The organism is Hydrogenophaga intermedia (assembly GCF_023715105.1).
GTDB classification, from domain to species: Bacteria; Pseudomonadota; Gammaproteobacteria; order Burkholderiales; family Burkholderiaceae_C; genus Hydrogenophaga; species Hydrogenophaga intermedia_A.
On the sequence record NZ_JAMBNO010000011.1, the window covers coordinates 110,915 to 167,359 of the forward strand.

The following is a 56,445-nucleotide window of genomic DNA, read 5'->3' on the forward strand; positions in this document are numbered from 1 at the left end:
CGCACGCCCGCGTCGTCGTCGACGAGGTAGATCTTGGCGTCGGGGAACTCGGTCACTGGCGCGCTCATGGAGGCAATGATAGGCAGACCGGATCAGGCCGAGGCCGCGGTGGCAGCCGCTTGCGCGGCCCCGCCCTGTCCGGGCGCGACCGGCAGCGTGAAGGAAAAGCGCATGCCGCGCGGTGGTGACGGCTCGCCGGTGAGCACGCCGCCGTGCTGTTCGACCACCGTGCGACACAGGCTCAGGCCCAGGCCCATGCCCTCGGCCTTGGTGGTGAAGAAAGGCGTGAACAGGCGCTCGGCTGCCTCGGCCGACAGGCCCTGGCCGTGATCGATGACGTCAAAGCGCACCCAGCGCGGCGGCGCCCCGTCGCGCTCGGGCACCGGCGCGATGGCGATGCGCAGCAGGCGCAGGCCACTGGCGGTGGACGGATCGCCCATCGGCATGGCCTGCATGCCGTTGCGCGCTAGGTTGAGCAACACCTGCTCGACCATGGTTCGGTCGCAGTGCACGGCGGGCGTGCCGGGGGCGATGTCGATTGCCACCCGGATGCTCTGCTTCTTGGCCTGCAAGGTCAGCAGCGTGTTGATGCCGTCGATCAGGCGTTGCGGCGCGACCGCCTCACGCACCTGATCGCGCCGGCGCACGAAGTCGGCCACGCTGCGGATCACGCGGCCCGCGCGCTCGGCCTGCTCGGCAATGCGCCGGATCGCGCCGGCGATGTCGGGGTCGGCAGCGGTGCGGGCGTCGTGCTGCAGCAGGTTGAGCGTGCCGCTGGCGTAGCTCGCAATCGCCGCCAGCGGCTGGTTGAGTTCGTGGCTGATGAGCGAGGCCATCTCGCCCACGGTGGCCAGGCGCGCGGTGGCCTGCAGCTTGTCCTGCGAGGCGCGGTTGAGCTCTTCCACCCGGCGCTGCTCGGTGAGGTCGATGATGGCGCTCATGTAGCCGGTTTGCACCCCGCGCGCATCGATCAGCGGGGCCTCGATGATGAGCACCGGAAAGCGTGTGCCGTCGCTGCGCTGGAACACCGATTCGTAGCCCTCGCGCGGCAGCGTCTGGCCGGCCAGGCGCACAGCCTGGCGCTGCTGGTATTCGTCGACCAGTTCGGGCGGCCACCAGGGCGCGGGCAGGCCGGTGCCGATGAGCTGTTCGGCAGACAGGCCCACCATCTGGCAGAAGGCGGGGTTCACATAGGTGATGCGCCCCGTCATGTCGCGCGCACGCAGGCCGGTGACGAGCGAATCCTCCATCGCCTTGCGAAACGCCAGCGCCTCGGCCGCGCGCTCCTCGGCGTGCTGGCGCCGGCGCATGTCGCGCGCGAGCAGGTACAGCACCGCCAGCAATGCCAGCGACAGTGCGCCCACCACCGCGGTGAGCACGTTGGGGAACAGGCCCAGCGCGCGGCGCGTGCTCTCCAGCTGGAGCAGCAAGGTGTGGCCCGGCAAGTCGATCAGCGTCTGTGCACGCAGGGTGCGGCGCGTGCTGGCGAGCAGGCTGTGTACCGCCAGCCGCGTGCCGTCCACATCGGCAAAGCTCAGGCCGCGTCCGCGCACCTGGGCCAGATCGGCCAGCTCGGCGAGCAACCCGCGCAGACTGTAGGTGGCGACGAGAAATCCCCGTGCCACGCCGGCCTCGCTGAGCGGCAGGCACAGCTCCATGAGCTCCATGCCGCGCCCATCGCGCAGCGGCCAGAAGTAGCTCGACGAGTAGGCCGGGCCGGAGAGGCGGCGCGCCGCATCGCAGGCCTGGCGCACCTCGGGCAGGGCCTGCTCGCGCCCGAGCACGCCGAACACATCACCGGTGTAGGGCGACTGGCGCTGGGCCAACGGGCGCAGCGCGGTGTCGCGCCACTCCAGCCGCACGATCTCGCGCTGCGCCGCCAGCGTCTCGGCCGCGGGCACCTCCCAGCTCTGTGGAGTGGGCGAGAAGGCGTGCAACGACTGCAGGGTCTGCACGTTGCGCAGCAGGTTGCTGCGGATGTCGCTGGCCACGTCGAGCGTGTCCTGCTCGAGCGCGGCCTGATCGCGCCCGACTTCGTACTCCGCCGCCAGGAAGACCAGCACCGTGAGCAGCGCCGCCACCAGCAGCAGCAGCGCCCCCCACAGTGGCCACCTGGGCGATTTCACGTCAACACACGGTGCTGCAAGGAGGGCAGTTGCTCGCGCACCTGGCGCAGCCGCGCCATGTCGATGTCGGCCAGCACCACGCCCGGGCCTTCGGCCTGCAAGGCCATGACATGGCCCCACGGGTCGATCACCATGCTGTGGCCCCAGGTGCGCCGGCCGTTCTCGTGCAGGCCCCCCTGCGCACTGGCGATCACGTAGGCCTGGTTCTCGATGGCGCGCGCACGCAGCAGCACCTCCCAGTGCGCCGATCCGGTGGTGTGGGTGAAGGCCGCGGGCACCAGCAGTACTTCGGCGCCCAGCATGCGATAGAGCTCGGCAAATCGCAGGTCGTAGCACACGCTTTGGCCGATGCGCCAGACCTGGCCGTCGCGGTCGCGCAGCTCGAAGCTGGTGGGCGTGTCGCCGGCGCGCAGCACCGCGGCTTCGTCGTAGCGCTCGCGACCGTTGTCGTAGCGGAACAGGTGGATCTTGTCGTAGCGGCTGATGGGATGGCCCTTGGCGTCGAAGGCCAGCGAGGCGTTGGCGGCGTGCGTCGGATCGTCGGTGGCCATGGGCAGCGTGCCGCCCACGATGGTGAGCTTGAGATCGCGCGCGGCGTCGCTGAGGAAATCCTGCACGCGGCCCAGTCCCGGCGTTTCGGCGATCACGAGCTTGTCCTCGTCGCGCGCGCCCATGAAGCAGAAGTACTCGGGCAGCACCGCGAGTTCGGCACCGGCGGCGGCGGCCTGGCGCAGCAGGCGCAGGGCTTCGCTGAGGTTGGCGTCCAGGCTGATGCCCGAGACCATCTGAAGGGCGGCGACTTTCATGCGGCTTCCTGTGACAGCGGTGAGGGGGAGCGGTCGAGCTTACTGCAGCGTGGGTGTGGGCGTGGCAGGGGCTGGCGCGGGGTTGCGCGCGATCTTCTGGACCTGCGGGTCGGCCCAGCTGCCGCTGACATGGAACTCCTGCGTGGCCGCACTTTGAAGGGGCTGGCGCAACAGGAACTGGGCGAGGAACGTGCCCAGCCCGACCGCCGGGTTGATGGCGCTCGCGATCAGCGAGGCGGTGCCGGCGTTCAGTTCGGGCACCACCACGACCTTGAGGTCCTGCGTCTCGCGCGCGACGTCGGCCGAGCCTTCCATCAGCACGGCTGCGTTCACGCCCTTCATCTGCAGGTTGTTGGTGAACAGCACGCCGCGCTCGACGCGCGCGTCGCCGCGCACGAAATCGAACGCAAAGCCTTCGGAGAAGACGTCGCGGAAGTCGAGCACCAGGCGGCGCGGCAGGGCCTGCAGGCTGAGCACGCCGAGCAGGCGCCCGGCGCCCGGGTCGGCCTTGAGAAACTGGCCGCGCTCCACGTCGAGCTTCATCTGACCCGCCAGCGTGGGCAGGTCGATCGAGAACGGCGTGCCGAGCCAGCCGATGCTGCCCTCAAGGCGACCACGCCCGCCACGCACCAGCCCCTCACGACCGAAGCGCGTGAGCAGGGCCCCGCTGTCCTGCACGTCCAGGCGGAACTGCAGCGCGGTGCGGCGCTGCCCGGGCGAGCCGCCATCGGCCTGCGCCGCCATGGGCGCCCAGTTGCCGCTCGCGGTGAGCCTGGCCTCGGGCAGGGTGGCGCGCAGCGCGTTCAAGCGCCATTCCCCCACGCGCGCCGGGCCGGCACCGCGGTTCACGGCGTCGATCTCCACACGGCCAAGCGAGCGCCCGTCCCATTGCAGCTCGTCCACCGCGATGTCGAGCGCGGGCACGGTCGTGGGCTGCTCCAGCAGGCGCTCGACCTCACGCGGCGCAGCCTTGGGCAGCGTGAGCCGCGCCAGCCGCGCGTACACGCTGCCCGCACCCTCCGCACCGGCCACACCGGTGCCGCCCGCGGGGCGGAACTCCACGTAACCGTTGAGCTCGTCGGCTTCCACGCTGGCACGCCACAACGCCCCTTCCCGCGATGCCCCCAGCAACACGCGCTGGAAGCGCCGTCCGTCCACGGTGATGGCGTCGGCCTGTAACGACACGCGCGCGGGCAGCCAGGCCGTGGCTTCGCCGGGAGGCAGTGCGTTGCTGCCAGCCAGCCGGCGCCAGGCGTCCACATCGAGTTCACCAACGCGCGCCTGCACGGCGATGCCCTGCTCCGGCAGCGGCGCGCGCTCCCCCGCCGGCAGGCCCACGGCGATGCTGCCGCGCGGGCCCGGCGCGGCGTTTGCCGCGCCCGCGCCGAGATCGCGTTCGAGATGCAGATCAAGCACGGGAAGGTTGGCCGGGCCGAGGGTGAGCAGCGTGCGCTCGCGCGCGGCGCGGCCGTCGGCTTGCAGTGCCGTCACGCTGCTGTCGTAGCGCAGCGGCCAGCTGGCCTCAGCCGGTTTGGCCAGCGGCGCGGGCAGTTGCAGGCTCAACCCCTGCAACGTGCTGCTGATGCGCAGCTCGGGTTCGCCGCCGCGAAAACCCAGCTGCACCGCGTAGGGGGTGCTGCCACTGGCGTGGGCAAACAACGCCGACGCAGCGCCCAGACCGCCTTCGCGCAGGCCGACGGCACTGGCGCTGCCCTGCCCGCGGAACTGCAGCAGGGGCTGGCCCTGGGCGTCCGGGCGCAAGCTGCCGTCGAACACCAGCTCGCCACCCAGCACCTGCGCGCGGGCACCGCTGAAAGCAAAGCCGTTTTCGGAGAAGCTGAGCTTGCCGCGCGCACGTGCCAGCAGGGGCGATGCCGGAGTGATGCGCAGGTCGGTGCCATCGAGCTGCACCGAACCGCGCACCCGCGTGGCGGCCAGATCGTTCAGCGGCAGGTCGAGCTGCAACTCGGTGCTCGCCGGACCGCTCGCGCTGGCCTGGGCCAGCGCCCGCTGGGTGTAGTCGTTGACCGGTGTGCGCTGAACGTGCCCGAGCAGCGACGCGCCGGGCCCCTGCGCGCGCAGGCCCACCTGCACCACGGGGACGTGCACAAGGTCCTCGACCACCACGGAACCCTGATCGAGCCGAACACCGTCGGCGGCGGCGATGCGGCCTTCGATGCCGGTGATGCGCAGCGCGGCGCGATCGAGCTCGAACCGCGCACGCGCGCCGCGCACGCCTGGCCAGGGCGCATCGCCGGCCGCTTGCAGGTAGGAAGGCAGGTGATCGAAGTCCACACCCTCCAGCGCAGCGCTGATGCGAAACGTACCCGCCGTGTGTTGCGCTTCGTTGAAGGGCATGTCCCAGACCTCGCCCTGGATGCGAAAAGCCGCGTCCCGTGCGCTGCCGGCGATCACGGCCTCGCGCACATAGCGCCGCGCGCTCTCGGGCACGCTCAGGGGCAGGTAGCGGTGCACCGCGGTGCCCTCGGCGCGTGTGAGTTGCGCGGTGAGGTCGAGCACCCCCGGAAAGCGCGAGCGCGCCGGGCTGGTGGCGGGGTCGCCGGTGTGCCAGCTCGCCCGCAACGTGCCCTCGGCATGCGCATTGGCGAAGCTGCCTTCGTCGAGATCGACCTCGATGCGATCGCCCTGCAGCCGCCAGCGCAGACGCACGTCGAGCCGTTCGAGGTCGATGCGCGGGTTCTCGAACACGTCGGGGAAGTCGAGCGCCCCCTGGCGCAACGCGAGCTGTGCGCGCCCGCCGTCCTGATCCAGCTCGAACGTGATGTCGGCGCCTTGCACACCGGGGCGTCCGGGCAGCGGGAAGCGCCCGCTGTGCGAGCGCTGGCCACTGGGCTCGCCACTGAGCGCCAGGCCGCTCACGCGCCCCTTCGCGCGCGCGACCACGTGCTCGGCCATCGGGCCGCTGCCGCGCGCCTGCCACAGCAGGTCGATGTCGTCGAGCCGGCCGCGCGGCTGCAGGCGCGCGAGCCAGCCGCGCGCGTCCGCGGGCAGCGGCAAGCGCTCGGCCATGGCAGCCAGCGTGGCCAGGTCCACCCCCTGTGCCTGCACGGCGGTGCGCGGCCCCTGGCGTTCCCGGGCGGGCCGGTGCGTCACGCGCACGGTGCCCCCGTTCCAGCGCAGCCCCTCGGGGGTGCGAAAGGCCAACCGCTCGGTGCCCACGGTCCAGTCGGTGTCGCTCCAGGACGCCTCCAGCCGGCCATCGAGTTCGTCGAGCGCCAAGGGAGGCAGCTCGGGGCCGAGCTGCAGGTCCACGCCGGTGAGCGCGGCGTCCAGCGTGATGCCATCGAGCTGGCCGCGCTGCAGCCGCGCCCAGGTGCGCAGCGCACCCTGGCCGCTGCGCACCTGCACGCCCCAATCGCTCAGGTCGACATGGCTGCGCAGCTGGGCCACGTCGGCGCGCGGCAGCTCGGCGTAGAGCTGGCCGCTCCAGTCGTGCCAGGGCGTGGTGCCGGACCGGGCACCGGGCAGGCGCAGCAGCGGCTCACGCAGCTGGGCGCGCAGGGTGAAGCGATCGCCCCAGGTGGGCTCGGGCGTGGCGTCCAGGCGCAGGTCGTGCGTGCGGTGGCCGTTGCGCGCCACGAAATCGAGGTCGCCCAGCAGCACCGGTGGCTGCGCGCGCTGTTCGTCGAGCCAGCGCACGGTGCCCCCGCGGACCACGAACTCGGCCTGGTCGAAGAACCAGTCGGCCACCGGGCTGCCGCCGCCGCCCGGGCCCGAGAGGTCGATGCCGGCCACCTGGATGCGGCCATCGATCAGGCGGCGCACGTCCAGCACCGGCTGATCGATGTGAATCTGCTCGAAGCCACCACGCCACAGTGAGGCGACCGAGACCGCACCGCGCACCACCGGCAACTGCAGTGCGGATCGTCCGCCGGCATCGAGCAACTGCACGTCGCGCAGCTCGAAGGAGGGCACCAGCGGGGGCAGGCCGGGGATGGCGCCGGCGCCGGGCAAGGGCCGGATCGCTGCGATGCGGACCTCAACCCCGACTGCGCGGGTCGCCCAACGCTCAAGGTCGGGGCGCCAGTTTTCGATCCGCGGCACAATCCACGCCTGCAAAACGACCCACGTCAGCAGGAAGATGCCCCACAGGCCGGCCAGCAGCCACAACAGCACGCGCGTGGCAAGCGCCCACCACCGCAATGCGCGGCCGGCCGCAACGGTGTCTTCGTTGCGCGTGTCGCTGGCCGCTGGGAAACGCATCATGTCCATCGCGAATTATGACGAGGCCTCCCGGCCCGGGTTCCGACATCGGTGAGCACTTCTTGTCAACGAATGTGAACCCCCATCGCATGGCTGCCACGGCCGACCACGCGCGCTTTGTCCAGCGGATCCGCCGGCGCTATGCCGACGAGCTCGCATGCCTGCCGCCGGGCGAGCCCGACAAGAACGCGATGCGCGCCTGCCTGACGGCCCTGACGGGCACCCGGGGTCTGCCGCTGCCGGCCGCGCTGCGTGTGTTGCGCCAACTGGTGCTCGAGCGGCTGGTGGTGATCGATTGCGAGCAGGGCGCCCCGCTGCAGGCCGTCACGCGCGCCGTCACCGAACTTGCCGAGCTCGCGCTGGACGAGGCCTGCCGCCTGGCCTTCGCCGAGCTTGATGCCGTGCACGGCATGCCGGTGGCCGATGGCAGCGGCCAGCGGGCGCAGCTCTGGGTCATCGGCATGGGCAAGCTCGGCGCACGCGAGCTCAATGTGTCGAGCGACATCGACCTGATCTACGTCTACGACCACGACGGTGAAACCACCGGCAACGCCGAGGGACGCCAGCGGCTGAGCAACCACGAGTACTTCGCCAAGGCGGTCAAGCACATCTTCCAGACGGTGGGCGACACCACCGAGCACGGCAACGTGTTCCGCGTCGACCTGGCACTGCGGCCCAACGGCAACTCGGGGCCAAGCGTGTTGTCGCTGGGCGCCCTGGAGGAGTATTTCCTGGTACAGGGGCGCGAGTGGGAACGCTTCGCCTGGCTCAAGAGCCGCGTGATCGCGCCGGCCGATGCGATCGATGCCGATGGCATGCAGGCCTTGCGCGCCACGGTGCTGCCCTTCGTGTTCCGCCGCTACCTCGACTACGGCGTGTTCGAGTCGCTGCGCGTGCTGCACCGGCAGATCCGCGACCATGCGGCCAAGCGCGCGGCGGGCAACCCGGGGCGCGCCAACGACGTGAAGCTCTCGCGCGGCGGCATCCGCGAGATCGAGTTCACGGTGCAACTGCTGCAGGTGGTGCGCGGCGGGCAGTTCCCCGAACTGCGCACCCGCCCGACGCTGGATGCATTGCAGCGGGTGAGCAAGGCCGGGCTCATGCCGCTCGAGAAGGCTGCGGCGCTGGCCCAGGCTTACGAGTTCCTGCGCAAGGTGGAGCACCGCATCCAGTACCTGGACGACCAGCAGACCCACCTGATCCCCGAGCGCGACGAAGACCTGGCCTGGATCGCAGCCACGATGGGCTTTGCCAACGCCTGCGCCTTCCTGCACGCGCTGGATGCGCACCGCGAACTGGTGGCCGAAGAATTCGACACCCTGCTCGGCAACGGTCAGGGCAACTGCAAGGGCAAAGGCTGCAATGGCGGTGCGCCGCGCAGCGCGGAGGACGACTTCGCCAGCGCGCTCGCCACGCTGCCCGCGGCGCTGGCCGAGCGGCTGAAGCTGTGGCGCACGCACCCGCGCGTGCTGGCCCTGCGCGAGGACGCCCGCCTGCGCCTGGTGCGGCTGGTGCAACGCACCGGCGCCTGGATCGACGAAGGCCGCGTGAGCGAACTCGCCGCGCTGCGCATGGCCGACTGGATCGAGCCGCTGCTGCGGCGCGAGAGCTATCTGGCGCTGCTGCAGGAGCGGCCATCGGTGCACGAGCGCCTGTTGCGCCTGCTGGGCGCGGCCAAGTGGCCGGCGCGCTACCTGATCCAGCATCCCGGCGTGATCGACGAACTCGCGAGCCAGCAACTGCTGGCCGAACGCTTTGACGCCGCGGCGTTCGAGGCGGAGTGCGAGTCGCGCCGTGCCTCGCTTCGCACCACCGGTGAGGACGACGAGGAGGCGCTGCTCAACCTGCTGCGCCGAGCCCACCATGCCGAGACCTTCCGCACCCTGGCGCGCGACGTGGAAGGCAAACTCACGGTGGAGGAGGTGGCCGATGACCTCTCCGCGCTGGCCGACGCGGTGCTGCGCCTGACGGCCCGCTGGTGCTGGCAGCGCCTGAAGAACCACCACCGGGAAACGCCGGCCTTCGCCATCATCGGCTACGGCAAACTGGGGGGCAAAGAGCTGGGCTACGGCAGTGATCTGGACATCGTGTTCGTTTACGAGGACGAAGACGAGAACGCAAGCGAGATCTACGCTGCCTTCGTGCGCAAGATGATCAACTGGCTGCAGGTCAAGACCGGCGAGGGTGATCTGTTCGAGATCGACACCGCCCTGCGGCCCAACGGCAATTCCGGCCTGCTCGTCACCAGCTTCGACGCCTACGAGAAGTACCAGACCCAGCGCGGCAGCAACACCGCCTGGACCTGGGAACACCAGGCGATGACGCGCGCGCGCTTCGTGCTCGGCAACGAGGCGCTGGCCGCGCGATTCGACGCCGTGCGCGAGGCGGTGATCACCGCGCCGCGCGACGCCACGGCCCTGGCCAACGAGATCGTGGCCATGCGCGAGAAGGTACGCGCTGCGCACCCGGTGCGCGGCGAACGCTTCGACGTCAAACACAGCGCGGGCGGCATGGTCGACGTGGAGTTCGTGGTGCAGTACCTGGTGCTGCTGCACTCGCGCGAGCACCCCGCGCTGCGCGCCAACACCGGCAACATCAACCTGCTACGCCGCGCCGAGGCCGCCGGCCTGCTGCCCTCGGGTGTGGGCGAGGACGCCGCCAATGCCTATCGGCGCCTGCGCCAGGTACAGCACCGCGCGCGTCTGGACGAGGCCCCGACGCAGGTGGAGCCGACGGAATTGCAGGCCGAGGCGCAGGCCGTGCGCCGTCTCTGGCAGTTCGTGCTCGGCCGATGAAGGGCTCGCGCGCTTGGTTGCTGCTGTGCGCCCTGCACGGCGTGGCCAGCATGCTGCTGTGGTGGGCGCATGCCCCCGCCGTGCAGGCCCTGACCTGGTATGCCGAGCTGTGGCCCGCCCAGCCCTGGACCTTGTGGACCAGCGCCTGGGTGCACCTGAACACACCGCACCTGATCGGCAATCAGCTGGCGCTGGGCGCGCTCACGGCCGCCGGCTGGGTGCTGCGCCCGCCCCTGGCGGCCACCCTGGCCTGGGCGTTGAGCTGGCCACTGCTGCAGTTGAGCCTGCTCTGGTGGCCGCAGGTGACCCACGCGGTCGGGCTGTCAGGGCTGCTGCACGCCGGCGTTGCGGTGCTCGGGCTGCATTTGCTGCTGGGTGGCGCATCGCCCATGGCGAGGCCCTGGGGGGCCCTGCTGATCGCGGGGATCGCGGTCAAGTTGCTGATGGAGCGGGGCTGGCAGCACCCTTTGCAACACGACCTGGGCACCGAATTGCCTGTGGTACAGGCCGCGCACCTGAGTGGCGCGCTCTGGGGCGCGGTGCTGGCTGCGCTGTTGGGCGCGCTCGCGGCGTGGTGGTCGCGGCGGCAGGCCGCTGGGGCCAGCAGGCCCTGAATCAGGCCGTCGACGGCAAGGCGCTGCCGCCCACCGAGAGCGACTTGCGGAAGCGGTTGAGCTCCTGCACCGACTTGAAGCTGCTGTCCATCAACAGGCTGAGGTTGTGCAGGATGCGCTCGACCACCTTGCCCTCCCAGGCGGCGTCGAAGGCAATCTGCTTGTCCAGCCAGTGTTCCAGCCACGCGGGGTCGGGCAGGCGGCTCTGGATGGTGTCGTTGGGGAACAGTGCCTTGTTGACGTGCAGGTTGGTGGGGTGCAGCGCCTGGGCGGTGCGCCGCGCACTGGCCATGAGCACGCCCACCTTGGCGAAGGCAGAACGCGCCTCGTCGCCGAACTTCGTGATGGCGCGCTTCATGTAGCGCAGGTATGCGCCGCCGTGGCGGGCCTCGTCCTGGCTGAGCGTGGTGTAGATGTGCTTGATCACCGGCTCGGTGTGCCACTCGGCCGCGCGGCGGTACCAGTGGTTGAGGCGGATCTCGCCACAGAAGTGGAGCATGAGCGTCTCCAGCGCCGGGGCCGGGTCGAACTCGAAGCGGATGTCGTGCAGTTCCTGCTCGGTGGGGGCCAGGTCGGGGCGGAAGCGCTTGAGGTACTCCATGAGCACCAGCGAGTGCTTTTGCTCCTCGAAAAACCAGATCGACATGAAGGCCGAGAAATCGCTGTCGTCGCGGTTGTCGCGCAGGAACATCTCGGTGGCCGGCAGTGCCGCCCACTCGGTGATGGCATTCATCTTGATGGTCTGCGCCTGCTCGTCGGTCAGCTTGGCTGGGTCGAACTGCGCCCAGGGGATGTCCTTCTCCATGTCCCAGCGGACGGACTCGAGTTGCTTGAAGAGTTCGGGGTAAAGCATGGCGGTCTCTCGAAGGCTGGCGCGGCAAACGGGCAGGATTGTAGGCGGGGGGTGCGCGCCGGGCGATGGGCACAGCCCCCGACGCCGGTGGGGAATGCCTGCTTCATCGCCGCAGCCGGGACATGTGCGCGATTTGGCTTGACTCGGGTATTTGCATACTGCATAGTATCGATGAAAACCAATCAGTTCATCTTTCATGCCCACCCACACCACTGACCGCGCACACCTGCCGCATCGGCCGGGGAACTTCCCGACCGCCCGTTGCGTCCCAACACGCGGTTGCAGGAGGGATGTATCAGGCAACTCCCGTTTTCTGCTGCGAAGCCTCTCGGGCCGTCATGGCCTGATTGCAATCCCGAGGCGCTTCTCCTCCTCCTCCCTCCCTCCCTTGTTCGTTTCGGGGCGCTTCGCAGCAATTTCTTTCAACCGCAGCCGGCATCTGCCGGCCGCATGGGTCTGACGGGTCGCCCATGTACACAGACCCGTCCCATCCCCACATCGCTCCTGGTGGCCCCGCTGCGCGGCGGCGCGTGGCCGTCGTCGGCTCGGGCATCGCCGGGCTGGCCGCGGCGCACACGCTGCAGGGCCTGGCCGAGGTCAGCCTGTTCGAGGCCGGCCCCTGGTTCGGCGGTCACACCCACACCGTGGATGTGACGCTGCCCGACGCTCAGGGCCATGCCACCACCTTCGGCGTCGACACCGGCTTTCTGGTGCTCAACGAGCGCACCTACCCCAACCTGCTGGCCCTGTTTGCCAAGCTCGATGTGCCGATCGCTGGCTCGGACATGTCCTTCTCGGTGCAGGCCAGCGGCGCCGGCCCGCGCGGCACCACGCTTGAATGGAGCGGCTCCGACCTCTCCAGCGTGTTCGCGCAGCGCGCCAACCTGCTGCGCCCGCGCTTCTGGCGCATGCTGGCCGAGATCCTGCGCTTCAACCGCCTGTGCACCGCGCTGGCCGAGCGCGGCGACGATCTCGCAGCCGACAGCCCCTTGCTGCAACCGCTGGGCGACTTCCTGCGCGAACAACGCTTCTCGAACGAATTCCGCGACTGGTATTTCCTGCCCATGCTGGGTTGCATCTGGAGTTGCCCGACCGACCAGATGCTGCGCTTTCCCGTGGCCACCATGGTGCGCTTCTGCCACAACCACGGGCTCATCCAGGTGGCCAACCGCCCACGCTGGTACACGGTGGCAGGCGGCGCGCGCCAGTATGTGCAGAAGATCGTCGCCGGCATCGCCGACGCCCGGCTGGCCACGCCGGTGCGACAGATCGTGCGCGACGCCGACGGGGTGCGCGTGATCACCGACGGCCAGGTTGACCGCTTCGACGCGGTGGTCATGGCCTGCCACACCGATCAATCCCTTCGCCTCCTCGGCGATGAAGCGTCGACCCAGGAACGCGAGGTGCTCGGCGCGATCCGGTACCAGCCCAACCGCGCGGTGCTGCACACCGACACGTCGGTGTTGCCGGCAGCGCGGCGCGCCTGGTCGGCGTGGAACTACGAGCGCGCACCGCAGCGCGAGGTGGAGTCGGCGCGCGTGTGCCTGCATTACCTGCTCAACAAGTTGCAGCCGCTGCCGGTCGAACAACCGGTGATCGTCTCGCTCAACCCGCAGCGCGAGATTGCCGCTGCACACGTCCTGGGTGCCTGGGACTATGACCACCCGGTGTTCGACATCGACGCTATCCGTGCGCAGTCGCGCGTGCCCGCGCTGCAAGGGCAGCAACACACCTGGTTCGCGGGCGCGTGGTGCGGCTACGGTTTTCACGAGGATGGCCTCAAGGCGGGCCTGCAGGCGGCACGCGGCGTGATCGAGCGACTCGGCCTTGCGCCCGCGGGAGCGGGTGCCTCGTCGCCGCTGGTGGAGGTGCGGCGTTGAGCGCCACCGCGCTGATCGGCTTTGGCCAGGTGCGCCATGCGCGCACGCGGCCCCGGCGCAACGCGTTCGCCTACCCCACGCATTTCCTGATGCTGCCGCTGCGCAGCCTGCGCGCGAACGCGGGCCAGGGTGACGGCGCGCTGGCGCGCAACCGCTTCGCAGCGCTGAGCTTTCACGATCGCGATCACGGCGACGGGCGTGACGACTGCCTGGCATGGATCGATGAGGTGCTGCGCGCGCACGGCATCGACGACGCCGATGGCGAGGTCTGGCTGCACACCTACCCGCGCGTGCTGGGCTATGTGTTCAAGCCGGTGAGCTTCTGGTACTGCGAGCGCGCCGACGGCACGCTGCGCGCGGTGCTTGCCGAGGTCAACAACACCTTTGGCCAGCGGCATTGCTACCTGCTGGATGCGCCGCGTCTGGGCCAGCCATGTGAGGCCGACAAGGTGTTCCATGTCTCGCCGTTCTGCCCGGTGCAGGGGCGCTATCGCTTCGTGTTCATGCGCACCACGGCGACGCCCGACAAGCCGGCCCGCACGGTGGTGCGCATCGACTACTTCGACGATCCGGCCCAGGCGCAGCCGCTGCTCAACACCAGCGTGAGCGGCGAGTTGCTGCCCCTGACGCGCCAGACCGTGCGCCGCGCGCTGTGGTCACACCCGGCCATGACGCTTGCCGTGATCGCGCGCATCCACTGGCAGGCGCTGCGCCTGTGGCTCAAGCGAACCCCCTTCTTCCGTCTGCCCCCCGCACCGGCCGATCCGGTGTCGGCGGTTCCCTCTCCGAGTGCCCTTCCATCGAATCCACGATGAACACGACCACAGCGCCCCGCCATCCCGCCGGTTTCACCCTGCCCCGCAACGCGCCCGCGGCCGCACGCACGGTGCTGCGACTGCTGCAGGGCCTTGAGCACGGCAGCCTCACCGTCACGCTGCCCGACGGTACGCTGCAGCGCTTCGGTCGCCCGGAAGGTATCCACGCCAGCATTCGACTGCACAACTGGAACGTGTGTGCCGCGGTGCTCAAGTCGGGCGACATCGGTTTTGCCGAGGGCTACATCGCAGGCGACTGGAGCACGCCCAACCTGGTGGCGCTGATCGAGGTGATGCTGCACAACCGCCACCGCGTCGAGGACGTGATCCACGGCAGCTGGCTCGGCCGCCTGGTGTACCGCATCCGCCACTTGCTCAACCACAACAGCAAGGCCAACAGCCGCAAGAACATCCACGCCCACTACGACCTGGGCAACGCCTTCTACGAACGCTGGCTCGACACCACGATGAACTATTCGTCGGCCTGGTACGAGACGCCCGATCTGTCGCTGGAGGAGGCGCAACACGCCAAGGTGCGCCGTGCACTGCGCCTGGCCGACGTGCAGCCGGGCAGCCGGGTGCTCGAGATCGGCTGCGGCTGGGGCGCGCTGGCCGAGAAGGCGGTGGCCGAGTTCGACGCCTCGGTGGTCGGCGTGACGCTGTCCACCGAACAGCTGGCCTTCGCCAAGGCGCGCCTGCAGCGCATCGGCGCGGGCGAGCGCGCCGACCTGCGGCTGCAGGACTACCGGGACATCCAGGACGCACCGTTCGATGCGATCTGCTCGATCGAGATGCTCGAGGCGGTCGGCCAGGCCTACTGGCCGACGTACTTCGAGACCGTGTCGCGTCTGCTCAAGCCGGGCGGGCGCGCCTGCATCCAGAGCATCGTGATCGCCGACCGGCATTTCGAGCGCTACCTGCGCGGCACCGACTTCATCCAGCAGTACATCTTCCCTGGCGGTTGCCTGCCCAGCTCGGGCGCGGTGCGCGAGCAGGCTGAGCGTGCGGGTCTGGAAGTGGTCGATGAATTCGCCTTCGGTGCCGACTACGCGAGCACGTTGCGCCAGTGGCGCGAGCGCTTCCTGCACGAGCAGGAAGCGGTGCTGAAGCTGGGCTTTGACACCCGCTTCCTGCGCACCTGGGAGTTCTACCTCGCCTATTGCGAGGCCGCGTTCGCCGAGGGCAGCACGGACGTCCTGCAGTTCACGCTGCGCAAACCCGCCTGAGACGAGCGCGATGCGAACCCCCGCCCTGCTCCTGCTGACCGGCGCCCTGCTGGCGGGCGAGGTGGTGCCTGCGCAAGCGCAAACACAAACGCAGCCTGAGGCAACGCTCGCGGCCGCGCTGCAGGACAAGGCAGCCCTGGGCCAGGCGCGCCTGCGTGTCTGGGGTTTTCAGGTGTACGACGCCACGCTCTACGCGCGCGCCGGCTTCGACGCGCTGCGCTTCGCCGAACAACGATTCGCGCTTGAGCTGGCCTACCTGCGAGCCTTCGAAGGCGGCGACATCGCCAAGCGCTCGATCGACGAGATGCGCGGCCTGGCCAGCATCGACGAGGCCACCGCCACGCGCTGGCTCGCGGCCATGCAGCGTCTGTTCCCCGACGTGAAGGCGGGCGACCGCATTACCGGCGTGCACGTGCCGGGCAGTGGCGCGCGCTTCTACCTCAACGGCCGCCTGCTCGGCGCGGTGGACGACGACGCGTTCTCGCGCCTGTTCTTCGGCATCTGGCTGTCGCCACGCACCTCCCAACCCGCCATGCGCGAGACGCTGCTGCAGGCCCTGACGACGCCCGCAGCGCCCGCGGGGCGCTGAGCGCGAACCCGCCCATGCTCCCGATCGCACACGACGAACCGGCGGCGGCCTTCACGGCCCCGGGCGGCTGGCGCCATGGCCTGCGCTACGGCCTGCTCGGCCTGCCGCTGGCCTTCGTCGCCCTGCCGTTGTACGTGCTGCTGCCCAACCACTACGCGCGCGCGTTTGCCGCGCCGCTGGCCGCACTCGGCTTCGTGCTGCTCGCCGCCCGCGGTATCGACGCGGTGCTTGATCCGCTGATCGGCCGTTGGTGCGACCGCCTCGCAGCGCGTTCACACGCCACACTGCTGGCGGTGGCCGCAGCCAGCGCCGTGGTGCTGGCGCTGGGCCTGTGGGGCCTGCTCTTCCCGCCCGCGGCCGTGGTGGCGGCAGGCGCCGCGCCGCTGCTCACCTGGGCCGGTGTGGTCATGGCCATCACCTACACCGCGTACAGCGTGGTCTCGGTGGCGCACCAGGCCTGGGGCGCGCGCCTGGGCGGCAACGAGGCGCAGCGCTCGCGGGTGGTGGCCTGGCGCGAGGCGCTTTCGCTGCTCGGCGTGCTGCTGGCGGCGGTGCTGCCGACGGTGGCGGGTCTGGGCGCCACGGTGGTCACGTTCGCACTGCTGCTGGCGCTGGGCTGGTGGGCCTGGGCACGCAGCCTGGTGCCGCACAGCAGCGGCGTGGCCGTGGCGCGTGCCGGGCGCTCCCCGCTGCGCGAGCCGGCCTTTCGCCGCCTGCTCGCGGTGTTCGTGCTCAACGGCACCGCCAGCGCCGTGCCGGCCACGCTGGTGCTGTTCTTCGTGCAGGACCGCCTGCAGGCCAGCGCCGCGCTGGAGCCAGCCTTTCTGGGTGTGTACTTCCTGAGCGCCGCACTGGCCATGCCGCTGTGGCTTCGGCTGGTGCCGCGCCTGGGTCTGGCGCGCACCTGGCTTGCGGGCATGGTCCTGGCGGTGGTCACCTTCGCCTGGGCGGCCACGCTGGGTGCGGGCGATGCGGTGCTGTTCCTCGTGGTGTGCGCGCTCTCGGGCATCGCCCTGGGCACCGACCTTGCACTGCCCGGCGCCCTGCTGGCGGGCCTCATCGGCCAACTCGGCGAGCGCGGCAAGGCCGAGGGCGCCTACTTCGGCTGGTGGAACTTCGCGGCCAAGCTCAACCTGGCCCTGGCGGCGGGCCTGGCGCTGCCGCTGCTGGGCTTCTTCGGCTACGCACCAGGCGCGCGCGATGCGGCCGCCCTGCAGACCCTGACCATCGCCTACTGCGTGCTGCCCTGCGTACTCAAGCTGCTCGCCGCGGCAGCGCTGGTGCGCCTGGTGCTGCGCGCCCCGCCGCCCACGGCCTGGCAAGGCGCGCCCTCCCACTGAAAGAAACCCGACCATGCAACGACGACTGCTGCTCACCGCCACCCTGGCCACCGGCGCCACCGCGCTGGCGGGCTGCGCCGGCCCCCAGGTATCCGACTACTCGAGCGAGAAGCCGGTGCTCGACCTGCGCCAGTACTTCAATGGCGTGCTTGACGCCTACGGCGTGTTCACCGACCGCTCGGGCAAGGTGGTGCGCCGCTTCACCGTGGTGATGCGCTGCACCTGGCAAGGCGAGGAGGGCGTGCTCGACGAGGACTTCATCTACTCGGACGGCGAGCGCCAGAAGCGCATCTGGCGCCTGCGCCACCTGGGCAACGGCGAGTACACCGGCACCGCCGATGACGTGCTGGGCGAGGCGCGCGGGCGCACCGCGGGCAACGCCTTCCGCTGGGGCTACACGCTGCTGCTGCCGGTGGATGGCAAGACCTACGAGGTGCAGTTCGACGATTGGATGTACCTCATGGATGAGCGCGTGATGCTCAACAAGGCCACCATGAGCAAGTTCGGCATCCGCCTCGGCGAAGTGACGCTGAGCTTCGTGAAGCGGGGGGTGTGAGCCATGGCCAGCCATCCCGTCGCCGTGCAGCGCCAGACCGATCCGGTCGATGGCGCGGCACGCCGCACGCGCTCCCCGGGTTTGTTCGGCCCCATGAACCCGCCACTGACCGACTGGCGCGGCCAGCGCGTGTGGCTGGTGGGCGCCTCCAGCGGCATCGGCGCGGCGATCGCGCACGCACTGCATGCGCAAGGGGCGCAGGTGCTGGTGTCGGCGCGCGGCGCAGCCGCGCTCGAAGCCTTCGTGCAGGCGCATCCGGGCGCGCAGGCCTGGCCGCTGGACGTCACCGACCGTGACGCCGTGGAGCAAGCCACGCGCGCCATCCTGGCGCAGGGGCCGCTGGACCTGATGGTGTATTGCGCCGGCCACTACCGCAGCATGCGTGCCGACGCATTCGATCGCGATGAAATGCAACGCCACCTGGCCATCAACTACGAGGGCGCGCTCAACGTGCTGAACGGACTGCTGCCGGCACTGCTGGCGCGCGGCCGCGGGCATGTGTGCCTGATCAGCAGCGTGGCCGGCTTCAGGGGCCTGCCGAAAAGCCTGGCCTACGGGCCCACCAAGGCCGCGCTCACGCACCTGGCGGAAAATCTCTATCTGGATCTCGCGCCGCAGGGCCTGGGCGTGAGCGTGGTGCATCCGGGTTTCGTGCAGACACCGCTGACGGCGCAGAATGACTTCCAGATGCCGGCGCTGATCACGCCCGAGCAGGCCGCGCAGGCGATGCTCGCCGGCTGGTCGCGCGGGCAGTTCGAGATCCACTTTCCCAAACGATTCACCACCTGGATGAAGCTGTTGCGCCTGCTGCCCTACCGGGCCTTCTTCGCGCTGGTTCGCCGCGCCACCGGCTTGTGAGCACGCCCACCGACATGCGAGCCGCGGTGCAGCGTGCGGTGGACTTCTACGAAGGCCTCACGCCCGCCGCACTGGACCAGCTGCCGCGGCTCTACACCGAGAACGCGCGCTTCAAGGACCCGTTCAACGAGGTGCGCGGCGTGCCGGCGATCCGCGGCGTGTTCGAGCACATGTACGCGAGCCTTCACAAACCACGCTTCGTGGTCACGCAGCGCATCGTCGACGGCCACCAGTGCTTCCTGGTGTGGGAGTTCCGTTTCCGCTTTCGGCGTTTCGACACGCACGCGGAGCAGGTGGTGCGCGGCGGCTCGCACCTGGTGCTCGCGCCCGATGGGCGCATCGCCGAGCACCGCGACTACTGGGACGCGGCCGAGGAGCTGTACGAAAAGCTGCCGCTGCTGGGCGGGTTGATGCGTTGGCTCAAGCGCCGCGCGAACGGCTGAGCGCCTGCCGACTCAGGCCGGTTTGGAGTCGATGAAGCTCTGACGCAGCGCGAGCTTCTCGCTCAGCTTGGCCAGATTGGGGTAGTCATTGCGCCAGCTGATCACCGGAAAACGGAAATCGAGGTAGCCCAGCGCGCAACCCACCGCCACGTCGGACAGGCTGAAGTGGATGCCCGAGCAGAAAGGCTTGTCGCCCAGGCCCTGGCTCATCGACTTGAGCGATGCGTGAATCTTGCCCATCTGGCGCTCGATCCAGGCCTGGCTGCGCTGCTCGGCGCTGCGGTGCGGCCAGGTGGCCTCCAGGCGCGCAAGGATGGCGGCGTCGAGCACGCCATCGGCCAGCGCCTCCCAGGTCTTCACTTCGGCGCGCTCACGCCCGCTGGGTGGAATGAGCTTGCCCACGGGCGACAGGCCGTCGAGGTACTCGACGATCACCCGCGAATCGAACACCGCTTCGCCGCCTTCCATCACCAGGCAAGGCACCTTGCCCAGCGGGTTGGACGCACCGATGGTGGTGTCGGCCGACCAGACGTCTTCCTGCACGAACTGATAGTCCAGTTTCTTCTCGGCCATGACGATGCGGACTTTGCGCACGTAGGGGCTGGTGACGGCACCGATGAGTTTCATGGTCTGTGGGGTAGGTCGGATCGGGCGGCGATTTTAGCCAGCGACCCGCGTTGTGCGGCCGCCGCGGCCCGAACAAACCGGCGCCGATGCGGGCGACTCCTACAATCGCGGGATGCCTGCGACCCCTGCCCACCCCGCGCCCGCGAGCGCGGTGCCCACGCCGATCTCCGCCCTCTCGCCGCTGGACGGCCGCTACGCCGCGCGCCTGGCGCCGCTGCGCCCCGTCATGAGCGAGCTGGGCTACATGCACCGGCGTGTGCAGGTCGAGATTGCGTGGTTTGTCGCGCTCTCCGATGCCGGCTTTGCTGAATTCAAGCCGCTCTCGCCCGGTGCGCGCACTTACTTGCTGGGCCTGGTGAAGAACTTCAGCGAGGCCGATGGCGAGGCCATCAAGGCGATCGAGAAGACCACCAACCACGACGTGAAGGCGGTCGAGTACTGGATCAAATCGCGCTTCGAGGCGCGGCCCGAGCTGGAGCGCGCGGCCGAGTTCGTGCACTTCGCGTGCACCAGCGAGGACATCAACAACACCAGCCATGCCTTGCAGCTCAAGGGTGCGCGCGAGCACGTGCTGCTACCGGCGCTGGACGCGGTGATCACCAAGCTGCGCGAGATGGCCCACGCCATGGCCGATGTGCCGATGCTCAGCCGCACGCACGGCCAGACCGCCAGCCCGACCACTGTGGGCAAGGAGATCGCCAACGTGGTGGTGCGGCTGAACACGGCGCGCGAGCGGATCGCGAGCGTGAAGTTGCTGGGCAAGATGAACGGCGCCGTGGGCAACTACAACGCCCACCTCGCCGCCTGGCCCGACTTCGATTGGGAAGCCTTCAGCCGCAAGGTGGTGGAAACGCCCGAACCGCTGGGCCTGGGCCTGACGTTCCAGCCCTACAGCATCCAGATCGAGCCGCACGATTACATGGCCGAGCTGTTCGATGCCGTGGCGCGCACCAACACCATCCTGATCGATCTGGCGCGCGACATCTGGGGCTACGTGAGCCTGGGCTACTTCAAACAAAGGCTCAAGGCGGGCGAGATCGGCTCCTCGACCATGCCGCACAAGGTCAACCCGATCGACTTTGAAAACGCCGAGGGCAACCTGGGCCTGGCCAATGCGCTGCTGCGCCACCTGAGCGAGAAGCTGCCGATCAGCCGCTGGCAGCGCGACCTGACGGACTCGACCGTGCTGCGCAACATGGGCGTGGCGCTTGGCTACGCGGTGCTGGCCTATCACGCGCTCGGCGTCGGTTTGAACAAGCTCGAGCTCAACGAAGAGGCCACCGCGGCCGACCTTGACGCGTCCTGGGAAGTGCTGGCCGAGGCGATCCAGACGGTGATGCGCCGCTATGGGGTTCAGGGCGCCTACGAGAAACTCAAGGAAGTGACGCGGGGCAAGACCGTTCGTGCCGAGGACCTGCATGGCCTCGTGCGCTCGCTCGACATCCCCGAGGCCGAGAAGCAACGCCTGCTCGCCATGACCCCGGCGGGCTACACGGGCAAGGCCGCCGAGCTCGCGCGGCGCGTCTGATCAGGCGCGCGCGCGTTCCCTGTAGCGGTTGAAGCGCCAGGCGTCACCCTCAATGGTGATGCGGCGCCAGCTCGCGCGCTTCTCGCCCGGGCTCATCTCGGTCCAGCGCTGCACCTCGTCGAAGCTGCGGCCGCAGCCCTTGCACACGGCGTCGCCCTGGCTGGTGGAGCAGATCGCGATGCACGGCGTGTCGGGCGTGGTGGCGTACCACGCCAGCCAGGCCTCGCGTGCCGCGGCGGGCATGGTGCGCTCGTCGGCCTCGCTCTCGTGGAAGAACACCATCAAGGCATAAACCTCGGCCAGCGCGCGCGTGGCCGCTGGCAGCGACACACCATCGGGCGAGGGTGAGCGCTCACGCCACCAGTTGATGGCAGCCTCGATGTCGGTGATGTGGATGCCGGCCATGCGCCTTGGGGAACGGGGTTGCGGAGCGAGGAAATCGGGACGGGGCGCCGATGATAGCCAGCCCGCTGCGGATACTGCGTAGACGCACCATAGGGGCCGCTCGATACAATCGTGGGTTTCGCGGAGGGGAGTAGCTCCAGGGCCACCAAGACGCTTTCAGGCGCGGCGGTCACGGTCAACAGGTCGTCAAGACGTCGCCGGTGCCACCGGAGACCGGCCTGCTGGGCGAGCGCATGGCAGCGCTTGCGGGCAAGACCTTCGGAACGATTCTCCCTCTCTGGAGCCATTTCATGGAATTCATGTCCGCGGCCTGGTGGTCTGCCCTGCTGGCCATCATCCTGATCGACCTCGTGCTCGCTGGCGACAACGCCATCGTGATCGCGCTGGCCGCCCGAAACCTGCCCAAGGAACATCAGCGCAAGGCGATCATCTGGGGCACCGTCGGCGCCATCGTCGTGCGCTCGGCCATGACGCTGGTGGTGGTGTGGCTGCTGCGCATCCCGGGCCTCATGGCCGTGGGCGGCATCGCGCTGATGTGGATCGCCTACAAGCTGATCGCGGAAGAGGAAGGCGGCGGCGAGGAACATGGCGGTGGCGCCACCACCTTCTGGGGCGCGATGAAGACCATCATCATCGCGGACGCGGTGATGGGCATCGACAACGTGCTGGGCGTGGCCGGCGCGGCCCAGGGCTCGTTCGACCTCGTGGTCATCGGCCTGCTCATCAGCATTCCGATCGTGGTGTTCGGCAGCACACTGATCCTGAAACTGGTCGAGAAGTACCCGGCGATCATGTACATCGGCGCCGGTGTGCTGGCCTTCACCGCCGGCAAGATGGTCGTCAACGAGAAGCTGCTCGCCGACTGGTTCAAGGGCCCGGAGACGTCGCACATGCTGGCCTACTGGGGCTTCGTGCTGGCCACCATCGTGGTGGTGCTGGCGCTGGGCTGGTTGCACAACCGGCGCGTGGCGCAGCGTGCCACGGCCGCCGGCCAGGGCTGAGCGCGTGAAGCTGCTGCTGCGCTGGTTGCTGGCCGCGTGCGCGCTGCTGCTGGTGGCCTACGTCTATGAGGGCGTGCAGGTGCGCAGCTTTCCGTCGGCGCTGATCGCCGCGGCCGTGATCGGGCTGTTCTACATGCTGTTGCGGCCCGTGCTGGTGGTGCTCACGCTGCCGGTCACGGTCGTGACCTTCGGGCTGTTCCTGTTCGTCATCAACGCCCTGCTGTTCTGGGCCGCGGCGTCGGTGCTCGACGGCTTCTACGTGGGCGGCTTCTGGGCGGCCCTGCTGGGCTCGATCATCTACTCGGTGATCATGCTGGTGGTCGACGCCGCCCTGCGCAGCACCCGCCTGGGCTGAGGCGCGTTCAGCGCTTCTCGTCTTCGCGCATCGCCTCGCGAAGGCGTTCCTCGATATCGCGACGTCGGCTGTCCACGATCGCCAGCTCGATCGGGTCGGCGTTGCGCTGCGCGGGTGGCAGCGACTGAGCGGCCTTGAAGCGCTCGAGCGCACCGTCCCAATCAAAATGCGCGGCGCGCGATTCGGCGTCGGCTCGCACGGCACGCAGCGTCTGGCCCTGCGCCTGGTGCACCCGCGAGAGCAGCAGCCAGGCCAGCGCGTCGCGCGGTCGCTCCACCACCCAGGATTGCAAGCGGGCCGCGGCCCGTGGCGCCTGCCCGCTGACCAACGCCGCCTGCGAACCGAACAGGACCATGGCGCGCGCGTCGGAAGCCAATGCCGCCTCACGCAACTCGGCCAACAAGGCCGGATTGGGCGCCGCCCCAGGCGACAGCAGCAACTGCAGCGCCAGCGCATCGGCCAGGGACCGGGCGTCGCTGCCGGCACTGGCCTGGCGAACGCGGGCCGCCAGATCGGCCGCACGCACGTGCTGACCAAGCCGCTGCGCTGACAGCGCGCCGGCATAAAGCGCCGGGGCAGGCGCGTTGGGCGCCAGCGCCTGCTCGACCCATGCGGACCAGCGCGTGCTGTCTCGTTCGGCCAGCACGCGCGCGCGGGCGGCGGCCAGAGCATGCAGCGCCGCCGAAGGCAGACCGGCTGCTCGCGGCGCTGCGTCCGCGCGCGGGCCGAGGCCGGCGCCGGCCGAGGGCAGGCGCGCCTGCATGTCGCCGATGCGCTCGCTGGTGAGGGGGTGGCTGCGCAGGTAGGGGTAGGCGCCATCGTCGTTGAGACGGGAGGCCTGCTGCAGCTTGTCGAACATGGTCACGAAACCCTGGCCATCGAAGCCGGCGCCGGTGAGCACACCAAAGCCGATGCGGTCGGCCTCGCGTTCCATGTCGCGCGAGAAGTTGAGCGACTGCTGAGCGGCCATCGCCGAGCTGCCCATGATGGCTGCGCCCGCCGCCTGGGGGTTGGAACCCGCGGCCAGCGCGCCCAGGATCATGCCCGCGATCATCCACGGCGCCATGCGTTGCTCGTTGGACATCAGGCGCGCGATGTGCCGCTGCGAGACGTGGCTGAGCTCGTGCGCCAACACCGAAGCCAGCTCCTCCGGCCGCTCGGTGACGGCCAGCAGGCCCAGGTTGACGCCCAGGTAGCCGCCGGGCAACGCAAACGCGTTGACGCGCCGGTCGCGCGAAATCATCAGCTCCCAGGCCAGCCGGTCACCCAATTCGGCCGGCACCTCGCCGCGCTGGCGCGCGGCCGCCAGCAGCGGTTGCCACAGTTGCTGCAGGTAGTCGACCAGCACCGGGTCGTCGAGATAGTCCGGGTCGCGGTAGATGCTGCGCGCGATCCGGTCGCCCAGGCGACGCTCGGCGGATACCGTGAGGCCCTCGCCATCGCCCAGGCTCGGCAGGTTCTGCGCGACCGGGCCCGGACGAGCCACTGCCTGCGCACGCGCATCATCACCCGCGGGCAAGGACAGCGTCAACGCAAGACTTGCAACGGCCAGCCAGACCGCGCGCCGTGGCGGCAGGGAACAGGAAAACATGCCCGTATGATGCCCCCAAGCCCCATCGGTTCAGCCCGCCGGTGCGTCAAGCGCCGGTGAAGCGCGGTTACATCATGTCAACGCCAGCCCCCACCCCCCCGAACGAATCCCCCTCCCCGCTCACCCACTTCGACGCCCAGGGCCAGGCCCACATGGTCGACGTCGGTGCCAAGGCCAGCACGCACCGCGTCGCCATCGCCGAAGGCCGCATCACCATGCAGCCCGAAACCCTGGCACTCATCGAATCGGGCACCGCCAAGAAAGGCGACGTGCTCGGCGTTGCCCGCCTGGCCGGCATCATGGCCGCCAAGCAGACCAGCAACCTCATCCCGCTGTGTCACCCCATCGCACTCACCCGCGTGGCGGTGGAATTTGCCATCGAGCGCGACACCCACAGCGTGCGCTGCACCGCCACCACCGAATGCACCGGCCAGACCGGCGTCGAAATGGAAGCACTCACCGCCACCTCGGTGGCCCTCCTCACCGTCTATGACATGTGCAAGGCGGTGGATCGGGGGATGGTGATGGGGGGGGTGAGGCTGGTGGAGAAGCGGGGGGGGAAGAGTGGGGAGTTCGTAGCAGCGGTCAAGTCCGGCGCGCGAGGCACAGGCCCACTACCGAGCTGAAAACCCGTCGCCGGGCACGAACTCGAGCAGCCGGCCTTGACCGTCCATCACGACGATCCAATCCTGCCGATGGACCACCGGGAGAAAGAGTGCCGCTTCAAGTGGCACCCCGTGCTTTTCAAGGATCGACTCCAGTTCACGCAGGCGATCGGGAAACCGGTCGGCAAACAACTTCAAGGGTTTGGCACGGGTGGTAGCCTCCCGCCCGTAGTCCGCATCGTATGCCACGTAGTACTCCGGACGCTGTACGAAATCTCTGCCACCGCCCAAAGCGTCCATCAAAACTTCGTTGCGTACCATTGGATCCAAAGGCGGACGGGCCCCCACCAGGATCGGCCCGGCGAGTAGGCTGGGCTGCATCTCGGTTGGCAGCGCGTCAATGGCGCTCGCGACGTCTGCACCGAGGTAGTCCGCCTTGGCAATCACACGAAAACGCTCTACCTCATGGACGAGATACAGAGGTCTCGCCTCTGCGACGGTCCAGAGCCCGTAGCCCAAAGCACCCATTTGAAGAATGCCTATGAGTGAAAGGTCTCTAATGAGTTCTGACCTGGGCTTTCGGCGGTCATACACCACCAGCGTCAAAAAAGGGCCGCAGACGATATCAACTGCGACAACCAACAGGAAGAGCTCGCGGCCGCCAGACAGTTGATCGAACGGGTGCGGATACCAGACGCCCCAGACCAGTAAAGCGGCTGCCAGCCCTACTACTATGGAAATTCCGAAATGGACACCTGCTGCGGCTGCGGCCGCCTGGAGCCTGGCTGAGAGCGTTGAACTCATCAAATTTCCTCCATCGCCAATCCCAAAGCGGGCAATCCACGGGAGGCCAAGTCACTCTCAAGCTGGGCTGCCAATACCTTGTACACCTTGATGCCGTGCTGCGCTCTCAGCACTTGCATCTGTCGTCTAGCTTCTTCCGGCTGCCGATTCAACGCGAGTGCGGTGGCATAGCGATATTGGCTGCCAGACCACGGGTTGTGAACTGCCGCTCTACGCAAAAGCTCCAATTCCGGCGGTTCAAGTTCGGCGCGCAATTGCACCCGGGTAGAGGCCACCATATCGCTCAATTGGTTCAGCAGCAGAATTTGCGGTGGTGGCGCCTCGGGCGTAGGACCAATTCGCAACATCTGAAACCGCGCAACGCGAAAATCCTCCTCAACGCGCAGATAGTCGACCACCGACCAACCAGCCACGGCAGCAAGCCCGAACACTGGGAGCGCAAGCCATCGTTTTTTCACTCTCAGGGCGAGCTGATCAGGCCGCAGCGACCCCTCGATCCACCCGATGCCCAGCATGGCTGGCATCAGGAGGTAGGCGTATGCAAAAGGAAACTCGAGAAGGCAGTGAATGCCGAACGGCAGAACAATCGCGAACCCGAACCAACAAAGCGGCGTTCTTTGGACGACCATGAAACGCTTGTATCCCCAGATTGCCAGCATCAGCGCGACAACCAACGCGATGGGCCAACCGAACCAGACAGCCAGATCAAGGAACAAGTTGTGGCTGTAGGTGATGGGGAGAGTGGGTACATCAGCGTGCGAAATCGCGTTGTGCGCCTCCGCGGTGTTACGGAAGCCCCAACCAGTGAGAGGCTTGAGCAGCGTGGCCTCAAACACTTGTTCCCACAAGACCAGCCGCGGATCCGCACCACTAGAGCCAATGCGCTCTAGAGCAGTTTCGCCGATAGGCTGTCCGCCCACCCAGAACTTGTAGATCGAAGGCCAGCTAAAGTATATGAGTAGCATCTCGCCGCCCAAAACAGCAGAAATGGATCGAGGCAGGCCATGATCACCGGGCGGTCGCTTCCAGGCCCAAAGCAAACACAGGCCCAACGACGCGATCAGGCCTGTCCTAGATTCCGTCAAGGAAACGCCTACGACCAACAGAGCAAGGGCCGCGAGCGCCGTGAAGGCGCCCAACTTTCGCTGAATGTTGAGGAATAGCACCGCGCCCATGGCCATCACGAACAGGGTGGCCAAGTGATTCGGTTGCCCAAGGTTTCCTCCCGGGCGGCGGGCGTAGATTGACCGCGTGATGAAAGATGCACTTTCCCAAACGTTCAGCACCTGCGCAAGAGCAATTGCCACCGAAAGCAGTCCGCCAACCACCAAGATCCACGCGAACCATTCCCCTTTACTGGCAGCCCTGCTGGTTGACGGGCTTTGGCCTTTGACCTCATCCCATCCCCAAAGGATGAAGCAAACCGCAAGAAACCCGTATAGCAGCGCCACCGCCACCTGCCCCCTCCACAGAACGAGGCCAACGACGTGCTGGAAGACAACCAGCACACTAAGCACAACCGGAAGGGCCAAAGCGAATGGGGCCTCTAACCGATCGCCACGGGCCGATCGCAGAACAGTCCATGCCGCTGCGAGCAGCGCCAGGGCGAAAAATGGCACCTCAGAATGCCAGCTCACCCATGGAGTGAAGTGGTTGGTTGTCAACCAACCTGCCAGCACGAGCAACGCTACGACGACAATCTTGGGATCCACCTTGGAGCGAACGAAAAAAAGCGCCCCAAAAGGAAGGGCGCTTGTTTGGATCGGAGGACTCCTCCCCCCACAGGGGCGGAGTCTTGACCGCCCCTAGTTTAGGGCGTCGTAGCTACGAACGGGCCAGCAACGCTAGCCACCGTCGTGTCGCGGCATGAACCCGGCAGAAACTTGGCGTCCACGCCGGTGCCAGAAGCACCAGGTCCGCAGAGCCACGCGTTCACGGTCCCGCTTACAACCGTGGGAACAAGGCGCACCGTTCCATTGGCACCAGAACCAATGTTTTGGGACGTCACCTGAACCGCACCCGCCGCGTTGGTTGCAATCTGCGCAACGTAGTTGGACGTGGACACGGAAGCCTCGCAGCCCCAGGCACCCGCAGCGGGCAACGAAGCCGGGTTGGTGATCGACTGATAGATCTCGGTCACGCTGGTGCGGCAAGCGGAAGCAGCAAGGATCACTTCTGACATCTTGGCTCGCTTGGTGTAATCCTGATACGCCGGCAGCGCCACGGCGGCCAGGATACCGATGATGGCCACCACGATCATCAGTTCGATCAGGGTGAAGCCTTTTTGAAGGGCACGTTTCATTTGCATGGAGAACTCCTCAGCTGGGGGGTTGGGTTGGGACGCGATCCTCATTGCAGACGGCGTGCCAACCCGCCGGGGGCTGATGAGCGTGCGGTGGGCCGCGATGGCCGGCGCAGACGTGATCAATTACCAGTAGGTCTGCCATTCCCTGTCGACAAAAAGTGTCGACTTCGTATCGGATGACAGGTTTTGTCACACCTCGAACACCTGCCCGGCGCTGAGCCAGCGGATGTCGCGGCGCGGCTGGGTGTCCAGGCGGTGGATCTCTTCAATGATGAGCGCGGTCTCGGCCGGCTTGGTGTGGGTGATGTGGATTTGCGGGCGCTGCTCTGGCGCCAGGCGGGCCAGTTCCTCACCCAGCAGCGAGGGTGCCAGGTGCTGGCTGCGCAGTGCGAGGTCGGTCTCGCGGTCGCTGAAGGCCGTCTCGATGATCAGATGCGCCACGTCGAGCTGGTTCACGCGCGCCCAGAAGGCGGGGTTGCGCCCGGTGTCGCCGCTGAACACCCATTGCGGGCCGCCTGCCCGAGCTGCGGCGGCGAAGCCGGCGGCGGGCACGGTATGCACGGCCGGCAGGATCTCGATGCACTTGCGCCCGATAGCCACCACATCGCCGACCTGGAACGGCACGAAGCGCATGAGCGGCGCCTGCACGCTCGGGATGGCGGTGAAATCGGGCCAGATGGTGTCGTTGAAAAGGTGATCGCGCAGGGCGTCGATGGTGCCCGGCAGGGCATGCACCTGCAGCGCGGGGGCGCCACGCGCCAGGCGGCTGGCGGCCACGGCATCGAGCATGAGCGGCAGCGCGGCCACGTGATCGAGGTGCGAGTGGCTCAGCAGCACGTGGTCGATGCGCAGCATCTCCTCGAGGCTGAGATCGCCCACGCCGGTGCCGGCGTCGATGAGCGTGTCGTCGTCGAGCAGGAAGGCCGTGGTGCGGCAGCCCTGGGCGATGGCACCGGAGCAACCGAGGACGCGAACCCGCATGGTGGTGGTGGGCGGCATGGACACGATGCCGCAGAGTACCCGGGGCGAGCGCCCGGGACTGTGACTTTTTTCGCGCCTCGGGGCGCAGTAGCCGGTCGTTACGTGCCAGCCGTCAGAAGGTTGCCAGGGGTCGATCAGCCCTGGACGAACTGCATCTGTGTGCCCGCAAGTTCCAGCACGTCGCCGTGGCGCAGGTCCTTGCCCTCGGTTCCCAGCGGGGCGCCGTTGATGGTGGGCTTGACGGTGCCCTCAACCATGGCCACGACGTAGCCATGCGGGCGACGCGTGATGGCCGCCACCGCCACGCCGGGCTTGCCGATGGTGGTGACTACCTTGGTGAGCGCAACCTCGCGGCCGGCGGCCGAGCCGCTGATGACCTTGATGGCGGCCGGCGCCAGCGGCGCGGCGCCGCTGTCGGGTGCGACCACGGCGCCGGCGTTGATCACCATGGTCTTTTCGTAGGACTCGCCACCCTCGTGCACGAACTTGATCTTGTACTTGCCGATCTCGATGGTGTCGCCGCCCTGCAGCTGCTGTTTCTTGATCGCCTTGCCGTTGACGTAGGTGCCGTTGGTGCTGTTGAGGTCTTCCAGGAACACATCGGAGCCGGACATCTGCAACACCGCGTGCTCGCCGCTGACCGCCAGGTTGTCGATCACCACGTCGTTGTACGGACGACGGCCGAGCGTCGTGCGGTCCTTGGTGAGCTGGACCTCCTTGATGACGACGCCGTCGATGGAAACGATCATTTTCGGCATGGCCGACTCCTCTTGGGATTCCTTGGTGCGCTGAACGGGGTGCTGGGCGAATCCGGATTATTGTCCGAGCATGCGCGACAACAAGCCGCGGCGTGTGGCTTTGGCGCGAGCAAGTGTCAGTATCACCGAAATATTGTCACGCCCGCCGGCAGCATTGGCGGCATCCACCAACGCCACCGCTTTCTCTTCCAGCGTGCCTGCCGTCACCAGCAAGGCGGCGATGCGTTCGTCGCTGAGCATGTCGTTGAGGCCGTCGGAGCAGAACAGGTAGAGGTCGCCGTCTTCGACGCGGTATTCGTTGACTTCGAGCAACACCGCATCCTCCACGCCCAGGGCACGCGTGACCAGGTTGCGGTGCGTGGCGTACTGGGCCTGCTCCAGCGAGATCAGGCCGGCATCGATCTGCTCTTGCAACAGCGAGTGGTCGCGCGTCATCTGCACGAACTCCCCGCCGCGCAACCGGTAGCAGCGCGAGTCGCCCACGTGGCCGATCATCACGCGGCCATCGAGGAACACGCCCATGACGAGCGTGGTGCCCATGCCGGCGTACTGCGGGTTGGCGTTGGCCGCGTTGAAGATGGACCGGTTGGCGTTGTCGATGCAGATTTCCATCGCGCGCTTGAGCTCGCGCGTGCTCGACTCGGCGCCCCCCTCGGCCAGCCAGCGGCCGAGCTCCGAACGGATGAAGGTGGTGGCCATGGCGCTGGCCACCTCGCCCGCGTTGTAGCCCCCCATGCCGTCCGCCAGCACGGCCACCCCGTTGTCGGTGTCCAGCGACACTGCGTCTTCGTTGTTGTCCCTGACCAGACCCGGATCGGTCAGGGCGTGAAACTCGAAATTCATGGACGTGGCTTTATACCGGGATGGAGGGGGTGATACGGCCGTCCTGAGGCGTCCGCAGCGCTTGGGTCTGGTCAAGAGTGCTGTCGCTCACGATGGGCGTGATGCGCCGCAGCGCGGCCGCCACATCGGCGCCGCTGGCGGGCCGGTCTTCGGCCCGCTTGGCCAGCAGCACCTGCAGCAGTGTTGCCAGTTCGGCAGGCAAGTCCGGGCGCAGCGTGCGCAAGTCGGGCGGCACTGTGTTGGCGATCTGATACATCAAGGCCGACAAAGAATCGCCCTTGAGCGGCAACTCGCCTGTCAGCAGTTGAAACAACATGGCGCCGAGCGCGTACAGGTCGGCCCGTCCGTCCACGCGCTGCCCGGCCAGTTGCTCGGGTGCCATGAAGCTGGGCGTGCCCAGCACCACGCCGGTTTTCGTGCGGCTGCTGTCGGTGATGCGCGCGATGCCGAAGTCCGTCACCTTCACCTGGCCGCTGGCCGGGTCGAGCATGACGTTGGCGGGCTTGATGTCGCGGTGCACCACGTTCTGGCGGTGCGCGTGGTCCAGCGCCAGCGCCACCTGCTCGCCGACGTGCAGCACCCGGACAGGCGGCAACAGCGTGCCGGGGCGGGTGTGGGCCTGCAGGTCGTGGCCATGCAGGAACTCCATGGCGATGTAGGCGAGGTCGTGCTCCTCGCCGGCATCGAAGATGGTCACGATATTGGGGTGCTGCAGACGGCCCGCGGTCTCGGCCTCGCGGAAGAAGCGCTTGCGTGCCTCCTCGAGCTCGCTGCCTTCGAACTCGGCCGACAGCGCGAGCGTCTTGATCGCCACCGTGCGGCCGATGGTCGGGTCGCGCCCCTGATAGACCACGCCCATCGCGCCCTTGCCAAGTTCCTTCTCGACCCGGTAGCGACCCAGCATGGGCTGCTCCACGCCCGGGCGATCGAGCACCAGGGTGCCGCCCGGATGGGCGCCGGCACCGCCGCCGAGCACCACCGTGCGCGCCATCGATTGCGCCTGCAGGCGCCGCGTCTGCACGTCGGCGTCGCTGCGGTCCAGGCGCGCCATGTGTTCGTACACCGCCTCGGCCTTGTTGAACTGCCGCTTGCGCTCGAAGTCCAGCGCCAGGTGCTTGAGGTTGTCCATCAGCGCGGCGCTGTGCGGCACGCGGCGGAAGCGGTCGAAGGCCATGTCGAGCTGGCCCTGGCCCTGCAGCGCCAGACCCATCATGCGGTTGGTCTCGGCCGACTCCTGGTCGGCGCGGCGCTTGCCGGCCTCGGTGATCAGGAAGCGGCGTGTGGTGAGCGCGAGGTGACCGGCCAGCAGCAGCACCGCGGGCAACACCAACGGCAACCAGAGGGCCGCGCGTGAGAGCAACAGATATTCGGTGGCCAGCAGCGTCAGCAGCAGGGCCGCCGTCACCAGCGCCGCCGCCGCCGCGGAAAGCCGTCGCAAGCCGAAGCCCAGGTAGGCGGTGATGATCAGCAGCGCGGCCACCACGACCGCACCGGTCCAGGCCGGTTGGGCGATGAAGTGGCCATTGAGCAGGCTGGCGGTGTGGTGCGCCAGGATGGCCGCCGGCGACAGCGCGGGCGACACCGGTGTGCTGAACAGCGTGCCCACGCCGGCCGCGGTGGCGCCAACGATGACGATGCGATCACGCAGCAGTTCAGGGGCCACGCGGCCGGCCAGCACGTCATGGAAGGAGACGGTGGGGAAGGCGCTGACGCCGTTGCGGTCGGCGTAGAACTGGGGCAGCACACGCGCCGCCTCGTCGGTGGGAATGATCGACGGGCCGAGCACCAGGGCTTCACCCGGGCGCAGTGCGACATCGGCCACCGACAGGTTCAGGCTGTGCGCCGCGGTGGCCAAGGCCATGGACGGCACCGCCACGCCATCGAAGCGAACCAGCAAGGCCTCGCGGCGCACCGCGCCGTCCGGGTCCAGCCACTGGTTGAGGTGGCCCAGCGCCGCAGCACTTTCACCCAGCGCGGGCAACGGCAGCAAGGCGCGTTGGGCGGGCACACCGTAGCCAGCCACGTCCGGCAGGGCATTGCGCTGCACATAGGCGGGCAAAGGGGCGTCGGGGCGGCCGCGCGGCTCACCGAGTTCGAACACCGAGGGCAGCACCACCCGACCCGAGTCGCGCACGCTCGCCGCCAGCCGTGCGTCGCTGTCCAGCCGCTCCTGAGCGGCGCGCAGATCGGCCAGCAACCCTTCGCGCGCCACCGGGCCCAGGTCAGCCAGTGCGGGGTCGGCCCCTTCGATGCGCTCACGCAACCGAACCAGCGGGGCGAGGCCGCGATCGGTCTGGGGCTCGAAAAAGAACACGGTGTGCGCCACGGTACGGACACCGGCCGCCCGCAGGCGGTCGATCAATTCGGCGTGCACATCGCGCGGCCAGGGCCAGCGGCCGATGGCATTGATGCTGGCGTCGTCGATCGCGACCACCGTGATGCGATCACCGGGCTGGCGCGCGCTGGCGGTGCTGGCGTGGTCGTAGAAGCGGCGCTCCATGGAGCCGATCAGGTCCGTACCGGCGTGCAATAGACCCACGACCACGAGCACGCCGAGCGCGGTGGCCGCGTCGGCGAGCGAGCGCCAGCGCGGACGGCGGCGCACAGGGGTCGGGGAATCGGCGTCGTTCACAGAGGCATTCCGGGGTCGGCTCACAAAGAAAGAGGTGAGCCGGGCTGTTATCGGCCTCACGTGGCACCACTTCAGGGCGACTTCATTGGCCCCATGGATGTAGCATTTTGTTTCAAGCCACCGCCCGGCGACAAGCCACGAGAGTGACAAGCGTCACGCCTGGGACGACAGGCGAAAAAAAAGGCAACGCGCGCGTTGCCTTTTGCACATCCGCAGGGAACCGATCAGAGCAGCGACTTGAGCAGCTTGCCCATTTCGGACGGGTTGCGCGTGACCTTGAAGCCGCACTCTTCCATGATGGCGAGCTTGGCGTCGGCCGTGTCGGCGCCGCCGCTGATGAGCGCGCCGGCGTGGCCCATGCGCTTGCCGGGGGGCGCGGTGACGCCGGCGATGAAGCCGACCACGGGCTTCTTCATGTTTGCCTTGCACCACATCGCGGCTTCGGCCTCGTCCGGGCCACCGATCTCGCCGATCATGATCACGGCGTCGGTGTCGGGGTCGTCGTTGAAGGCCTTCATCACGTCGATGTGCTTCAAGCCATTGATGGGGTCGCCGCCGATGCCGACAGCGCTGGACTGGCCCAGGCCGATTTCGGTGAGCTGGGCGACGGCTTCATACGTGAGCGTGCCCGAGCGCGACACCACGCCGATGCGACCCTTGCGATGGATGTGGCCGGGCATGATGCCGATCTTGATCTCGTCGGGCGTGATCAGGCCAGGGCAGTTGGGGCCCAGCAGCAGCGTCTTCTTGCCGCCGGCGGCTTCCTTGGCCTTCATCTTGTTGCGCACTTCCAGCATGTCGCGCACGGGGATGCCTTCGGTGATGCAGATCGCCAGGTCCAGATCGGCCTCGACGGCTTCCCAGATGGCGGCCGCGGCACCCGCGGGCGGCACGTAGATCACCGACACGGTGGCGCCGGTCTGCTGGGCGGCTTCCTTCACCGAGGCGTAGATCGGAATGTTGAAGATCGACTCACCGGCCTTCTTCGGGTTCACGCCGGCCGCGAAGCAATGCTTGCCGTTCGCGTACTCCTGGCACTTCTCGGTGTGGAACTGACCGGTCTTGCCCGTGATGCCCTGGGTGATGACCTTGGTGTCTTTGTTGATGTAGATCGACATGGTGGTTCTCCGGGCTCAGGCGGCTTTGACGGCGGCGACGACCTTCTGGGCCGCTTCGGCCATGGAGTCGGCGCTGATGATGGGCAGGCCGGATTCGGCCAGCATCTTCTTGCCCAGTTCTTCGTTGGTGCCCTTCATGCGCACCACCAGCGGCACGTTCAGGTTCACCGCACGGCAGGCGGTGATGACACCGGTGGCGATGGTGTCGCACTTCATGATGCCGCCGAAGATGTTGACCAGGATGGCCTTGACCTTGTCGTTCTTGAGCATGATCTTGAACGCTTCGGTGACCTTCTCGGGGGTGGCGCCGCCGCCCACGTCGAGGAAGTTGGCCGGCTCGGCGCCGAACAGCTTGATGGTGTCCATGGTGGCCATGGCCAGGCCGGCGCCGTTCACGAGACAGCCGATGTTGCCGTCCAGGCTGATGTAGGCGAGATCGAACTTGGAGGCCTCGATCTCTGCGGGATCTTCTTCATCCAGATCGCGCAGAGCGACGATCTCGGGGTGGCGGAACAGGGCGTTGGAGTCGAAATTGAACTTGGCGTCCAGGGCGATGATGTTGCCCTTGCTGTCGCGGTTGAGCGGGTTGATCTCGACCAGCGAAGCGTCCGTCTCCATGTAGCACTTGTAGAGCTTCTTGCAGATGTCGGCGAACTGCGCTTCGGAGTCGGCCGGCAGGTTGATGCCCTTGGCGAGTTCCCTGGCCTGCGCGTCGGTGAAGCCGACCAGCGGGTCGACGAAGACCTTCACGATTTTCTCGGGCGTGGCGTGCGCCACTTCCTCGATGTCCATGCCGCCTTCGCTGGAGGCGATGAAGGCCACCTTCTGCGTGCCACGGTCGGTCACGGCGGAGAGGTAGTACTCCTTCTGGATGTCGGCGCCATCTTCAATATAGAGGCGGCGCACCTTCTGGCCTTCGGGGCCGGTCTGGTGCGTCTTGAGCTGCATGCCCAGGATCTGGCCGGCGAGCTCTTTCACCTGATCGATGCTCTTGGCGACCTTCACGCCGCCGCCCTTGCCACGGCCACCGGCATGGATCTGCGCCTTGACGACCCACACGGGCCCCCCGAGCTTCTGCGCGGCTTCCACCGCCTCCTGCACCGTGAACGCGGGAATGCCGCGCGGCACGGGCACACCAAACTGGCGCAGGATGTCCTTGCCTTGGTATTCGTGAATCTTCATGAGGTCTCTCTCAGGGATGGATCGTGTGTCCGGCGCGGCTGCGTACGCCGGGAGACGGGCTCTTGGGTGAGCAACCAAGAAATGTATCATGGTGCATTGCACCAATCCGGAGCATGCTGGCGCGTCGCCCAGGCGTTCGTCGGCTGACCGGTCTTCGAGGACTGCACATGGCCCATCAGATATTCATCGACGGCGAAGCCGGCACCACCGGTCTGCAGATCCGCGAGCGCCTGCTGCAGGAGCCCGGCGTGCAACTGCTCAGCATTGCAGCCGAGCGCCGCAAGGACCCCGAGGCCAAACGCGAACTGATGGCGCAGGCCGACCTGGTGGTGCTGTGCCTGCACGACGACGCGGCGCGCGAATCGGTCGCCATGATCGACGCCCTGCCGGGCCGCAAACCCCGCATCATCGACGCCTCCACCGCGCACCGCACGGCCCCTGGCTGGGTCTACGGGTTTCCCGAACTCACCGCCACACAAGCCACCGCGGTGAAGCAGGCCGATCGTGTGGCCAACCCCGGCTGCTACGCGACCGGCGCCATCGCGCTGATCCGTCCGCTGGTGGATGCGGGCCTGATTCCCGCGGACTTCCCGCTCTCGCTGCCGTCGGTGAGCGGGTATTCGGGCGGCGGGCGCTCGATGATCGAAGCCTACGAGGCCGGCACCGCGCCGCTGTTCGAGGCCTATGCCCTGGGTCTGTCGCACAAGCACCTGCCCGAGATCATGGCGCTCACGGGGCTGCAGCGCCGCCCGATCTTCATCCCCGCGGTGGGCAATTTCCGCCAGGGCATGCTGGTCCAGTTGCCGCTGCATCTGGATGCATTGCCGAGCCGCCCGACAGCGGCCGCCCTGCACGACGCGCTGGCCAGACACTACGCGGCCAGCGCAGCGGCCGGCGGCTTCGTGAGGGTGCTGCCACCCACGCAGGACGGCAAGCTCGACGCCACCGCGCTCAACGACACCAACCTGATCGAGTTGCGCGTGTTCGCCAACGAGTCGCACCGCCAAGCGGTGCTGATCGCCCGGCTGGACAACCTGGGCAAGGGCGCCAGCGGCGCTGCGGTGCAGAACCTCAAGCTGATGCTGGGGCTCTGACTCGGGCCCGGGCCAAGCGCAAGCCCTGGTCGCCTTCAGGCCGCGTCTTCGTCGGCACCAGCCACCACGCGGCGGATCGACTCGCCGCCGAAGCCCCGCGCGGCGAGGAAACGCATTTGCCTGGCTCGCTCGGCGGCGTCGGCCGGCGCACGTCCGAACTTCTTGCGCCAGACCTCACGCGCCCGATCGACCTCGGTGCCGCGCAGCCCGTCCACGGCTTGCGCCACCGCCTCTGGCGGCAGGCCCTTGGCCTGCAACTCCTGGCGCACGCGCGAAGCGCCCAGGCGCGCCGCGCGCCGGTGGATCACGGAGTCGATGACGCGCTGCTCGTCGATGAAGCCCTTGGCCTGCAGCTCATCGAGCGCCTGCGCGAGTTCGCCGGGCGCCTCCTCGTGCGGTGCGAGCTTGCGCAACAACTCCGCGCGCGAGTGCTCGCGCTGCGCCAGCAGGCGCAGCGCGCGTCCCTTGAGCGAGGGCTTGTCGAACCCCACGATGCCGTCACACCTTCTCAGGCATCGGCTTCTTCGGCGTCGGCCTTCGCCTTGCCCTTGCGGCCCTTGGTCGGCGCGGCCGCTTCCTCGTCAGCGGTGTCGGAGGGCAACAGAGGCACCCCCAGGGCCTCGCGCACCTTGTTCTCGATCTCGAAACGCAGCTCGACGTTTTCCTTGAGGAACTCACGCGCATTGTCGCGGCCCTGGCCGATCTTCTCGCCGTTGTAGGCGTACCAGGCGCCGGATTTTTCGATCACGCGGTGCAGCACGCCGAGATCGAGGATCTCGCCTTCGCGGCTGATGCCCTCGCCGAACAGGATGTCGAACTCGGCCGTCTTGAAGGGCGGCGAGACCTTGTTCTTCACCACCTTGACCTTGGTCTCGTTGCCGATCGCCTCCTCACCCTTCTTGATGGTGCCGGTGCGGCGGATGTCCAGGCGCACCGAGGCGTAGAACTTGAGCGCGTTGCCGCCGGTGGTGGTTTCGGGGCTGCCGAACATCACACCGATCTTCATGCGGATCTGGTTGATGAAAATCACCGTGCAGTTGGTCTTCTTGATGGTGGCGGTGAGTTTGCGCAGGGCCTGGCTCATCAGGCGCGCCTGCAGGCCGGGCAGGCTGTCGCCCATCTCGCCCTCGATCTCGGCCTTGGGTGTGAGCGCGGCCACCGAGTCCACCACCACCAGGTCGACCGCGCCGGAGCGCACGAGCGAATCGACGATCTCCAGCGCCTGCTCGCCGGTGTCGGGCTGGCTGATGAGCAACTCCTGCAGGTTCACGCCGAGCTTCTGGGCGTACTGGACATCGAGCGCGTGTTCGGCATCGACGAAAGCGCAGGTACCGGCCAGGCGCTGCATCTCGGCGATGACCTGCAGCGTGAGCGTGGTCTTGCCCGACGATTCCGGGCCGTAAATCTCGATCACGCGGCCGCGCGGCAAGCCGCCCACACCCAGCGCGATGTCCAGGCCCAGCGAACCGGTGGAGACGACCTGGATGTCTTCGATCACCTCGCCCTCGCCGAGCTTCATGATCGTGCCCTTGCCAAACTGCTTTTCGATCTGGGCCAGCGCGGCCTGCAGGGCCTTGGCCTTCTCGCTGTTGAGGGCGGCGTTCTTGACGGGTGCGTCCATTCGATGGCTCCTGAGCGGTGAGTGGGTGTTGACTTTGCGGCAAGCCGCCTGGGCTGTGATCGCATCCAGCACTGGATGCATGGCCAGCAGTGTAGCGGGGCAATGCCTGCCGACAACCTCAATTTTTGGTCAGTTTGCCTTACCATTCAACGCCATGAGCGATCAGCACGATGACCGTTGGCGCGGCGGCCACCTCGGCCGCCTGCTGGGCGAGGCGCAGCGCCGCTTCGACGCCCGCGTGCTGCACCTGATGGCGCACGATGCGCAGGTGCCGCTGGCGCTGTCCAACCTCGCGGCGCGTGCCCAGGTGGGGGCGGCGCACGTGCACATCACGCGCCACCTGGCGTTGCGCGGTTCGCGCCTGACGGAGCTCGCGCACAACGCCGGCATGAGCAAGCAGGCCATGGGCGATCTGGTGACGCAGTGCGAGGCCTGGGGCCTGGTGCGGCGCGAGACCGACCCGCTGGACGCGCGCGCACGGCGCATCGTCTTCACGCCCGATGGCCTGGTCTGGCTGGACGCGTTTCGCCGCGCGGTGGCCCGGGCCGAGGCCGAATTCGCCCAGCAGGTGGGCCAGGACGTGGCCACCGTGGTCGCGCTGGGGCTGGAGGCCTACGCCCAGGTTTGACCGGCGTCAGCGCCAGCGAAAGGGCCAAACCTACAATGACCCGAACACTTGAGGAGACACGCCATGCGCATCCTGATCGCCGAGGATGACCAGGTGCTGGCCGATGGCCTGCTGCGCAGCCTGCGCGCCACCGGGGCTGCGGTCGACCACGTGGCCAGTGGCACCGAGGCCGACGCCGCCCTGCTCACCAACAACGAGTTCGACCTGCTCATCCTCGACCTCGGGTTGCCGAGACTGCACGGCCTGGACGTGCTCAAGCGGCTGCGCTCGCGCGGCTCTGCCATGCCGGTGCTCATCCTCACCGCCGCCGACGGCGTCGAAGAACGCGTCAAAGGCCTGGACCTGGGCGCCGACGACTACATGGCCAAGCCGTTCTCGCTGCAGGAGCTCGAGGCGCGCGTGCGTGCCCTCACGCGCCGCGGCATGGGCGGCAGCACCAACACCATCCGCCACGGCCCGCTGGAATACGACCAGGCCGGGCGCGTGGCCACCATCGACGGCAAGATGATCGAACTCTCGGCGCGCGAGCTCGGGCTGCTCGAGGTGCTGCTGCAACGCGCAGGACGCCTGGTCAGCAAGGACCAGTTGGTCGAGCGCCTGTGTGAATGGGGTGAAGAGGTCAGCAACAACGCCATCGAGGTCTACATCCACCGCCTGCGCAAGAAGATCGAGAAAGGCCCGATCCGCATCGCCACCGTGCGCGGGCTCGGCTATTGCCTGGAGAAGGTGTGACCACACCGCCCCCGGTCGTGGAGCGTGCGCCGCGCGAGGCGCCGCCACCGGCCGAACGCCGGGCCAGCCCGATGTCGTTCGGGTTGTTCCAGCGCGAGCAGCGCAGCCTGTTCGGCGAGATCCTGGACTGGATGCTCACGCCGCTGCTGCTGTTGTGGCCGCTGTCGCTGGCGCTGACCTGGATCGTCGCGCAAGGCATCGCGAACAAACCGTTCGATCGCGCGCTGGAGTTCAACCTGCAGGCGCTGTCGCAACTCGTGGTGGTGCGCGACGGCGAGGCGCGGCTGGTGCTCGACAGCCAGGCACGCGACCTGCTGCGTGCCGACGACACCGACATCGTTTACTACCAGTTGGTGAACGCGCGCGGCGAGCACATCGGCGGCGAGATCGACCTGCCACCGCCACCGCTGGACGACGTGCCCGAGGCCGGTCGTGTGCGTCAGCGCGACGACGTGATGCGCGGCGACGCGGTCCGCGTGGCCTACACCTGGCTGGCCCGGCCCGACCCGCTGCGCCCGGTGCTGCTGCAGGTGGCCGAGACCACCGGCAGGCGCTCCACGTTGGCCAACGAAATCATCAAGGGCGTGATGGTGCCGCAGTTCGTGATCCTGCCGCTGGCGGTGCTGCTGGTGTGGCTGGCGCTGGTGCGCGGCATTCGCCCGCTGTCCGATCTGGAGCAGCGCATCCGCGCCCGCCGCCCCGACGACCTGAGCCCGATCGAGGAACTCGACGTGCCGCAGGAGGTGGCACCGTTGGTGTCGTCGATCAACGACCTGCTGGCGCGGCTGAAGGTCTCGCTCAACACGCAGCGCCGCTTCCTGGCGGACGCTGCGCACCAGCTCAAGACGCCGCTGGCCGGTCTGCGCATGCAGGCTGAGCTCGCACAGCGCGAGGCCGACCCGGCCGGCCTGCGCGCCTCGCTGCAGCAGATCGCCCGCTCCGCGGTGCGGGCCAACCACACGGTGAGCCAGTTGCTCGCGCTCGCTCGCGCCGAGACCACCGGCCGCGCGCTGCCCAGCGGCCCGGTCGATCTGGCAAGGCTGGTGGCCGGCGTGGTGCGCGACACCGTGCCGCGCGCGCTGGAACACGGCGTGGACCTGGGCCTGGAAGGCGTGTCCGAGGTGCCGCCCGAGATGCTGATCACCGGCAACCCCACGCTGCTGCAAGAGATGGTGCGCAACCTGCTCGACAACGCGATTGCCTACAGCGGCCAGGGCGGCGTGGTCACGGCGCGCGTGCTGGTCGACCGCTTCAGCGGCGTGCAGGTGGTGCAGGTGGAAGACAACGGGCCAGGCATCCCCGCCGGTGAACGCGGGCTGGTGCTGCAGCCGTTCTACCGCGCGCTGGGCACCAACGTGGATGGCTCGGGCCTGGGGCTGGCCATCGTGCAGGAGATCGCGCAGCAGCACGGCGCGAGCCTGCACATGGACGACGCCCACCCCGAGCGCCCGGCGCGCCCGGGGCTTCGGGTGTCGGTGCGATTCGTGCCGCGCAACGACCCGGCCGAGTGACGGCGGGATGGTTTCGCCGCCGGGCCACCCCAAGGCGAAACGCGCCCCCTGGGGGGCAGCGACCCGCGCAGCGGTGGCGCGTGGAAATTAAGGCTTGTACACGTTGAGTTCGAGACGCTCGCGCTCGATCACGCGCGCCACCGCAGGCAGCGCCGCAAAGCGCTGGGCCAGCGCCCAGGTCTTGGGCAGGGTCTGGGGGTCGATGCCCGCGAACCCGCCCCAGCGCAGCAGGGTCAGCGCATAGGCATCGAGCACGCCGGGCTTGTCGCCCCCGAGCCAGGGCGAGGCCTTTTCCGCCAGCGTCTCGATCTCACCCAGCAGGCCGCGGTAGGTCTCGACGGCATGCGCCTTGACGGCTTGCTGCGCGGCCTCATCGGCGGTGAACTTGTGCGGCATGAACACGTGCGTGAAGGTGGGGTGCACCGTGTTGTTCATCCAGGCCAGCGTCTGCAACGCGCGCGTGCGCGCCATGCCGCTGGCGGGCAACAGGCCGGCCTGCGGGAACTTCGCGTCCAGGTGCTGCGCGATGGCCACGATCTGCGTGATCACCTCGCCATCGTCGACCAGCACCGGCACCTGGCCACGCGGGTTGACGGCCAGGTACTCGGGTGTGCGCTGCTCGCCGCGGTGCAGCTTGATCGGCAGCGGCTCATAGGTGGCGCCCGCGAGTTCGAGGGCGGTGTGGGGCACGAAGGAACATGCGCCGGAGGCGTAGTACAGCTTGAGGCTCATCGTTGTGTCTCCAAAGGATGAAAAGGGCTCAGCTCAGGTGGTTGCCCACGAGGCCGGCAATCTCGAACATGGTCACCGAGTCCTTGCCGAAGACCGGGCGCAGGCGGGCATCGGCGTTGATGCGGCGCTTGTCCTTCGCGTCCTGCAGGCCGTTGGCCTTGATGTAGTCCCACAACTTCTTGACCACCTCGGGCCGCGACACCGCGCCTTCGCCGATGACGGCCGCGAGCGCAGCGCTGGGCTGCTTGCCGGTGGCCGCGGTGGTCTTGCGCGGGGCCTTCTTTGCAGCCGGCGCTTTCTTCGCCGCGGGCGCCTTCTTCGCTGCGACCTTTTTCGCGGGCGCCGCGGCCTTGGCCGCAGGCCGCGCCGCGCCCTTGCGCGGCGGGTACTTGCTGTCGCGCTGCTCGAACTCGAAATTCACCTTGCCCGCCTCGGCGTCCCAGGCCAGGAAGGCCTTGAACGGGCGGCGCGTGCGCATGGAGACAAACTTGTCGAGCAGATCGGTCTTGCCGCTGGCCAGCAGCTTGCTCATCTGCTCGCGCGCCACGGGCTGCTGCAGGATGATCTTGCCGCTCTTGAAGTCGCAACTCGGCGTGGGCTGCTGCGCCGTGGGCACGGCGCGCTCGCACACGTAGTTGGCGCCGTGCTCGTGCACCGCGCCGCCGCACTTGGGGCAGGCGCCCAGGCTTTCGCTGCCCGCGAAGTCGATCAGCTCGCCGGTTTCCTCGTCCTTGCGGTCGTCGCCGAAGTCGAATTCGAGCTTCCAGTTCCTGTCTTCTTCGCTGTGCTTGAGCACGAGTTCGGCGACGAAGGGCCAGCCCGCCTTGGAGCGGAAGCCCTCGAGCGGGCCAATGTGCTTGTCGCGCAGGAAAGCGTTGGCCTCGGCGGTCTCGAAGGTGCGCCCGCCCGGCGACTTGGTGAACGAGAAGCCGCAACCATCGCTGTTGCCGTCGGCGCCGGTGCACGCGAAGCGGCGGTAGTTTTCCTTCACCACGCCGCCGCAGTTGGGGCAGGGTGCTTCGAGCGTGGCGTAGTCGCCAGGCACGGTGTCGCGGTCGTATTCCTTGGCCTTCTTCACCAGGCGCTCGGTCATGGCCGCGATCTCGGCCATGAAGGCGTCGCGCGAGAGCTTGCCGTGCTCCATCTGCGCGAGCTTGTATTCCCACTCGCCGGTGAGCTCGGGTTTGGACAGGTCTTCCACCTCCAACCCGCGCAGCAGCGTCATGAGCTGGAACGCCTTGGCGGTGGGGATCAGCTCTCGACCTTCGCGCAGCATGTATTTTTCGGCCAGCAGGCCCTCTATGGTGGCCGCGCGCGTGGCCGGCGTGCCCAGGCCTTTCTCGTGCATGGCCTCGCGCAGTTCGTCGTCCTCAATGAGCTTGCCCGCACCTTCCATGGCCGCCAGCAAGGTGGCTTCGCTGTAGCGCGCGGGCGGGCGCGTTTGCAGACCCTTGTGCTCCACCGACTCGGTGCGCACCGTCTCGCCCTCGCGCACCGGCACCAGGTTCTGGCCCTTGTCGCCGGCCTGCGCACCTTCCACGTCCTCGGCAGCTTCCTTGCCGTACACCGCCATCCAGCCCGGCTTCACCAGCACCTTGCCTTCGGTTTTGAAGTGGTGGTTGAGCACGCTGCTGATGCGCGTGGTGACCATGAACTCGGCGCTGGGGAAGAAGACCGCGATGAAGCGGCGCACCACCAGGTCGTAGAGCTTCTGCTCGGCCTCGGACAGGCCGCTGGGCGCCTGCAGCGTGGGGATGATGGCGAAGTGGTCGGAGACCTTGCTGTTGTCGAAGATGCGCTTGCTGGGCTTGATGTAGCCGTTGTTGAGCGCGGTCAGCGCGTGCGGCGCGAGGTGCTTCATGCCGCTGTCGGCCAGCATCTCGAAGGTCTGTTTGACGGTGGCCAGGTAGTCCTCGGGCAGCGCGCGCGAATCGGTACGCGGGTAGGTGAGCGCCTTGTGGCGCTCGTACAGGCTTTGCGCAAGCTGCAGCGTGGTCTTGGCCGAGAAGCCGAAGCGGCCGTTGGCCTCGCGCTGCAGGCTGGTGAGGTCATAGAGCTGGCCGCAGGCCTGGGTGGTGGGATTGCTTTCTTCCGTCACGCTGGCGGCCTTGCCGCGAACCGCGTCGACGATGGCCTGCGCCTGCTTCAGGTCCCACACGCGGTCGGCGCGCAGATCGGGGTCGGCGTCGTCGCCGGTCGGCTTCTTGAAGCCCGGGTCGAACCACTTGCCTGGGTATTCGCCGGCTTCGGCGAGGAAGCTCGCGTGGATCTCCCAGTAGTCGCGCGGGCGGTGTGCGCGGATTTTTTCCTCGCGCTCGACCACGATGGACAGCGTGGGCGTCTGCACGCGGCCCACAGTGGTGAGGAAGAAGCCGCCATCGCGCGAGTTGAACGCCGTCATGGCGCGCGTGCCGTTGATGCCCACCAGCCAGTCGGCCTCGGAGCGGCTGCGCGCCGCGTCGGCCAGGCCGCGCATTTGCGCATCGCTGCGCAAGCGCTCGAAGCCTTCGCGGATGGCGGCCGGCGTCATCGACTGCAGCCACAGGCGGCGCACGGGCTTGCCCAGGCCCTGGTATTGCCCGCCCTTCTGACCACCGGCGTACTGTTCGATCAGGCGAAAGATGAGTTCGCCCTCCCGCCCCGCGTCGCAGGCGTTGATGAGTTCGGTGACGTCCTTGCGTTTGGCCAGCTTGACCACCGCGTTCAAACGCGACTTGGCCTTGTCGATCGGCTTGAGCTCGAAGTAGGGCGGCAGCACCGGCAGGTGCGCGAAGCTCCACTTGCCGCGCTTGACGTCGAACTGCTCGGGCGCGGCGATCTCCACCAGGTGGCCCACGGCAGACGTGACCACGTAGCGTTCGTTCTCGAAGTGGTCGTCGTGCTTCTCGAACTTGCCCGCGACCGGCGTGAGCGCACGCACGATGTCCTGCGCCACGGACGGCTTCTCCGCAATGACCAGGGTCTTGGCGATGCCTTCGGTTTTCATCTCTACAATCCGCTCCCACACACGCGAGCGCGCACACACGGGCGCGCGCTTGTCGTGCGCGCACCCACGCGCGCACCCGCACAAAACAACCTTACCAAAGAAATCCGACGTGACGAAAACCCCTCGGAAGCCTGCTGCGCGCACGAAAACCCCGGCCCCGGCGCAAGACGCCCGCCGCATCCAGACGCGCCGCTCCGGGGTGCATGGCAAGGGCGTCTTCGCGCTGGTGGATATCCCGCCGGGCGAGACGCTGATCGAATACACCGGCGAAGTCATCACCTGGGCCGAGGCGCTGGATCGCCATCCCCACGATCCGAGCGACCCCAATCACACCTTCTACTTTCACATCGACGAAGACCATGTCATCGATGCGAAGTACGGCGGGAACTCGGCCCGCTGGATCAACCACAGCTGCGCGCCCAACTGCGAGGCCGACATCGAGGACGGGCGCGTGTTCATCCGCAGCAAGCGCGCCATCCAGGCCGGGGAAGAACTGTTCTACGACTACGGCCTGGTGATCGACGAGCCGCTCACGCCCAAGCTCAAGGCGCAGTACCCGTGCTGGTGCGGCGCCCCGAAATGCCGCGGCACGCTGCTCGCGCCTAAACGCGGCGGGCGCGCCACGAAGCTGGGTTGACCATGATGGCCACGGCCACGCTTGGGGGCAGCGCCGAGGCCATCTGGCAGGCGGTGGTGCCCACGTTGCCGGGCTTCACGGTCGAGGTGGTGCCGCAGATCGACTCGACCAACACCGAACTCATGCGCCGTGCGCGCAGTGCGCCGCTGGATCCGGTGCTGCTGGTGGCCGAGCAGCAGACGGCGGGACGCGGGCGCCTGGGCCGCGGCTGGCACAGCCAGGCCGGTCAGTCGCTCACGTTCTCCCTCGGGCTGATGCTCGCGCCGCGCGAGTGGTCGGGCCTGTCACTCGCGGTGGGCGTGAGTCTGGCCGAACAGTTGCACGCCGATGTGCGGCTGAAATGGCCGAACGACCTCTGGCTGCTGGGCCGCAAGCTGGGCGGCATCCTGGTCGAGACCGCCGGCCAGCACGATGCCATGGGCGCGGCGCGCGCGGTGGTGATCGGCGTGGGCCTGAACGTGGCGCGACCGGCCGCCGCGGCGGTGCAGCAGACCGCCGCGGGCGCCCTGCCCCCGCTGGCACCCGCAGGCCTGGCCGAGGTGGAAATGGGTGTCACGGCGGCCGAGGTGCTGGGGCGCGTGGTCCCTGCGCTGGTGGCCGACGTGCAGCGCTTCGAGGCCGAGGGCTTTGCGGCCTTTGCCGGGCGCTTTGCCGCCCGCGATGCATTGAAGGATCGTGCGGTGGTGCTGAGCGATGGCACCACCGGCACCGCCTGCGGCGTGGCCAGTGACGGCGCGCTGCGGGTGCTCGTGGGCCAGCAGATGCGCCGCGTGGACAGCGCCGAAGTGAGCGTGCGCCCATGCTGAGGTGGCTGGTCATCGCCCTGGTCGTGGCCAACGCGGTGTATTACGCGGGCACCCACGGCCACCTGGCTGGCCTGGGCTGGCCGGCAGCCGGCGAAACGCGTGAACCGCAGCGGCTGACGCAGCAGATCGAACCGCAGCGGCTGCGCCTGCTCAATGGCCCGCAAGGCGCGGAACCGGTGTCCCCGGCGGCAGGCCGGCCAGGCCCCGAAGCGGCCGCAACGCCCACGAACCCGTCCTCGGCAGGTCAGCCTTCGCCATCGCCTGCCGCTTCGCCGCAGGGCTCGAGCGCCCCAGCGAGCACGCCAGGATCGCCCGCGGCTCCTGCAGCGCCCACGCTGCCGGCCACGCCAGCCACGGAGGCGGCCACCGCGTGCTGGCAGGCCGGTGGTTTCACCGAGGAGCAGGCTGAACTGCTGCGCGCCGAGTTGCGCCTGCTGGGCCTGGCCAGCAGCGCCTGGCAACTGAGCGAGGTGCGCAGCCCGGGCCGCTGGATCGTCTACATGGGCCGTTACGACAGTGCCGAGCAGGCGGCGCGCAAGAAGGCCGAGCTGCGCGCCCTGGGCATCGAGTTCCGCGACGTCGGCACGCCCGGGTTGACGCCCGGTATCGCGGTGGGCACCTTTTCCAGCGAGCAGGCCGCACGCGACGGCCTGCAACAGGCCGAACGCCGCGGCGTACGCACCGCGCGTGTGGTGCAGGAACGTGCGGAGAGCGTGAGCTTCAACCTGCGTCTGCCAGCGATCACCGAGGCGCAGCGACAGCGCATCGACGCCCTCGGTCCCGCCATGGGCGGGCGCACCTTGCAGCGCTGCGGCTGAGGCGCCTCAGCGTCGGCGCTGGCGCCAAGCCAACGCGACGACCCAGGCCCACAGCCCCGCGCCCCAGGCCCAGCCGAGTGCGCCACCGCCTCCGCCGCTCGTGGTGGGTCGCACGGTCACCACGGTCACGGTGTCGCTGCCTTTTTCGCCATCGCTGTCGGTGACGGTAAGGCGAAACACCCAACGCGCATCCAGGTCCGGCAGTTGCAGGTTGGCAACTGCCGAGGTGTCCCCGTCGATCGCCACCGCTGGGCCGCTCTCGCGCGTCCATTCATGGCTCACGATCGTCGCCATACCCAACGCGAAGCTCGCTCCGCCGTCCAGCGTGATGCGGGCACCCGGCTGCACGGTGCCGATGCGTTTGATGATGGCTGCCGGCCCGCTGGCCAGCTGCAAGGACACGCCAGCGTCGAGCAATCCCGCGCCGCAGGTGATTGTGGTGCAACGACACGGCCCGGCGGCCGCGGGTCCGCAATCGGGCAAGGCGGACGGTACATGGCCACGGCGGCGCGCCGCCTCCGTCATGCGGTAGATGAGGTCGGAGGGCCTCAATTTGTTGTTGACCGACAGCATGAGGCTGGCGACCCCGGCTGCCTGGGGCGCCGAGAAGCTGGTGCCTTGCTTGTAACCGTAGCCATCGGCGCCAGGGGTGGTGAGCCCATCGTTGTCGGTGGCGTAGATCATGTTGGCGTCCCCCGATTCGCTCGAGCCCCCGGGGGCCGAGAGCGCCACCTGAGGGCCGAAGCTGGAGTAATCGGCTTTCGCGCCGTCGCGTCGCACCGCGGCCACGGCCATCACGCCGTCGCAATCGGCCGGCCGGGTGAGCGGGCCCTCGTTGTTGCCCGCGGCCACCACCAGCAGCGCGCCTTCGTTGGTCACGTCATCGACCATGCTCTGGTAGGCCGCGTTGCAAGCGGTGCTGCCGCCAAAGCTCAGGTTGATGACGCGAGCAGGCGTCGGGTTTGACGGCGCGCCGTCCACGGGGAGACCGGCCGCCCAGCGCACGCCATCAAGCAGGTCGGAAAGCAACGCGCCGCATTTGCCCGCCACGCGCACGGGCAGGATCCTGGCGAGTCGGTTGATGCCGGCGATACCGATGCCGTTGTTCCACACTGCGCCGACCTGACCCGCGATGAAAGTGCCGTGCCATGAGCTGTCGGCCACGTCGCAGGCATCAAAAATGGCAGTGCCCAGATCGCCGGCGCTGACCCAATCCCCCGGGTCCGAGGGATCCGCGTCTCGACCATCGCTGTCGTTGGCCACCGAGAGTTCGCTCACGAAATCATGGCCGCTCAGCAGTTTTCCCATGAGGTCGGGATGGCTGAATCGAACGCCGTTGTCGACCACCGCCACCACCACGTTGCTGCCCGTGTTGATTTGCCAGGCGGGCGGCATGTTCATGGCAGATTGCTCAGCCGCACCGGGCACGCGCAGGTGCCATTGCAAGTTGGTGTAGTCGGTTTCGGTCGGTTCGGACCGGCGACGCTCGATCACATCAGGCTCCACCCAGGCCACGTCCGGGTGCAGCCGCAGGCGGCGCATGGCGTCGTCGAGCGCGTGGCCGCGCAGGGGTTTGTCCAGCCGCATGAGGGCAGCGCGCCCAGCCTCACCGACGCTGCGAACCGGCAGGCCCACGGACTTCGCGACAGCCTGCGTCTTCTCGCGGGAGCGCTGGGTGGCGCGTTTCCAGGCGGCCTGCTCTCGCTGGCGACGATCGGCCCAGGGGCCGCGTTCGGTGTGTTCGGCTCTCAACTCGTCTGCACCGGCCCGATAGCCCACGATGAGCCCGAAGGCCAGCGGATCGCCGGCCGAGGCCGGTATCGAGGCCACGCCGAGCAAGAGGCAGAAGAGGTAACGGCGAAGGCGGGGCGGGCGCATGCAGATTTGTAGCATCCGCCAGCGGCCCGCGTGTCCAAAAGTAGACCGGACATCCGCCTCAGTTCACCAGGCGGTTGGCGCCTGCGGGACGATGACCGTTGGCGCCTCCCGCACGCCCGCTCCGGTCACACGTTCCCGTCGCTCGCTGCGGATGCCTGGCGTCAGCCGGGCACGGTCGCGGCCCGGGCCGTGGGGGTGGTGAGGCTGTCGAACCACGCCAGAGCGTCGTTCCACAACGGCTGGGCACGCGGGCGGAAGTAGCCCATGTGTCCGATGGGGCCGAGTCCCTGGCGCCGCGAATCCAGCGTGACGGCGCGCACCGGCGCGTTACGGTAGCCGGCCATGAAGGCGTCGCGCGACGCCGGCGGTGCCCAGGCGTCGTCGAGCGCATTGACGGCCACGATGGGAAAGCGCACCGCGTCAAAGCGCGCGGTGACGTCGCGCATGCCGGGGTCGTCGAAGAAGTAGCGCGGAAAGCGGCACCAGTGGCGCCATTGGCGGTAGACATCGATCGGCAGGTCCTCGCCCATGCCGAGTTTGCTCCAGGGCAGGTAGCCGGCCACCCGCGTCATCAGCGGGCCCAGCACGTTCCACATCAGTTGCACGCGCAGGCGCTCCAGCGGGGGCATCCAGCCGTGCCAACCGGCACCGGTGGCAAAGGTGTAGGCCGCGTCCACGTGTTCCGGGTTGGGCAGAAGTCCCAGCGCATGGCCACCGTAAGAATGGCCGACCAGCCACAGCGGCACGCCTGGCGTGCGCATGTGGGCCACGGCCGCGGCGAGGTCGAGGCGGCCCCAGTCGAGATAGTCCATGCGAAAGCCCTTGAGGCTGCGGGGCGCGGAGTCGCCGATGCCACGGTAGTCGAGGGTCAGCACGTCGATGCCCTGGGCCGCGACGTGCTGGGCAAATCGCTTGTAGAAGCCCTGTGGCACCGCGGTGGCGCCGCCGACCACAAGGTGGGCGCGTGGCGGCGTGGCGGCGTGGTAGCGCCGGGCCGACAGCGGATAGCCGTCGGCGGCGTGCAGGGTGAGGCGTTCGACGCGCACGGCGTCGCGGGTGGCGGGTGTCATGTGGGGTTCTCCGGGGTCGGGGGAGCGGGCAACAAGGCCAGCAAGGTGTCGGTGATCTGCTGCACGGGTTCGATGCTGTGCGCCACGCGCGCCTGCAGCAGGCCGCCTTCGTAGGCGGCGACCATCAGGGTGGCCACGCCTGTGGCGCGCTCGGCGGGCATGCCGGCGACCACCAGGCCGTGTGCGATGCGCTCACGCAGCCGCGCAAAGCCGCGGGCGAGCGCTTCGCGCAGGGCCTTGTCGTCGGGCGCGGATTCCAGCGCCACCGTGGCCAGCGGGCAGCCGGACTCGAAGCCGGTGCGTTGCAGACGCTCGGTGGCGGCGCGAATCCACTGGCGCATCGCGGCCAGTGGGTCGGGCGCGGTGGCAAGCAGTTGGTCCAGGCCGCTGGTCATGCGTTCGACCACGCGGTCGATGGCGGCGATGGCCAGCTCGGTCTTGCCGCCGGGGAAGTGGTGGTAGAGCACGCCCTTGGGGGCGCCGGCCGACTGGAGCAGCTCGGTCAGGCCGATGCCGTGCAGGCCACGGCGGCGCAGCGCGTCGGTCATGGCGGCGATCAGGCGGTCGCGCGTGCCGGTTTCGGGCGGGGGTGCGGTGGGCATGGTCCGCATTCTCTAGACCGGTCGGTCTAGTGTCAATGCCGACCATCGGTGGACTTGTCGTAGGCGAGCTGGCGGCTTCTGGAGGCTTCTACAATAACAATCCATCTGGACGGATTTGAAATCATGGCCCTGAGTCGCCCCAAACAACCCGAGTTGCTGCGCGCCCGCATCCTCGAAGCCGCACAAGGCGTGTTGCTCGACGAAGGCCTGGCCGCCGTCACGCACGACCGCGTGCTGGCGCGCACCGGGATCTCCAAGGGTGGGCTGCAGCATCACTTCCGCACCAAACAACTGCTGCTGGACGCGCTGTTCGATCAGCTCTTCGCCAGCTTCGTGGCGCAATACGAACTGGCGCTGGCGCAGGAGCCCGCCGGGCCGGCGCGGCGCATGCGCGCCTACGTGAAGGCCTCGCGGCGCAACGCGCTCGACGTTGCGCACAGCGGGCGCGCCACGGTGCTGCTGGCACTGGGGGACGAGCAGTACCAGGCGCGCTGGTCGCGGTTCCTGGACGAGACCCTGGCGCCCGACACACTCGACGGCGCCACCCTGCTCGCTTGCCGCCTCGCGGCCGACGGGCTGTGGTACAGCCTGGTGTTCGGGCCGGTGCCCAGCGCGGCCGAGGTGGACGCGGCGCTGCACCGCATCCTGCAACTCACCGAGGAACGGCCATGAGCGCGTCGGCCTCGACCTACCTGCTGCTCGGCATCGCGATCGTGGCCGAGGTCATCGCCACCACCGCGCTCAAGGCCGCCGATGGCTTCAGCCGCCTGGGGCCCAGCGTGGTTGTGGTGCTGGGCTATGCCATTGCATTCGGCTGCCTCTCGTTCACGCTCAAGACATTGCCCACCGGGATCGCCTACGCCATCTGGTCGGGCGTGGGGATCGTGCTGGTGTCGGCCCTGGGCTGGTTCGTGCACCGCCAGGCGCTCGATGTGCCAGCATTGATCGGCCTGGGCCTGATCATCGCGGGCGTGCTGGTGGTCAACCTGTTCTCCCGCAGCGCGGCGCACTGAACGCACAAAACGAAAGGCGCCCGAAGGCGCCTTTCTTGCGGGGGGCCGCGGCGGAATTACTTCGCCACCACGCGCGCCATCTCCAGGCACTTGTTGGAGTAACCCCACTCGTTGTCGTACCAGCTCACCACCTTGATGAAGGTGCCGTCGAGCGCGATGCCGGCATCGGCGTCGAAGATCGAGGTGCGCGCATCGCCACGAAAATCGGTGGCCACGACCTTGTCTTCGGTGTAGCCCAGCACGCCCTTGAGCGCGCCTTCGCTTTGCGCCTTCATCTCGGCGCAGATCTCGGCGTAGGTGGCGGCGTTGTTGAGTTCCACCGTGAGGTCCACCACCGACACGTCGGAGGTGGGCACGCGGAAGGACATGCCGGTGAGCTTCTTGTTGAGCTGCGGAATCACCACGCCCACCGCCTTGGCCGCGCCGGTGCTGCTGGGGATGATGTTCTCCAGGATGCCGCGGCCGCCGCGCCAGTCCTTGTTGCTCGGGCCGTCCACCGTCTTTTGCGTGGCGGTGGCGGCGTGCACGGTGGTCATGAGGCCGCGCTTGATGCCCCACTTGTCGTTGAGCACCTTGGCCACGGGCGCCAGGCAGTTGGTGGTGCAACTGGCGTTGCTGATGATGGCCTGGCCGTTGTACGTGTCGTGGTTGACGCCATAGACGAACATGGGCGTGTCGTCCTTGCTGGGCGCAGACATGATGACCTTCTTGGCGCCGGCGGCCAGGTGCTTCTCGGCGCCGGCCTTGTCCAGGAAGATGCCGGTGGACTCGATCACCACGTCGGCGCCGACCTCGCCCCACTTCAACGCAGCCGGGTCCTTCTCGGCGGTCAGGCGGATCTTCTGGCCGTTGACGACCAGCTGACCGCCCTCGACCTTGACGTCGCCGTCGAAGCGGCCGTGCACGCTGTCGTACTTGAGCATGTAGGCCAGGTAGTCGGGCTCGAGCAGGTCGTTGATCGCGACGACCTGGATGTCCTTGAAGTTGGCGATCGCCGCGCGAAACACCATGCGCCCGATGCGCCCGAATCCGTTGATACCGACCTTGATCGTCATGCTCTCAGCTCCTGGGTTTGAATCGAAAGGGAATCACTGTTGGGCGAGCACGGCGCGCACCGTGTCGGCCACGTTCTGTTCGGTGAAGCCGAAGTGCTTGAACAGCACCGGCGCCGGGGCCGACTCGCCATAGGTGTCGATGCCCACCACGGCGGACACGCCGTACTTCCACCAACCGTCCGTGGCGCCCATCTCCACGGCCACGCGCGGCAGACCGGTGGGCAGTACGGCCTTCTTGTAGGCGACGTTCTGGCGGTCGAAGGTGGTGGTGGAGGGCATGGACACCACGCGCACCGCGATGCCATGCTCGCGGGCCAGCAGTTCCTGGGCCTTGAGCGCGAGCTGCACCTCGGATCCGGTGGCGATGATCACGCCCTGCGCCTTCTTCTTCAGGCCCACCTCGGCGGGCTCGGACAGCACGTAGGCGCCTTTGGCGATGTCGCTCAGGTCTTTCTTGGGTGCGTAGGGCAGGTTCTGGCGCGACAGCAGCAGTGCCGTGGGCTTGTTGCGGTTCTCCAGCGCCACGGCCCAGGCGATCGCAGTCTCCGCGGTGTCGGCCGGGCGCCAGACATCGAGGTTGGGAATCAGGCGCAGGCTGGCGGCGTGCTCGATCGACTGGTGAGTGGGACCGTCTTCACCGAGGCCGATGGAGTCGTGCGTGAAGACGTGAATGACGCGCTGCTTCATCAGCGCGGCCATGCGGATGGCGTTGCGCGAGTAGTCGCTGAACGTGAGGAACGTGCCGCCGTACGGAATGAAGCCGCCGTGCAGGGCCACGCCGTTCATCACGGCGGCCATGCCGAACTCGCGCACGCCGTAATTGATGTGGCGACCCAGGCGGCCCTGGTGGTCGCGCACCACCTGGCCCGCAAGGTCGAAGCGCAGCGCGGGCGTGGACGCGGTGTTGGTGAGGTTGGAGCCGGTGAGATCGGCGCTGCCGCCGAGCAGCTCGGGCAGCGCGGCGGTGAAGTGCTCCAGCGCGAGCTGGCTGGCCTTGCGGCTGGCCACGGTCTCGGCCTTGGTGTGGGCCTGCACGGCGGCGTCCACCGCCACCTGCGCAAAGCGCTTGGGCAGATCGCCCTTCATGCGGCGCAGGAACTCGCTGGCGAGTTCGGGGTAGGCGGCGCGATAGGCGTCAAAGCGCTGGTTCCAGGCGGCTTCGGCGGCGTTGCCGGCGGCCTTGGCGTCCCAGGCGGCGTACACGTCATCGGGCACGACGAAGGGCTCGTGCGCCCAGCCCAGGGCGGCGCGCGTGAGCTTGATTTCTTCGGCACCCAGGGGCTCGCCGTGCGCCTTGGCGGTGTTGGCGCGGTTCGGGCTGCCCTTGCCGATCGCCGTCTTGCAGATGACGAGCGTGGGCGCGTCGGCCTGGCGGCGCGCATCGCCGATGGCGCGGTCCACGGCGTCCACATCGTGGCCGTCGATCGGGCCGATCACGTTCCAGCCGCAGGCGGCGAAACGCAGGGCGGTGTTGTCGACGAACCAGGGCGTGACCTTGCCGTCGATGGAGATGCCGTTGTCGTCGTAGAGCGCGATCAGCTTGTTGAGCTTCCAGGCGCCGGCCAGCGCCACGGCTTCGTGGCTGATGCCTTCCATGAGACAGCCATCGCCCAGGAAGACGTAGGTGTGGTGGTCGACGATCTCGTGGCCGTCGCGGTTGAATTCGGCCGCCAGCAGCTTCTCGGCCAGTGCCATGCCCACCGCGTTGGTGATGCCCTGGCCCAGCGGGCCGGTGGTGGTCTCGACGCCCGGGGTGTGGCCGACCTCGGGGTGGCCCGCCGTCTTGCTGTGCAACTGGCGGAAGTTCTTCAGCTCCTGCATCGGCAGCGCGTAGCCCGTGAGGTGCAGCAGCGCATAGATGAGCATGGAGCCGTGGCCGTTGCTGAGCACGAAACGGTCGCGATCGGCCCACTGCGGGTTCACCGGGTTGTGCTTGAGGTGGCGCGCCCACAGCGCCACGGCGATGTCGGCCATGCCCATGGGGGCGCCGGGATGACCGGAGTTGGCGGCTTGCACGGCGTCCATGGACAGCGCGCGGATGGCGTTGGCCATGGTCAGGGGAGAGACGTTGACGACGGCAGAGTCGCTCATGCGGGGGACCTCGGGTGGAAGCGTGCGCAGCGCGGCCGCGGAATGCGGGCTGGCTTGGGGAAAACCCCGGATTTTAACGGTGCGCCCCAGGAGAGCACGGCAACGGGCCGGGCGGCTACAGTCATGCCCTGAACATGGCCACCGCAGCCCAAGCCATCATCCTTGCCGCCGGACGCGGCAACCGGATGCGACCGCTCACCGACCACACGCCCAAGCCATTGCTGGACGTGCAGGGCAAGCCACTGCTGCGCTGGCATGTCGATGCCCTTGCTTCGGCGGGCTTGCGGTCCCTCGTCATCAACACCGCCTGGCTCGGCGAGCAGATCCCGCGGTACTTCGGCAAGGTCCCGCTCGACGGTGGCGGGCAACGCCTGCACATCACCTACTCCGCCGAAGGCGAGGACTTCGGTTATGCGCTGGAGACCGCGGGCGGCATCGCGCGCGCGCTGCCCCTGCTGGACGAGGTGTTCTGGGTGGTGGCAGGCGACGTGTTCGCCCCCGGATTTCCGTTCGACCCCGGCGCGCTGCAGCGTTTCGCGCAGGGTGGACAACTCGCGCACCTGTGGCTGGTGCCGAATCCGACGCACAACCCGAGTGGCGATTTCGGTCTCTCCCCTGCGGGGCTCGCACTCAACGGCGGCGAGCCACGCTTCACCTACAGCACGATCGGCCTTTACCGACGTGCGCTCTTCGAAGCGCCATGGTGCGAGATCGTGCCGGGTAATCCGCAGGGCACCGCCGAGCCGCTGGCACCGCTGCTGCGCCGCGCCATGGATGCCCAGCGCGTGAGTGCCGAGCTGTACCACGGCCCCTGGGCCGACGTGGGCACGCCCGAGCGGCTGGACGAACTCAACCGGTAGCGCGCGTGCGGCCGCGCGCAGCGGCGCCTGCGTTCAGGCAGATTGGCCGGCACAATGGTGCGATGGACGCCACCACCCATTTCCGCATCTACGCCGAGCGCCGCGCGCGTCTGGCTTCGCAACTCGGCCCGGGCGGCATCGCCATCGTGCCCACGGCGCCGGAGCGGCCGCGCAACCGCGACAGCGATTTCCTCTTCCGGCACGACAGCTACTTCTACTACCTCAGCGGCTTCACCGAACCGAACGCGTGGCTCGTGATCACGGCCGAGGGCCGCGTCACGCTGTTCTGCCAACCCAAGGACCTGGAGCGCGAGATCTGGGATGGCATCCGTCTGGGCCCCGACGCGGCGCCCGGCGCGTTGGGCGTGGACGAGGCTTTCTCGTTCGCCGAGCTGGACCAGCGCCTGCCCGGGTTGCTGGAAAACCGTGCGGTCGTCTGGTATCCGTTCGC

51 protein-coding genes (2 of these 51 only partly in view) are annotated in these 56,445 nt (G+C 68.4%); 25 read left to right on the plus strand and 26 right to left on the minus strand.

Going from position 1 to position 56,445, the window contains the following annotated elements:
• The 4 genes in view from M3149_RS12105 to M3149_RS12120 are tightly spaced (at most 39 nt apart) and all read right to left on the minus strand, a layout consistent with a single transcriptional unit that may run on beyond the window.
• Window positions 1–68: the 5' portion of a response regulator transcription factor gene (locus tag M3149_RS12105; RefSeq protein ID WP_251709775.1), read on the minus strand. The gene continues 574 nt to the left of window position 1, outside the view; only the first 68 of its 642 coding nucleotides appear in the window; its start codon is at window positions 66–68; the stop codon falls past the left edge of the window.
• A gap of 24 nt (window positions 69–92) precedes the next feature.
• Window positions 93–2,126, minus strand: a complete 2,034-nt coding sequence (locus M3149_RS12110; RefSeq protein WP_251709777.1) for a PAS domain S-box protein — start codon at window positions 2,124–2,126, stop codon at window positions 93–95.
• Window positions 2,123–2,932, minus strand: coding sequence for a carbon-nitrogen hydrolase family protein (locus M3149_RS12115; RefSeq protein ID WP_251709779.1), 810 nt, complete (start codon window positions 2,930–2,932; stop codon window positions 2,123–2,125). The genes M3149_RS12110 and M3149_RS12115 overlap by 4 nt, the downstream gene beginning before the upstream one ends.
• A gap of 39 nt (window positions 2,933–2,971) precedes the next feature.
• On the minus strand, window positions 2,972–7,159 hold the full coding sequence (locus tag M3149_RS12120) for a YhdP family protein (RefSeq protein WP_251709781.1): 4,188 nt from the start codon (window positions 7,157–7,159) through the stop codon (window positions 2,972–2,974).
• An 86-nt stretch (window positions 7,160–7,245) separates the two neighbouring features.
• Here M3149_RS12120 and glnE point away from each other — a divergent pair, with 86 nt between their 5' ends.
• The gene (glnE, locus tag M3149_RS12125) at window positions 7,246–9,951 is read left to right on the plus strand and encodes a bifunctional [glutamate--ammonia ligase]-adenylyl-L-tyrosine phosphorylase/[glutamate--ammonia-ligase] adenylyltransferase (RefSeq protein WP_251709783.1); all 2,706 of its coding nucleotides are present in this window, start codon (window positions 7,246–7,248) and stop codon (window positions 9,949–9,951) included.
• The gene (locus M3149_RS12130) at window positions 9,948–10,565 is read left to right on the plus strand and encodes a hypothetical protein (protein WP_251709785.1); all 618 of its coding nucleotides are present in this window, start codon (window positions 9,948–9,950) and stop codon (window positions 10,563–10,565) included. The genes glnE and M3149_RS12130 overlap by 4 nt, the downstream gene beginning before the upstream one ends.
• Before the next feature lies 1 nt (window position 10,566).
• Here M3149_RS12130 and M3149_RS12135 read toward each other — a convergent pair whose 3' ends face one another.
• A complete protein-coding gene (locus M3149_RS12135; protein WP_251709787.1) occupies window positions 10,567–11,418 on the minus strand; it encodes a ferritin-like domain-containing protein in 852 nt (283 codons plus the stop codon).
• A gap of 470 nt (window positions 11,419–11,888) precedes the next feature.
• Between M3149_RS12135 and M3149_RS12140 the strand changes: the two genes are divergently transcribed.
• The 8 genes from M3149_RS12140 to M3149_RS12175 all read left to right on the plus strand — a co-directional run bounded on the left by M3149_RS12140 (window position 11,889) and on the right by M3149_RS12175 (window position 19,125).
• Window positions 11,889–13,298 (plus strand): NAD(P)/FAD-dependent oxidoreductase, encoded by a 1,410-nt coding sequence (locus M3149_RS12140; RefSeq protein ID WP_251709789.1) that lies wholly within the window; start codon window positions 11,889–11,891, stop codon window positions 13,296–13,298.
• Complete coding sequence (locus tag M3149_RS12145; protein WP_251709791.1) at window positions 13,295–14,113, plus strand: DUF1365 domain-containing protein; 819 nt, start codon at window positions 13,295–13,297, stop codon at window positions 14,111–14,113. The genes M3149_RS12140 and M3149_RS12145 overlap by 4 nt, the downstream gene beginning before the upstream one ends.
• Complete coding sequence (locus M3149_RS12150; protein WP_251709793.1) at window positions 14,110–15,339, plus strand: class I SAM-dependent methyltransferase; 1,230 nt, start codon at window positions 14,110–14,112, stop codon at window positions 15,337–15,339. Before M3149_RS12145 ends, M3149_RS12150 begins: the two co-directional genes overlap by 4 nt.
• 10 nt (window positions 15,340–15,349) lie before the next feature.
• The gene (locus M3149_RS12155) at window positions 15,350–15,928 is read left to right on the plus strand and encodes a chalcone isomerase family protein (RefSeq protein WP_251709795.1); all 579 of its coding nucleotides are present in this window, start codon (window positions 15,350–15,352) and stop codon (window positions 15,926–15,928) included.
• A gap of 14 nt (window positions 15,929–15,942) precedes the next feature.
• On the plus strand, window positions 15,943–17,268 hold the full coding sequence (locus M3149_RS12160) for an MFS transporter (RefSeq protein ID WP_251709796.1): 1,326 nt from the start codon (window positions 15,943–15,945) through the stop codon (window positions 17,266–17,268).
• 13 nt (window positions 17,269–17,281) lie between these two features.
• Window positions 17,282–17,824: a DUF3833 domain-containing protein gene (locus M3149_RS12165; RefSeq protein ID WP_251709798.1), complete on the plus strand. Its 543-nt coding sequence runs from the start codon at window positions 17,282–17,284 to the stop codon at window positions 17,822–17,824.
• A gap of 93 nt (window positions 17,825–17,917) precedes the next feature.
• Window positions 17,918–18,682: an SDR family NAD(P)-dependent oxidoreductase gene (locus M3149_RS12170; RefSeq protein ID WP_251709856.1), complete on the plus strand. Its 765-nt coding sequence runs from the start codon at window positions 17,918–17,920 to the stop codon at window positions 18,680–18,682.
• A 14-nt stretch (window positions 18,683–18,696) separates the two neighbouring features.
• Complete coding sequence (locus M3149_RS12175) at window positions 18,697–19,125, plus strand: nuclear transport factor 2 family protein (RefSeq protein ID WP_251709857.1); 429 nt, start codon at window positions 18,697–18,699, stop codon at window positions 19,123–19,125.
• A gap of 12 nt (window positions 19,126–19,137) precedes the next feature.
• Here M3149_RS12175 and M3149_RS12180 read toward each other — a convergent pair whose 3' ends face one another.
• A complete protein-coding gene (locus M3149_RS12180; RefSeq protein WP_251709799.1) occupies window positions 19,138–19,752 on the minus strand; it encodes a glutathione S-transferase N-terminal domain-containing protein in 615 nt (204 codons plus the stop codon).
• Between the two features lie 112 nt (window positions 19,753–19,864).
• Between M3149_RS12180 and purB the strand changes: the two genes are divergently transcribed.
• Window positions 19,865–21,280 (plus strand): adenylosuccinate lyase, encoded by a 1,416-nt coding sequence (gene purB / locus M3149_RS12185; RefSeq protein ID WP_251709802.1) that lies wholly within the window; start codon window positions 19,865–19,867, stop codon window positions 21,278–21,280.
• On the opposite strand, the gene M3149_RS12190 is transcribed toward purB, so the two are convergent.
• Entirely contained in the window at window positions 21,281–21,685 is a 405-nt protein-coding gene (locus tag M3149_RS12190) for a DUF3717 domain-containing protein (protein WP_251709804.1), read from the minus strand. It lies immediately after the preceding gene.
• Window positions 21,686–21,975: 290 nt separating this feature from the next.
• On the opposite strand from M3149_RS12190, the gene M3149_RS12195 reads away from it, so the two are divergent.
• Together M3149_RS12195 and M3149_RS12200 are read left to right on the plus strand one after the other, a co-directional pair.
• Window positions 21,976–22,686: a TerC family protein gene (locus tag M3149_RS12195; protein WP_251709806.1), complete on the plus strand. Its 711-nt coding sequence runs from the start codon at window positions 21,976–21,978 to the stop codon at window positions 22,684–22,686.
• Between the two features lie 4 nt (window positions 22,687–22,690).
• Window positions 22,691–23,041, plus strand: a complete 351-nt coding sequence (locus M3149_RS12200) for a phage holin family protein (protein ID WP_251709808.1) — start codon at window positions 22,691–22,693, stop codon at window positions 23,039–23,041.
• Between the two features lie 7 nt (window positions 23,042–23,048).
• Here M3149_RS12200 and M3149_RS12205 read toward each other — a convergent pair whose 3' ends face one another.
• On the minus strand, window positions 23,049–24,632 hold the full coding sequence (locus M3149_RS12205; RefSeq protein ID WP_251709810.1) for a M48 family metalloprotease: 1,584 nt from the start codon (window positions 24,630–24,632) through the stop codon (window positions 23,049–23,051).
• Window positions 24,633–24,706: 74 nt separating this feature from the next.
• Here M3149_RS12205 and moaC point away from each other — a divergent pair, with 74 nt between their 5' ends.
• Window positions 24,707–25,258: a cyclic pyranopterin monophosphate synthase MoaC gene (gene moaC / locus M3149_RS12210; RefSeq protein ID WP_251709811.1), complete on the plus strand. Its 552-nt coding sequence runs from the start codon at window positions 24,707–24,709 to the stop codon at window positions 25,256–25,258.
• Here moaC and M3149_RS12215 read toward each other — a convergent pair.
• The 9 genes from M3149_RS12215 to sucC form a co-directional block, all read right to left on the minus strand.
• A complete protein-coding gene (locus tag M3149_RS12215) occupies window positions 25,247–26,041 on the minus strand; it encodes a pilus assembly protein (protein WP_251709812.1) in 795 nt (264 codons plus the stop codon). The genes moaC and M3149_RS12215 overlap by 12 nt on opposite strands.
• Window positions 26,041–27,753, minus strand: coding sequence for a PglL family O-oligosaccharyltransferase (locus tag M3149_RS12220; protein WP_251709813.1), 1,713 nt, complete (start codon window positions 27,751–27,753; stop codon window positions 26,041–26,043). The genes M3149_RS12215 and M3149_RS12220 overlap by 1 nt, the downstream gene beginning before the upstream one ends.
• Window positions 27,754–27,851: 98 nt before the next feature.
• Window positions 27,852–28,343: a pilin gene (locus tag M3149_RS12225; protein ID WP_251709858.1), complete on the minus strand. Its 492-nt coding sequence runs from the start codon at window positions 28,341–28,343 to the stop codon at window positions 27,852–27,854.
• A gap of 192 nt (window positions 28,344–28,535) precedes the next feature.
• Window positions 28,536–29,327 carry a 3',5'-cyclic-nucleotide phosphodiesterase gene (locus tag M3149_RS12230; RefSeq protein WP_251709859.1) on the minus strand — a complete coding sequence of 264 codons (792 nt, stop codon included), beginning with the start codon at window positions 29,325–29,327 and terminating at the stop codon, window positions 28,536–28,538.
• Window positions 29,328–29,461: 134 nt separating this feature from the next.
• Window positions 29,462–30,085, minus strand: coding sequence for an FHA domain-containing protein (locus M3149_RS12235; protein WP_251709814.1), 624 nt, complete (start codon window positions 30,083–30,085; stop codon window positions 29,462–29,464).
• Between the two features lie 57 nt (window positions 30,086–30,142).
• Window positions 30,143–30,928: a Stp1/IreP family PP2C-type Ser/Thr phosphatase gene (locus tag M3149_RS12240; RefSeq protein WP_251709815.1), complete on the minus strand. Its 786-nt coding sequence runs from the start codon at window positions 30,926–30,928 to the stop codon at window positions 30,143–30,145.
• A 10-nt stretch (window positions 30,929–30,938) separates the two neighbouring features.
• A complete protein-coding gene (locus M3149_RS12245) occupies window positions 30,939–33,560 on the minus strand; it encodes a CHASE2 domain-containing serine/threonine-protein kinase (RefSeq protein WP_251709816.1) in 2,622 nt (873 codons plus the stop codon).
• A gap of 224 nt (window positions 33,561–33,784) precedes the next feature.
• On the minus strand, window positions 33,785–34,678 hold the full coding sequence (gene sucD / locus M3149_RS12250; protein WP_166228977.1) for a succinate--CoA ligase subunit alpha: 894 nt from the start codon (window positions 34,676–34,678) through the stop codon (window positions 33,785–33,787).
• Between the two features lie 15 nt (window positions 34,679–34,693).
• Window positions 34,694–35,860, minus strand: a complete 1,167-nt coding sequence (gene sucC / locus M3149_RS12255; protein WP_251709817.1) for an ADP-forming succinate--CoA ligase subunit beta — start codon at window positions 35,858–35,860, stop codon at window positions 34,694–34,696.
• Window positions 35,861–36,027: 167 nt separating this feature from the next.
• On the opposite strand from sucC, the gene argC reads away from it, so the two are divergent.
• Window positions 36,028–36,954 (plus strand): N-acetyl-gamma-glutamyl-phosphate reductase, encoded by a 927-nt coding sequence (argC, locus tag M3149_RS12260; RefSeq protein ID WP_251709818.1) that lies wholly within the window; start codon window positions 36,028–36,030, stop codon window positions 36,952–36,954.
• A 35-nt stretch (window positions 36,955–36,989) separates the two neighbouring features.
• Here the strand turns inward: argC and recX are convergent, their stop codons facing one another.
• Together recX and recA are read right to left on the minus strand one after the other, a co-directional pair.
• Window positions 36,990–37,445, minus strand: a complete 456-nt coding sequence (gene recX / locus M3149_RS12265; RefSeq protein WP_251709819.1) for a recombination regulator RecX — start codon at window positions 37,443–37,445, stop codon at window positions 36,990–36,992.
• 17 nt (window positions 37,446–37,462) lie between these two features.
• On the minus strand, window positions 37,463–38,575 hold the full coding sequence (gene recA, locus M3149_RS12270) for a recombinase RecA (RefSeq protein WP_251709820.1): 1,113 nt from the start codon (window positions 38,573–38,575) through the stop codon (window positions 37,463–37,465).
• 154 nt (window positions 38,576–38,729) lie between these two features.
• Between recA and M3149_RS12275 the strand changes: the two genes are divergently transcribed.
• From M3149_RS12275 to M3149_RS12285, 3 genes are all read left to right on the plus strand, one after another.
• A complete protein-coding gene (locus M3149_RS12275; RefSeq protein WP_251709821.1) occupies window positions 38,730–39,203 on the plus strand; it encodes a MarR family winged helix-turn-helix transcriptional regulator in 474 nt (157 codons plus the stop codon).
• 63 nt (window positions 39,204–39,266) lie between these two features.
• Window positions 39,267–39,935, plus strand: coding sequence for a response regulator (locus M3149_RS12280; protein ID WP_251709822.1), 669 nt, complete (start codon window positions 39,267–39,269; stop codon window positions 39,933–39,935).
• Between the two features lie 71 nt (window positions 39,936–40,006).
• Window positions 40,007–41,446 (plus strand): sensor histidine kinase, encoded by a 1,440-nt coding sequence (locus M3149_RS12285; RefSeq protein ID WP_251709860.1) that lies wholly within the window; start codon window positions 40,007–40,009, stop codon window positions 41,444–41,446.
• An 87-nt stretch (window positions 41,447–41,533) separates the two neighbouring features.
• Here M3149_RS12285 and M3149_RS12290 read toward each other — a convergent pair whose 3' ends face one another.
• Both M3149_RS12290 and M3149_RS12295 read right to left on the minus strand, forming a co-directional pair.
• On the minus strand, window positions 41,534–42,178 hold the full coding sequence (locus M3149_RS12290) for a glutathione S-transferase family protein (protein ID WP_251709823.1): 645 nt from the start codon (window positions 42,176–42,178) through the stop codon (window positions 41,534–41,536).
• 28 nt (window positions 42,179–42,206) lie between these two features.
• Window positions 42,207–45,149 (minus strand): DNA topoisomerase III, encoded by a 2,943-nt coding sequence (locus tag M3149_RS12295; protein ID WP_251709861.1) that lies wholly within the window; start codon window positions 45,147–45,149, stop codon window positions 42,207–42,209.
• Between the two features lie 124 nt (window positions 45,150–45,273).
• On the opposite strand from M3149_RS12295, the gene M3149_RS12300 reads away from it, so the two are divergent.
• Genes M3149_RS12300 through M3149_RS12310 form a run of 3 tightly spaced genes read left to right on the plus strand, consistent with a single transcriptional unit; the run spans window position 45,274 to window position 47,425 of the window.
• Window positions 45,274–45,801: an SET domain-containing protein gene (locus M3149_RS12300; RefSeq protein ID WP_251709824.1), complete on the plus strand. Its 528-nt coding sequence runs from the start codon at window positions 45,274–45,276 to the stop codon at window positions 45,799–45,801.
• Between the two features lie 2 nt (window positions 45,802–45,803).
• Entirely contained in the window at window positions 45,804–46,607 is an 804-nt protein-coding gene (locus tag M3149_RS12305) for a biotin--[acetyl-CoA-carboxylase] ligase (protein WP_251709825.1), read from the plus strand.
• A complete protein-coding gene (locus M3149_RS12310; RefSeq protein WP_251709826.1) occupies window positions 46,601–47,425 on the plus strand; it encodes an SPOR domain-containing protein in 825 nt (274 codons plus the stop codon). The genes M3149_RS12305 and M3149_RS12310 overlap by 7 nt, the downstream gene beginning before the upstream one ends.
• Before the next feature lie 6 nt (window positions 47,426–47,431).
• Here M3149_RS12310 and M3149_RS12315 read toward each other — a convergent pair whose 3' ends face one another.
• The 3 genes from M3149_RS12315 to M3149_RS12325 form a co-directional block, all read right to left on the minus strand.
• Window positions 47,432–49,303: a S8 family peptidase gene (locus M3149_RS12315; protein WP_251709827.1), complete on the minus strand. Its 1,872-nt coding sequence runs from the start codon at window positions 49,301–49,303 to the stop codon at window positions 47,432–47,434.
• A gap of 161 nt (window positions 49,304–49,464) precedes the next feature.
• The gene (locus tag M3149_RS12320) at window positions 49,465–50,373 is read right to left on the minus strand and encodes an alpha/beta hydrolase family protein (protein ID WP_251709828.1); all 909 of its coding nucleotides are present in this window, start codon (window positions 50,371–50,373) and stop codon (window positions 49,465–49,467) included.
• Entirely contained in the window at window positions 50,370–50,975 is a 606-nt protein-coding gene (locus M3149_RS12325; protein ID WP_251709829.1) for a TetR/AcrR family transcriptional regulator, read from the minus strand. The genes M3149_RS12320 and M3149_RS12325 overlap by 4 nt, the downstream gene beginning before the upstream one ends.
• Before the next feature lie 123 nt (window positions 50,976–51,098).
• On the opposite strand from M3149_RS12325, the gene M3149_RS12330 reads away from it, so the two are divergent.
• Window positions 51,099–51,647 (plus strand): TetR/AcrR family transcriptional regulator, encoded by a 549-nt coding sequence (locus M3149_RS12330; protein ID WP_251709830.1) that lies wholly within the window; start codon window positions 51,099–51,101, stop codon window positions 51,645–51,647.
• Window positions 51,644–51,988: an SMR family transporter gene (locus M3149_RS12335; RefSeq protein WP_251709831.1), complete on the plus strand. Its 345-nt coding sequence runs from the start codon at window positions 51,644–51,646 to the stop codon at window positions 51,986–51,988. The genes M3149_RS12330 and M3149_RS12335 overlap by 4 nt, the downstream gene beginning before the upstream one ends.
• A 56-nt stretch (window positions 51,989–52,044) precedes the next feature.
• On the opposite strand, the gene gap is transcribed toward M3149_RS12335, so the two are convergent.
• Together gap and tkt are read right to left on the minus strand one after the other, a co-directional pair.
• Entirely contained in the window at window positions 52,045–53,043 is a 999-nt protein-coding gene (gap, locus tag M3149_RS12340; protein ID WP_251709832.1) for a type I glyceraldehyde-3-phosphate dehydrogenase, read from the minus strand.
• A 33-nt stretch (window positions 53,044–53,076) separates the two neighbouring features.
• Window positions 53,077–55,134, minus strand: coding sequence for a transketolase (gene tkt / locus M3149_RS12345; RefSeq protein WP_251709833.1), 2,058 nt, complete (start codon window positions 55,132–55,134; stop codon window positions 53,077–53,079).
• Window positions 55,135–55,268: 134 nt separating this feature from the next.
• Between tkt and M3149_RS12350 the strand changes: the two genes are divergently transcribed.
• Both M3149_RS12350 and M3149_RS12355 read left to right on the plus strand, forming a co-directional pair.
• The gene (locus M3149_RS12350) at window positions 55,269–55,994 is read left to right on the plus strand and encodes a nucleotidyltransferase family protein (RefSeq protein WP_251709834.1); all 726 of its coding nucleotides are present in this window, start codon (window positions 55,269–55,271) and stop codon (window positions 55,992–55,994) included.
• A 62-nt stretch (window positions 55,995–56,056) separates the two neighbouring features.
• Window positions 56,057–56,445 carry the 5' end (the start) of an aminopeptidase P N-terminal domain-containing protein gene (locus M3149_RS12355; protein ID WP_251709835.1) on the plus strand. The gene runs 1,009 nt beyond the window's last position, so 389 of the gene's 1,398 nt are visible here — the first part of the coding sequence; its start codon is at window positions 56,057–56,059; the stop codon falls past the right edge of the window.

Excerpts from the sequence above, each read along its gene's own strand:
- M3149_RS12240 (WP_251709815.1), bottom strand. The coding sequence starts at position 30,928 with ATGAATTTCGAGTTTCACGCCCTGACCGATCCGGGTCTGGTCAGGGAC.
- M3149_RS12170 (WP_251709856.1), top strand. The coding sequence starts at position 17,918 with ATGAACCCGCCACTGACCGACTGGCGCGGCCAGCGCGTGTGGCTGGTG.
- M3149_RS12150 (WP_251709793.1), top strand. The coding sequence starts at position 14,110 with ATGAACACGACCACAGCGCCCCGCCATCCCGCCGGTTTCACCCTGCCC.
- M3149_RS12215 (WP_251709812.1), bottom strand. The coding sequence starts at position 26,041 with ATGAGTTCAACGCTCTCAGCCAGGCTCCAGGCGGCCGCAGCCGCAGCA.
- M3149_RS12155 (WP_251709795.1), top strand. The coding sequence starts at position 15,350 with ATGCGAACCCCCGCCCTGCTCCTGCTGACCGGCGCCCTGCTGGCGGGC.
- M3149_RS12280 (WP_251709822.1), top strand. The coding sequence starts at position 39,267 with ATGCGCATCCTGATCGCCGAGGATGACCAGGTGCTGGCCGATGGCCTG.
- M3149_RS12205 (WP_251709810.1), bottom strand. The coding sequence starts at position 24,632 with ATGTTTTCCTGTTCCCTGCCGCCACGGCGCGCGGTCTGGCTGGCCGTT.
- M3149_RS12310 (WP_251709826.1), top strand. The coding sequence starts at position 46,601 with ATGCTGAGGTGGCTGGTCATCGCCCTGGTCGTGGCCAACGCGGTGTAT.
- purB (WP_251709802.1), top strand. The coding sequence starts at position 19,865 with ATGCCTGCGACCCCTGCCCACCCCGCGCCCGCGAGCGCGGTGCCCACG.
- M3149_RS12290 (WP_251709823.1), bottom strand. The coding sequence starts at position 42,178 with ATGAGCCTCAAGCTGTACTACGCCTCCGGCGCATGTTCCTTCGTGCCC.
- M3149_RS12180 (WP_251709799.1), bottom strand. The coding sequence starts at position 19,752 with ATGAAACTCATCGGTGCCGTCACCAGCCCCTACGTGCGCAAAGTCCGC.
- M3149_RS12135 (WP_251709787.1), bottom strand. The coding sequence starts at position 11,418 with ATGCTTTACCCCGAACTCTTCAAGCAACTCGAGTCCGTCCGCTGGGAC.
- M3149_RS12285 (WP_251709860.1), top strand. The coding sequence starts at position 40,007 with ATGTCGTTCGGGTTGTTCCAGCGCGAGCAGCGCAGCCTGTTCGGCGAG.
- tkt (WP_251709833.1), bottom strand. The coding sequence starts at position 55,134 with ATGAGCGACTCTGCCGTCGTCAACGTCTCTCCCCTGACCATGGCCAAC.
- M3149_RS12230 (WP_251709859.1), bottom strand. The coding sequence starts at position 29,327 with ATGCGGGTTCGCGTCCTCGGTTGCTCCGGTGCCATCGCCCAGGGCTGC.
- M3149_RS12330 (WP_251709830.1), top strand. The coding sequence starts at position 51,099 with ATGGCCCTGAGTCGCCCCAAACAACCCGAGTTGCTGCGCGCCCGCATC.
- M3149_RS12120 (WP_251709781.1), bottom strand. The coding sequence starts at position 7,159 with ATGATGCGTTTCCCAGCGGCCAGCGACACGCGCAACGAAGACACCGTT.
- argC (WP_251709818.1), top strand. The coding sequence starts at position 36,028 with ATGGCCCATCAGATATTCATCGACGGCGAAGCCGGCACCACCGGTCTG.
- M3149_RS12160 (WP_251709796.1), top strand. The coding sequence starts at position 15,943 with ATGCTCCCGATCGCACACGACGAACCGGCGGCGGCCTTCACGGCCCCG.
- M3149_RS12235 (WP_251709814.1), bottom strand. The coding sequence starts at position 30,085 with ATGCCGAAAATGATCGTTTCCATCGACGGCGTCGTCATCAAGGAGGTC.
- gap (WP_251709832.1), bottom strand. The coding sequence starts at position 53,043 with ATGACGATCAAGGTCGGTATCAACGGATTCGGGCGCATCGGGCGCATG.
- M3149_RS12130 (WP_251709785.1), top strand. The coding sequence starts at position 9,948 with ATGAAGGGCTCGCGCGCTTGGTTGCTGCTGTGCGCCCTGCACGGCGTG.
- M3149_RS12305 (WP_251709825.1), top strand. The coding sequence starts at position 45,804 with ATGATGGCCACGGCCACGCTTGGGGGCAGCGCCGAGGCCATCTGGCAG.
- M3149_RS12115 (WP_251709779.1), bottom strand. The coding sequence starts at position 2,932 with ATGAAAGTCGCCGCCCTTCAGATGGTCTCGGGCATCAGCCTGGACGCC.
- M3149_RS12335 (WP_251709831.1), top strand. The coding sequence starts at position 51,644 with ATGAGCGCGTCGGCCTCGACCTACCTGCTGCTCGGCATCGCGATCGTG.
- M3149_RS12165 (WP_251709798.1), top strand. The coding sequence starts at position 17,282 with ATGCAACGACGACTGCTGCTCACCGCCACCCTGGCCACCGGCGCCACC.
- recA (WP_251709820.1), bottom strand. The coding sequence starts at position 38,575 with ATGGACGCACCCGTCAAGAACGCCGCCCTCAACAGCGAGAAGGCCAAG.
- M3149_RS12275 (WP_251709821.1), top strand. The coding sequence starts at position 38,730 with ATGAGCGATCAGCACGATGACCGTTGGCGCGGCGGCCACCTCGGCCGC.
- M3149_RS12315 (WP_251709827.1), bottom strand. The coding sequence starts at position 49,303 with ATGCGCCCGCCCCGCCTTCGCCGTTACCTCTTCTGCCTCTTGCTCGGC.
- M3149_RS12350 (WP_251709834.1), top strand. The coding sequence starts at position 55,269 with ATGGCCACCGCAGCCCAAGCCATCATCCTTGCCGCCGGACGCGGCAAC.
- M3149_RS12225 (WP_251709858.1), bottom strand. The coding sequence starts at position 28,343 with ATGAAACGTGCCCTTCAAAAAGGCTTCACCCTGATCGAACTGATGATC.
- glnE (WP_251709783.1), top strand. The coding sequence starts at position 7,246 with ATGGCTGCCACGGCCGACCACGCGCGCTTTGTCCAGCGGATCCGCCGG.
- M3149_RS12325 (WP_251709829.1), bottom strand. The coding sequence starts at position 50,975 with ATGCCCACCGCACCCCCGCCCGAAACCGGCACGCGCGACCGCCTGATC.
- M3149_RS12320 (WP_251709828.1), bottom strand. The coding sequence starts at position 50,373 with ATGACACCCGCCACCCGCGACGCCGTGCGCGTCGAACGCCTCACCCTG.
- sucD (WP_166228977.1), bottom strand. The coding sequence starts at position 34,678 with ATGTCGATCTACATCAACAAAGACACCAAGGTCATCACCCAGGGCATC.
- M3149_RS12175 (WP_251709857.1), top strand. The coding sequence starts at position 18,697 with ATGCGAGCCGCGGTGCAGCGTGCGGTGGACTTCTACGAAGGCCTCACG.
- M3149_RS12190 (WP_251709804.1), bottom strand. The coding sequence starts at position 21,685 with ATGGCCGGCATCCACATCACCGACATCGAGGCTGCCATCAACTGGTGG.
- sucC (WP_251709817.1), bottom strand. The coding sequence starts at position 35,860 with ATGAAGATTCACGAATACCAAGGCAAGGACATCCTGCGCCAGTTTGGT.
- moaC (WP_251709811.1), top strand. The coding sequence starts at position 24,707 with ATGTCAACGCCAGCCCCCACCCCCCCGAACGAATCCCCCTCCCCGCTC.
- M3149_RS12140 (WP_251709789.1), top strand. The coding sequence starts at position 11,889 with ATGTACACAGACCCGTCCCATCCCCACATCGCTCCTGGTGGCCCCGCT.
- M3149_RS12195 (WP_251709806.1), top strand. The coding sequence starts at position 21,976 with ATGGAATTCATGTCCGCGGCCTGGTGGTCTGCCCTGCTGGCCATCATC.